The organism is Claveliimonas monacensis (genome assembly GCF_014982975.1).
GTDB lineage: Bacteria > Bacillota > Clostridia > Lachnospirales > Lachnospiraceae > Claveliimonas > Claveliimonas monacensis.
In genome coordinates this window covers 57,672-115,342 of sequence record NZ_JADCKL010000006.1, presented here as the reverse complement: position 1 = coordinate 115,342, position 57,671 = coordinate 57,672, and the positions used below count along the sequence as shown (strand labels likewise).

54 protein-coding genes (2 of these 54 cut by a window edge) are annotated in these 57,671 nt (G+C 44.3%); 53 read left to right on the top strand and 1 reads right to left on the bottom strand.

From position 1 onward, the window contains the following. From INF30_RS09370 to tuf, 21 genes are all read left to right on the top strand, one after another. Positions 1–1,102, top strand: partial view of a glycosyltransferase gene (locus INF30_RS09370; RefSeq protein ID WP_226394996.1) — the 3' portion only. The gene continues 41 nt to the left of window position 1, outside the view; 1,102 of the gene's 1,143 nt are visible here — the last part of the coding sequence; the start codon falls outside the window, past its left edge; its stop codon occupies positions 1,100–1,102. Between the two features lie 5 nt (positions 1,103–1,107). After that, positions 1,108–2,304, top strand: a complete 1,197-nt coding sequence (locus tag INF30_RS09365) for an O-antigen ligase family protein (RefSeq protein WP_226394995.1) — start codon at positions 1,108–1,110, stop codon at positions 2,302–2,304. Positions 2,305–2,348: 44 nt separating this feature from the next. Continuing rightward, entirely contained in the window at positions 2,349–3,413 is a 1,065-nt protein-coding gene (locus INF30_RS09360; protein WP_226394994.1) for a glycosyltransferase family 2 protein, read from the top strand. Next, positions 3,382–4,449 (top strand): polysaccharide pyruvyl transferase family protein, encoded by a 1,068-nt coding sequence (locus INF30_RS09355; RefSeq protein WP_226394993.1) that lies wholly within the window; start codon positions 3,382–3,384, stop codon positions 4,447–4,449. Before INF30_RS09360 ends, INF30_RS09355 begins: the two co-directional genes overlap by 32 nt. A 617-nt stretch (positions 4,450–5,066) precedes the next feature. After that, a complete protein-coding gene (locus INF30_RS14645) occupies positions 5,067–5,579 on the top strand; it encodes an MATE family efflux transporter (protein WP_264176898.1) in 513 nt (170 codons plus the stop codon). Next, complete coding sequence (locus tag INF30_RS09350) at positions 5,572–6,546, top strand: oligosaccharide flippase family protein (RefSeq protein ID WP_264176892.1); 975 nt, start codon at positions 5,572–5,574, stop codon at positions 6,544–6,546. Before INF30_RS14645 ends, INF30_RS09350 begins: the two co-directional genes overlap by 8 nt. Positions 6,547–6,833: 287 nt before the next feature. Then, positions 6,834–7,754 (top strand): ATP-grasp fold amidoligase family protein, encoded by a 921-nt coding sequence (locus INF30_RS09345; protein WP_311136017.1) that lies wholly within the window; start codon positions 6,834–6,836, stop codon positions 7,752–7,754. Between the two features lie 297 nt (positions 7,755–8,051). Next, complete coding sequence (locus INF30_RS09340) at positions 8,052–9,146, top strand: NAD-dependent epimerase/dehydratase family protein (RefSeq protein ID WP_226395026.1); 1,095 nt, start codon at positions 8,052–8,054, stop codon at positions 9,144–9,146. Positions 9,147–9,162: 16 nt separating this feature from the next. Then, positions 9,163–9,684, top strand: coding sequence for a serine O-acetyltransferase (locus INF30_RS09335; protein ID WP_226394992.1), 522 nt, complete (start codon positions 9,163–9,165; stop codon positions 9,682–9,684). A gap of 14 nt (positions 9,685–9,698) precedes the next feature. Then, positions 9,699–10,931 (top strand): nucleotide sugar dehydrogenase, encoded by a 1,233-nt coding sequence (locus INF30_RS09330; protein ID WP_204907118.1) that lies wholly within the window; start codon positions 9,699–9,701, stop codon positions 10,929–10,931. 45 nt (positions 10,932–10,976) lie between these two features. Beyond that, positions 10,977–11,381: a hypothetical protein gene (locus INF30_RS09325; protein ID WP_226394991.1), complete on the top strand. Its 405-nt coding sequence runs from the start codon at positions 10,977–10,979 to the stop codon at positions 11,379–11,381. Positions 11,382–11,667: 286 nt separating this feature from the next. Beyond that, positions 11,668–12,615, top strand: coding sequence for an RpnC/YadD family protein (locus INF30_RS09320; RefSeq protein ID WP_330601300.1), 948 nt, complete (start codon positions 11,668–11,670; stop codon positions 12,613–12,615). Positions 12,616–12,736: 121 nt separating this feature from the next. Beyond that, positions 12,737–12,904, top strand: coding sequence for a hypothetical protein (locus tag INF30_RS09315; protein WP_226394990.1), 168 nt, complete (start codon positions 12,737–12,739; stop codon positions 12,902–12,904). Between the two features lie 146 nt (positions 12,905–13,050). Further along, entirely contained in the window at positions 13,051–14,697 is a 1,647-nt protein-coding gene (locus INF30_RS09310) for a hypothetical protein (protein WP_226394989.1), read from the top strand. A 220-nt stretch (positions 14,698–14,917) separates the two neighbouring features. Beyond that, positions 14,918–15,808: an RpnC/YadD family protein gene (locus tag INF30_RS09305; RefSeq protein ID WP_226395024.1), complete on the top strand. Its 891-nt coding sequence runs from the start codon at positions 14,918–14,920 to the stop codon at positions 15,806–15,808. Positions 15,809–15,948: 140 nt separating this feature from the next. Beyond that, on the top strand, positions 15,949–16,569 hold the full coding sequence (locus INF30_RS09300; RefSeq protein WP_226394988.1) for an SGNH/GDSL hydrolase family protein: 621 nt from the start codon (positions 15,949–15,951) through the stop codon (positions 16,567–16,569). Positions 16,570–16,585: 16 nt separating this feature from the next. After that, positions 16,586–17,077: a VanZ family protein gene (locus tag INF30_RS09295; protein ID WP_226394987.1), complete on the top strand. Its 492-nt coding sequence runs from the start codon at positions 16,586–16,588 to the stop codon at positions 17,075–17,077. Between the two features lie 164 nt (positions 17,078–17,241). Continuing rightward, positions 17,242–17,664 carry a 30S ribosomal protein S12 gene (gene rpsL / locus INF30_RS09290; protein ID WP_076779499.1) on the top strand — a complete coding sequence of 141 codons (423 nt, stop codon included), beginning with the start codon at positions 17,242–17,244 and terminating at the stop codon, positions 17,662–17,664. A 260-nt stretch (positions 17,665–17,924) separates the two neighbouring features. Beyond that, positions 17,925–18,395, top strand: coding sequence for a 30S ribosomal protein S7 (gene rpsG / locus INF30_RS09285; protein ID WP_033126771.1), 471 nt, complete (start codon positions 17,925–17,927; stop codon positions 18,393–18,395). Positions 18,396–18,410: 15 nt separating this feature from the next. Continuing rightward, on the top strand, positions 18,411–20,528 hold the full coding sequence (gene fusA, locus INF30_RS09280; RefSeq protein ID WP_076779497.1) for an elongation factor G: 2,118 nt from the start codon (positions 18,411–18,413) through the stop codon (positions 20,526–20,528). 140 nt (positions 20,529–20,668) lie between these two features. Then, on the top strand, positions 20,669–21,862 hold the full coding sequence (tuf, locus tag INF30_RS09275) for an elongation factor Tu (protein ID WP_226394986.1): 1,194 nt from the start codon (positions 20,669–20,671) through the stop codon (positions 21,860–21,862). A 266-nt stretch (positions 21,863–22,128) separates the two neighbouring features. On the opposite strand, the gene INF30_RS09270 is transcribed toward tuf, so the two are convergent. Further along, a complete protein-coding gene (locus INF30_RS09270) occupies positions 22,129–22,662 on the bottom strand; it encodes a helix-turn-helix domain-containing protein (protein WP_009243124.1) in 534 nt (177 codons plus the stop codon). Positions 22,663–22,864: 202 nt separating this feature from the next. Here INF30_RS09270 and INF30_RS09265 point away from each other — a divergent pair, with 202 nt between their 5' ends. The 32 genes from INF30_RS09265 to INF30_RS09110 all read left to right on the top strand — a co-directional run. Beyond that, a complete protein-coding gene (locus INF30_RS09265; RefSeq protein WP_009243123.1) occupies positions 22,865–23,056 on the top strand; it encodes a helix-turn-helix domain-containing protein in 192 nt (63 codons plus the stop codon). A 13-nt stretch (positions 23,057–23,069) separates the two neighbouring features. Beyond that, positions 23,070–24,122 carry a site-specific integrase gene (locus INF30_RS09260; protein ID WP_226394985.1) on the top strand — a complete coding sequence of 351 codons (1,053 nt, stop codon included), beginning with the start codon at positions 23,070–23,072 and terminating at the stop codon, positions 24,120–24,122. A 17-nt stretch (positions 24,123–24,139) separates the two neighbouring features. Beyond that, positions 24,140–24,310 carry a hypothetical protein gene (locus INF30_RS09255; protein ID WP_199744045.1) on the top strand — a complete coding sequence of 57 codons (171 nt, stop codon included), beginning with the start codon at positions 24,140–24,142 and terminating at the stop codon, positions 24,308–24,310. Positions 24,311–24,497: 187 nt separating this feature from the next. Next, the gene (locus tag INF30_RS09250) at positions 24,498–25,172 is read left to right on the top strand and encodes a CHC2 zinc finger domain-containing protein (protein WP_144125544.1); all 675 of its coding nucleotides are present in this window, start codon (positions 24,498–24,500) and stop codon (positions 25,170–25,172) included. Continuing rightward, complete coding sequence (locus INF30_RS09245; protein ID WP_226395023.1) at positions 25,117–26,454, top strand: virulence-associated E family protein; 1,338 nt, start codon at positions 25,117–25,119, stop codon at positions 26,452–26,454. The genes INF30_RS09250 and INF30_RS09245 overlap by 56 nt, the downstream gene beginning before the upstream one ends. A 117-nt stretch (positions 26,455–26,571) precedes the next feature. After that, positions 26,572–26,799 carry a DUF5348 domain-containing protein gene (locus tag INF30_RS09240; protein WP_117753950.1) on the top strand — a complete coding sequence of 76 codons (228 nt, stop codon included), beginning with the start codon at positions 26,572–26,574 and terminating at the stop codon, positions 26,797–26,799. A gap of 243 nt (positions 26,800–27,042) precedes the next feature. Continuing rightward, a complete protein-coding gene (locus INF30_RS09235) occupies positions 27,043–28,458 on the top strand; it encodes a plasmid recombination protein (protein WP_311136016.1) in 1,416 nt (471 codons plus the stop codon). 4 nt (positions 28,459–28,462) lie between these two features. Further along, entirely contained in the window at positions 28,463–28,834 is a 372-nt protein-coding gene (locus INF30_RS09230; RefSeq protein WP_226394983.1) for a TnpV protein, read from the top strand. Positions 28,835–29,191: 357 nt separating this feature from the next. Then, positions 29,192–29,350 carry a hypothetical protein gene (locus INF30_RS09225; protein WP_226394982.1) on the top strand — a complete coding sequence of 53 codons (159 nt, stop codon included), beginning with the start codon at positions 29,192–29,194 and terminating at the stop codon, positions 29,348–29,350. Between the two features lie 46 nt (positions 29,351–29,396). Next, positions 29,397–29,696: a helix-turn-helix domain-containing protein gene (locus INF30_RS09220; protein ID WP_055260948.1), complete on the top strand. Its 300-nt coding sequence runs from the start codon at positions 29,397–29,399 to the stop codon at positions 29,694–29,696. Continuing rightward, positions 29,689–30,675 carry a reverse transcriptase family protein gene (locus INF30_RS09215; protein ID WP_195488788.1) on the top strand — a complete coding sequence of 329 codons (987 nt, stop codon included), beginning with the start codon at positions 29,689–29,691 and terminating at the stop codon, positions 30,673–30,675. The genes INF30_RS09220 and INF30_RS09215 overlap by 8 nt, the downstream gene beginning before the upstream one ends. Positions 30,676–30,700: 25 nt before the next feature. Then, entirely contained in the window at positions 30,701–32,185 is a 1,485-nt protein-coding gene (locus INF30_RS09210; RefSeq protein WP_226394981.1) for an Eco57I restriction-modification methylase domain-containing protein, read from the top strand. Next, entirely contained in the window at positions 32,178–33,095 is a 918-nt protein-coding gene (locus INF30_RS09205) for a BsuBI/PstI family type II restriction endonuclease (RefSeq protein ID WP_226394980.1), read from the top strand. Before INF30_RS09210 ends, INF30_RS09205 begins: the two co-directional genes overlap by 8 nt. A gap of 21 nt (positions 33,096–33,116) precedes the next feature. Further along, entirely contained in the window at positions 33,117–34,919 is a 1,803-nt protein-coding gene (locus INF30_RS09200) for a hypothetical protein (RefSeq protein WP_226394979.1), read from the top strand. 622 nt (positions 34,920–35,541) lie between these two features. Beyond that, positions 35,542–36,240: an RpnC/YadD family protein gene (locus tag INF30_RS09195; RefSeq protein WP_311136015.1), complete on the top strand. Its 699-nt coding sequence runs from the start codon at positions 35,542–35,544 to the stop codon at positions 36,238–36,240. Between the two features lie 23 nt (positions 36,241–36,263). Next, a complete protein-coding gene (locus tag INF30_RS09190; protein WP_226394978.1) occupies positions 36,264–37,070 on the top strand; it encodes a carbon-nitrogen hydrolase family protein in 807 nt (268 codons plus the stop codon). Positions 37,071–37,281: 211 nt separating this feature from the next. After that, positions 37,282–38,586, top strand: a complete 1,305-nt coding sequence (locus INF30_RS09185; RefSeq protein WP_076776291.1) for an IS4 family transposase — start codon at positions 37,282–37,284, stop codon at positions 38,584–38,586. Between the two features lie 384 nt (positions 38,587–38,970). Beyond that, on the top strand, positions 38,971–39,816 hold the full coding sequence (locus INF30_RS09180) for a cell division protein FtsQ (RefSeq protein ID WP_226394977.1): 846 nt from the start codon (positions 38,971–38,973) through the stop codon (positions 39,814–39,816). Positions 39,817–39,820: 4 nt separating this feature from the next. After that, complete coding sequence (locus INF30_RS09175) at positions 39,821–41,524, top strand: ABC transporter ATP-binding protein (protein ID WP_226394976.1); 1,704 nt, start codon at positions 39,821–39,823, stop codon at positions 41,522–41,524. Position 41,525: 1 nt separating this feature from the next. After that, positions 41,526–42,362 carry an energy-coupling factor transporter transmembrane component T family protein gene (locus INF30_RS09170; RefSeq protein WP_076779484.1) on the top strand — a complete coding sequence of 279 codons (837 nt, stop codon included), beginning with the start codon at positions 41,526–41,528 and terminating at the stop codon, positions 42,360–42,362. 48 nt (positions 42,363–42,410) lie between these two features. After that, positions 42,411–43,211 (top strand): PHP-associated domain-containing protein, encoded by an 801-nt coding sequence (locus INF30_RS09165; protein ID WP_226394975.1) that lies wholly within the window; start codon positions 42,411–42,413, stop codon positions 43,209–43,211. Between the two features lie 41 nt (positions 43,212–43,252). Further along, positions 43,253–44,038: an inositol monophosphatase family protein gene (locus INF30_RS09160; protein ID WP_076779479.1), complete on the top strand. Its 786-nt coding sequence runs from the start codon at positions 43,253–43,255 to the stop codon at positions 44,036–44,038. Between the two features lies 1 nt (position 44,039). After that, on the top strand, positions 44,040–44,903 hold the full coding sequence (locus INF30_RS09155; RefSeq protein ID WP_226394974.1) for a MurR/RpiR family transcriptional regulator: 864 nt from the start codon (positions 44,040–44,042) through the stop codon (positions 44,901–44,903). Positions 44,904–45,019: 116 nt separating this feature from the next. Then, positions 45,020–46,297, top strand: coding sequence for a 2-hydroxyacyl-CoA dehydratase subunit D (locus INF30_RS09150; protein WP_226394973.1), 1,278 nt, complete (start codon positions 45,020–45,022; stop codon positions 46,295–46,297). Continuing rightward, complete coding sequence (locus INF30_RS09145) at positions 46,291–47,961, top strand: acyl-CoA dehydratase activase (protein ID WP_076779474.1); 1,671 nt, start codon at positions 46,291–46,293, stop codon at positions 47,959–47,961. The genes INF30_RS09150 and INF30_RS09145 overlap by 7 nt, the downstream gene beginning before the upstream one ends. Before the next feature lie 114 nt (positions 47,962–48,075). Then, entirely contained in the window at positions 48,076–49,332 is a 1,257-nt protein-coding gene (gene uraA / locus INF30_RS09140) for a uracil permease (RefSeq protein WP_076779472.1), read from the top strand. Positions 49,333–49,376: 44 nt separating this feature from the next. Next, positions 49,377–50,912 carry an arabinosylfuranosidase ArfA gene (gene arfA, locus INF30_RS09135; RefSeq protein ID WP_076779470.1) on the top strand — a complete coding sequence of 512 codons (1,536 nt, stop codon included), beginning with the start codon at positions 49,377–49,379 and terminating at the stop codon, positions 50,910–50,912. Then, the gene (locus INF30_RS09130) at positions 50,909–52,522 is read left to right on the top strand and encodes a response regulator (protein WP_076779467.1); all 1,614 of its coding nucleotides are present in this window, start codon (positions 50,909–50,911) and stop codon (positions 52,520–52,522) included. The genes arfA and INF30_RS09130 overlap by 4 nt, the downstream gene beginning before the upstream one ends. A 1-nt stretch (position 52,523) precedes the next feature. Continuing rightward, on the top strand, positions 52,524–54,017 hold the full coding sequence (locus INF30_RS09125; RefSeq protein ID WP_076779464.1) for a sensor histidine kinase: 1,494 nt from the start codon (positions 52,524–52,526) through the stop codon (positions 54,015–54,017). Between the two features lie 158 nt (positions 54,018–54,175). After that, positions 54,176–55,264 carry an ABC transporter substrate-binding protein gene (locus INF30_RS09120; protein WP_226394972.1) on the top strand — a complete coding sequence of 363 codons (1,089 nt, stop codon included), beginning with the start codon at positions 54,176–54,178 and terminating at the stop codon, positions 55,262–55,264. Between the two features lie 158 nt (positions 55,265–55,422). Continuing rightward, complete coding sequence (locus INF30_RS09115; protein WP_191428074.1) at positions 55,423–56,934, top strand: sugar ABC transporter ATP-binding protein; 1,512 nt, start codon at positions 55,423–55,425, stop codon at positions 56,932–56,934. After that, on the top strand, positions 56,927–57,671 hold the 5' portion of the coding sequence (locus INF30_RS09110; protein ID WP_076779461.1) for an ABC transporter permease. Its footprint extends 323 nt past the window's final position; the window shows 745 of its 1,068 coding nt (coding positions 1–745); it begins with the start codon at positions 56,927–56,929; the stop codon falls past the right edge of the window. The genes INF30_RS09115 and INF30_RS09110 overlap by 8 nt, the downstream gene beginning before the upstream one ends.

Below are 57,671 nucleotides of genomic sequence, written 5' to 3'. Positions count from 1 at the left end.
TGCTGAAAGGGTAGTGGCAAATTTATGCAATCGTCTATGTGATAATAATAGATTAATGATTTTGACATCTGTTAGAAAGCCTAGCGTTTATTATTTAGATGAAAGGATAGTAATAAAGTCGTTGGATCGTCTGGAGGAATTATCTTCTAAAATAATAACAAAGAATATTGAGAGGTTAAAGCGATTAATTTTGGAAGTTCGGGAGTTTAATGCCGATATATTGATTTCATTTCTTTCAGAACCATGTTTCAGAAGTTTACTTGTCAAAAGAAAAATTGGAATCCCTGTTATTATATGTCAAAGGAATGATCCCAAAGAAGAATATAAGAGTTTTGTGTATCGTAGTCTTATGAAATGGCTGTATCCCAAGGCAGAAGGAGCAGTATTCCAAACAGAGGAGCAAAAAAAATTTTTCCCTATAAAACTCCAAAAAAAATCCATTGTCATAGCAAATCCAGTAGCAGATGAATATATTTGCGATGATTATAGATATCCTTTAAGTCGTAAAATTATTGCGGTTGGAAGGTTAGATGCCCAAAAAAATTTCAAATTGTTAATAAAAGCATTTCAAGAATTTTCAAAAGAGTATCCGGACTATACACTTCAAATATATGGGGAAGGACCAGAAAGAGAAGTATTAGAGAAATTGATAACTGCATGCGATCTAACGAATAGAGTATTTTTATGCGGAAGAGTTAAAGATATTAAAAAAAAATTATTGGAAGCAGAATTTTTTGTGATTTCTTCAGATTATGAAGGGATGCCTAATGCATTAATAGAAGCGATGGCATTAGGGATTCCAGTAATTTCAACAGATTGTCCATGTGGAGGGCCCGCAGAGCTGATATCAAATGAAAATATGGGGATATTGACTCCGGTTAAAAACGTAAAAGCTTTGTCTAGAGCTATGGAATGTTATGCTTCAAATCATGGATTAGCAGTGCGGTATGGAAGTAATGCAAAGAAAATTTTAACAAAAGTATCACCGGATAGTGTAACAAAGCGTTGGATTTTATATATTAAAGAAGTATATGATAAGGAAAAAGGTATAGATAATCTGAAAAAGAATAAGCGTGGCATAGCTATAGGTAAAAAGAGGTAACGAAGGTGAAGTTTTGTATCGGAAAAATAAAATTTTCTATTAACAATATTCTTATGATACTTCTATTTTTTGGTAGTATCTGCATGGTCTATATAAATAATATTCTTTATAAAGTAATGATAGTCATATATATTTTATTCTTTTTGTTTTACGTAATACAAAGAATAGAGAAAATAAGCATTGCAACCTATGGACGTTGGTACAGTGCTTTTTTTATTTGGACGGCATTATCATCTTTTTGGGTTTATGAAAAAATTAATATAGAAATGTTGATTGTTATCGCAATGGCTACAATAGCTACAATATCTTTACCCCATTATATCACGAGCTATAAGGACATTATTGTAATTGCTAAAATAATATTGATATCAACAATTATATTAGCTGCTTATATAGTGAGTGTAATAGGGTTGGAGAATATTTCTTTAGAGAGATTAAACATTGATGTGATTAACTCTAATCGATTTGGAATATATTTAGCGTATGCATCAGGATTTTGTTTATATTTGGCAGATAAAGAAGATAAAAGATTTCTTTTACCTTTGATTCCGTTTTTTCTATTAATTATTATTTCAGGGTCAAAGTCAGGGATTCTGTTGTTTATAATAATTATAGGTATATATTATGTGGTCAATCAAAAAATCAGTTTTATAACAATAATAAAGTCTTTAATAATTATTTCTATTACATTATTTGTGATAATGTGGATCTTGAAAAATGTTAGTTGGGCATATGAAATACTAGGGGAGAGGTTATTTGATTTCTTCAATGTTCTGTTTAATAGTGCAACTTCTGTAACAGGGCGAAGTACAACAATGAGAGAAGATATGATCGAAATAGGTTGGAATTATTTTAAGAAAAATCCTTTGTGGGGATATGGATTGGATAATTTTAAGTATATTTATGGGAGTTTAAGAGGAGAAATCACCTATGCTCATAATACATATATAGAAGTCTTAGTAGATACGGGAATAATAGGGTTTATTTTATATTTTTATCCGAGGGTGTATGTGGGAATAAAGTTAATGAGGAGAAAAGACTTATTTAAAGAAAAAGAGATTGTTTTGGCACTTGCATTATTAGGTGGAATGTTTTTTGCGGATGCTGTGTCAGTTAGTATAAACATGATATATGAACAGTGCTTGATGACATTGATATACTGTGTTATATGTGGAAAAATATATGCAAAATATAAGTGCTAGCATGACGATTACTTTATATACTGTTTGGAATGAGGAGAGAGAAAATGGATCCATTTTTTAGTGTTATAATTCCTGTTTATAATGCAGAAAAATATTTGGATGAGAGTATAGGCTCTGTATTAAAACAAACTTTTAAAAATTACGAAGTGATTTTGGTAAACGATGGATCTAATGATAAAAGTGCTGATATATGTGATAAATATGGGAAAGAATATCCCCAAATTATCACTGTGTTGCACAAAGAAAATCAAGGTCAGATTTCAGCTCGCTTTGAAGGACTAAAAATTGCTAAAGGGAAATATATTTCTTATTTGGATGCAGATGACTATTTGCGAGTGGATGCTTTAGAACAAGTGTATAAGACGATTGAAACAAAATCACCAGAAATAATAATTTTTCAGTGGCAACGAGTGAAGATGAATGGAGAACTTATACCTGAAAAAGCTAATAATTTATTCAAAGATGGGGAAATATGCAAAGCAGATTTATTTAAAAAGATGTTAGACACATCGTTACTAAATACGATGTGTCTAAAAATATGTAAAAGTGATTTGTTTGATGTCAATGCAGATTATAAGCAATTCTACGATGTAAGACATGGAGAGGATCTTCTTCAAAGTTTGGATTTAGTGTCTAAAGCAGAAAAAATATATTATTTAGAGAAACAACTTTATTTTTATAGATTTAATCCGGACAGCATTACCAATAAAAATAATAAAATGAAATATACGGCGTTAAACAGAGTTTTTCCGGTGCTATATAAGTATATAGGAATAATGGGAGGGAACATAGAAGATAATATTTTATTATTTTTTAAAGGAGGATTAGTGAGTTTGTGGGAAAGTCTTTTTGCCCTATTTAGGGGGAGGGAGACTAGAGCAGAATGGCAGGAAGGATTAGGTGTGATATATTCATATGATGTAGTAAAAAAAAGTAAAAGTTATTTGTGTCAAATAAAAATACCTAAGTATATGAAAATAGGATTAAAATTATTTTATTTAAAATATTGGAAATTACTAACATGCTATTTAGCAGCCATAGAGTTTATAAAATTTGGAATTAGAAGGACGGGTTTATATGATATATATCAGAGCGTATTTAAAAAATAATCTTGGAGATGATCTTTTTGTGCGTTCATTAGTGAGAAGGTATCCCGATGAAAAATTTTATTTATGTGGTGCTCCTAAATTTTTAAAGGCGTTTAGAAAAGAAAAAAATGTTATTAGAATAAATACTATTATGTACAACTGGTTAAGAATTTGTAGGAAATTAACCAAACAAAATGGTAACATTATTAACCATTTGGCTGAGAGAAAAGCAAGAGCAGTTGTACATATTGGAGGTTCAATTTTTATAGAAACTGACAATTGGCGAATGGATAGAAAGAGTATTGAGAACGACAATATCTTTATAATTGGAGCAAATTATGGACCAAGCTACACTACCGAATTTGATAATGCGATTAGTCAAGAACTTATGTGTGCCAAAGATTGTTGTTTCAGAGATACAGTATCATATTTACACTTTAAAAATATCAAATCAGTAAGATATGCCCCAGATGTTTTGTTTGGCTACAAAGATTTTTTAAACTGTAACAAGACAAATGGGATTGGGATTAGTGTAATTAATTTGGAAAGTAGAAAGAATTTGAGTCATTGGAAAAATGAATATGAAAGCGTCATTAAAAATGTATGTGTTTTGTGTCAGATTAGAAATATACCTGTAACGCTATTTAGTTTTTGCGAAGCCGAAAAAGATCAGATAGCAATTGATAGAATATTAGAAAAGATTGATTCGAAAAAGGGAATAAGAGTAATACGTTACACAGGAGATGTTGATTGCTTCCTGAACAAATTTGCGGAATGCAAATATATAATTGCAACCCGTTTTCATGCAATGGTATTGGGATGGGTTATGGGGAAAAAAGTTATTCCGATAATTTATAGCATTAAGCAGATGAATATTTTAGAAGATTTGAAATATCAAAATTATGTTTGGAATTTATTGGAGGGAGAAAAAGCAATAGCAGATGATTTATTAAAAGCATTTAAAAGTATAACAAATTTGCCTATGATTGAGAAAGTAAAATCAGACGCAGAGTTGCAGTTTAAAGTATTGGATAAATTTATTAAAAAAAGCATATAGGATACTAATTAATATATGGCAGTATATTTATGAAGTGTATATTTCTAAGGAAGACTGGAAAAGAAGTAGCTGATGTGATTAGAAGGTATTTCGAAAAAAGAGAATTGATAGGTTGAAAGGGAAACTAAATGTTTGTGGCTTAAAAGTATATATTGGAAACAATGTCGAACTAATCTGACCTGAGAGAATATCTATTAATACTAAGGTACATATTCAACAAAATTGCCCATTTTGGGGGGAGTATTACGATTGGCAAGGGAACAGTTTTTGTACATGATGTTCAAATCTATTCGCAAAATCATTATTTTGATTTTGATGGAGATAAAGTTTTTGCCTTATTGATGAAAGATTTGATAATAAAAAAGTTGTGATAGATAAGTATTCCTGGGAGTGAAGGGGTATCAATTTCGCTAAGTGTATATATAGGTGATGGTGTGGTAATCCGTGAGGGTTCGGTCGTGATAGTCGATGTCTCTGAGTGTGCTGGGTAGGAGGGAATTCTGCTTCTATTATCAAATATAGATATTTATAAAAAATCAAACCAAGAAGATATATTGCGCAAAAGAAATATAGGAGAGCGCATATGGATATTGTGAGGAGAGAATACTGTGTCAGTAATGAAAAAGCGATATGAAAATTTGGGGGCCTTGGCCTTGATGATATGTATCACATGCATTGCACAGGTAGTAACACTGATGAAATCGTCTGTTGTTGCCGGAATATTTGGAACAGAAATAGAAATGGATGCGTATAATTTTGCTAATAGTATAACTTCCTTTCTGTTTGGTTTTATTTCTTCTAGTATTACGACTATTGTGATTCCGTGCTATGTGCATAAAAAAGACAGGAACAATGTAGATACTTTTATCACGGTATTGTATGGTTGTATGTTGACGATTACGGTTTTTATTATATTATTCCGTTATCCATTAATTGAAATATTTAGTGGTAGAGAGGCAGAATTTGTTAACATAGCATGCTACATATTAGTTGTTTTATTGTTTGCAAACTATTTTTTTTCTGTCTCTAATATTACGGCTGCATACTTCCAGTGTAATGGGAAGTATAATACACCTAAAATCATAAATTTATTTTTTTTCTGCAATAGTAGTAGTCGTGTTATTGATTAAAAAAAACATATCTATAGAACAGTATGCGTTGGTAATTGCTTTTGGATTGTGCGGTAATTTTCTGATTGATGCTTTATTTGCCATAAAAGATGGATGGAGATATAAACCTTGTTTTCAAGTCAGAAACAAGGAAGTAATTGAAATGTTTAAGCTATTCTTACCAATAGTATACAGCTCTGGTGTTTATAAATTTTCCCTAATGGTAGATTCAATTATTGCATCGCGATTAGATACGGGTAAGTTGACGGTACTAAATTATTCGAATCAAGTCGCTTACATGGTTAATACAATTTTTATAGGTAATTTATTATTATATTGTTATCCCAAAATTGTTGCCAAAATTGAAGAGAAAGGCAATCAGAAAGTCTTTTGGAACCAGGTAGGACTTTTTCATTTGATTGTCTGCATGATTATCGCAGGATTCGTTTCTGTTGGTCACGAGGGAATTACTGTATTATTTCAACACGGTAAATTTGGATCCGATGCGTCCAACGCTGTTTTTATAGGTTCACTTATCTATATTACAGGACAGCAAATAAATATTGTCAGGGATCTGATATATAGATACTTTTATGCTAAAGGAGATACTAAAACACCTGCAGGAAATAGTATATTGGTAAGCATTACTAATATATTGCTAAGTATTATATTGGTTCGTATTATTGGATTTTATGGAATTGCATTAGGAACTGTTGGGGCGTCTTTATTATCTCTGGTAGTAATAACGATTAATTTTAAGAGGAAAATAGGGCTTGAAATTTCGTTGATAAGGGTTATTGAACCGTTAGTGAAAAATATTATAGTAATGAGCATTACAGTTATCGTAATAATTTTAAGCAAGATATATTGGCCAATAGATAATAGTTTTTTGGCGATTTTGATTTATGGTTGCGAAACAGTGGCTATTTTTATATTTATTTCACTTTTATTTAACAGGGAAATTCTTAAGACATTTAAAGTACTATGAAAATAGGGAATTATGGCTGAATTAAAGTGTGGAATAGAGAAAATAAATAGGAAAACGTGGAGTCTAGTACTATAGATACCGGATAAGAATTCTTTTAGAATGACTAGAATTTCTGCTTAAAAGTGTAATGGGAGTATGAAAAATCGATAAAAGCGTTGGGCTGATATGGTTTCGAGTATTATTCTTAAGAGGAAAACTGGGGGATAGATAAAAATATGCAGTTCAGCATGGTGCCTTTTACTTTTCATAAGTGGAAATAAAGTACTATAAGGATAGGAGAATTTATAATGATTAATATAAAAAAAATCGGACATGATCCGTGGATGTTGTTCCCTTATGTAGCTACTTGTTTTAGGTGGTTTGGCTGGATGAATGATGAATGGTATTTGAAATTGATGTTTCGAGCTAAAACGGGTAAAAGGCTTAATTTAGATAATCCGCAAACATTTAACGAGAAGCTACAGTGGCTAAAACTATACGATCGAAAAGAAATATATACAGAAATGGTCGATAAATATGAGGTTAAGAAGTATGTAAAAGAGAAAATTGGGAGTAAATACATAATTCCAACATATGGGGTGTGGAATCATTTTGAGGATATCAATTTTGAAATATTGCCTGACCAATTTGTACTAAAAACAACACACGATTCCGGAGGAGTTGTTATTTGTAAAGATAAAACGAACTTTAATGTAGAAGTGGCAAAAAGAAAAATAAATAAATCACTCAGACAAAAATTTTATTTGCAAGGACGAGAGTGGCCATATAAAAATGTTAAGCCACGGATTCTTGCAGAAAAATATATGGAAGACAATACTACAAAAAAATTACATGATTATAAATTCTTTTGTTTTGATGGAGTACCCAAAGTGCTGCTAATTACGTCTGATAAAGAAAACAAAGTAGTTGAGCCCAAAAGTGATTTTTTTGATATGGATTTTCATCATATGAAATTAGTCAATGGTTATCCGAATGCTACTAGATGTCCAGAAAAACCTAAAATGTTTTATCGAATGCAAGAGCTTGCAGCAGAATTATCAAAGAATATTCCGCAGATACGAGTTGATTTTTATGAAGTAGACGGAGAAATTTATTTTGGAGAACTTACTTTTTTCCATTGGAGCGGGATGACTCCATTTAAGCCAGAGTATTGGGATAGAAAGTTTGGAGAATGGATAACACTTCCAGAAGTTTCGCCAAAAGGATAGGGAGTATTAACTAATGAAAAGACATCTGAGGATAAAGTCACAGACCATAAAGAAAAGTTAGAGACGGTCTGAAATATATAGATATTTATGAGAACTATAAAGGAAGGGAAAGTGATACAATAGAGAGTATTTAAGTGGGGATAAAAAGTCTCTTGCAGAGATGCTCTTTATAGAACTAGAATGCTGTAATGTGATTTGGAAATTATGATGTTTTCACAGACTTTTTCTGCAGTAGTTTATCAGGTAATTGTTTGTTTTTACTCAAAATTAGTTTTGAAAAAGAAGGAGTTATTTTTAATGCAACAAATACAATTAACGAATAAGACAATTTTAATCACAGGTGTTGCCGGTTTTATCGGTGCTAACCTAGCTGTAGAACTTTTGCGAAGTGTTTCACCAGTCTATATCATAGGAATTGATAATATAAATTCCTACTATGATACATCCATAAAAGAATATCGGCTCAATCAGATCAAGTCCATGGTAGAATCCCGCCCGGAATCTACATGGACTTTTATTAAAGCTTCTATTTCCGATAAGGAACTGATCCAATCTATTTTTGACGAATATAAACCACAGATTGTAGTCAATCTGGCGGCTCAGGCAGGGGTCCGCTATTCCATCACCAACCCGGATGCATATATTGAGGCTAATCTGATCGGCTTCTACAACATCCTGGAGGCCTGCCGACATTCCTATGATGACGAGGAAGCGGGTGTGGAGCATCTGGTTTATGCTTCCTCTTCCAGTGTGTACGGATCCAATAAAAAGATTCCTTATAGCACGGAGGATAAGGTGGACAATCCGGTGTCACTCTATGCAGCCACTAAGAAAAGTAATGAGTTGATGGCTCATGCATACTCGAAATTATATAATATCCCCTCCACAGGATTACGATTTTTTACTGTATATGGGCCTGCCGGGCGACCGGATATGGCCTATTTTAGTTTTACCAACAAATTGCTGGCGGGGGAGAATATAGAGATTTTTAACTATGGTAACTGTAAGCGGGATTTCACCTATGTGGATGACATTGTGGAAGGGGTGAAGCGGGTGATGCAATCTCCTCCGGAGAAGAAGAGCGGGGAAGATGGGCTTCCTGTCCCGCCCTATGCTATTTACAACATCGGGAATAACCACCCGGAGAATCTTCTGGATTTTGTGGATATCCTGCAGCAGGAGTTGATCCGTGCGGGGGTATTGCCTGAAGATTATGATTTCGAGACCCATAAAAAACTTGTACCCATGCAGCCTGGAGATGTACCAGTTACTTATGCGGACACAAACGCTTTAGAGAAAGATTTCGGATTTAAGCCAAGTACTAGTTTGCGAGATGGACTGCGGAAGTTTGCCCAATGGTACTATAGCTTTTATATGAAGAAATGTGTATGACGAGGTGACATTAATATTGAAAACACTGGTATTAGAGAAAGATAAGATACGGTATACAGGAACAAATCCTCCAATGTTCCAAAAATATTACCGGAAAACACAAAATACAAACAATCCCATGCTAAAGGCTATATATAAAACTTTATTTCGAATTACCAGAAACATGCGCGGGATAGAAATATCCGATAAAACAGAAATAGGACCTGGATTATATATAGGCCATGCTTTTGGCATAACAATAAATGAAAAAAGTAAGTTAGGCGCAAATATTAATATCCATAAAGGAGTAACCATTGGTCAAGAGAATAGAGGGATTCGGAAAGGGGTTCCATCGATAGGAAATAGAGTATGGATAGGCATTAACAGTACCATTGTAGGGAAAATTACGATTGGAGATGATGTGATGATTGCTCCTAACACTTTTATTAACTGTGATGTGCCGAGTCATTCTGTTGTATTCGGTAATCCTTGTGTTATTAAACACAAAGAGAATGCCACTGAAGGATATATTAATAATATTGTAGTTGAAGATGAATAAGGGAGAAAAGAAAAATGAAGATAGCAGTAGCAGGAACAGGATATGTGGGATTGTCTGTTGCCACACTTCTGGCGCAGCATAATGAGGTCATGGCGGTAGACATTGTGCCGGAGAAGGTGGAGCTGATCAACCAGAGAAAATCGCCTATCCAGGACGACTATATAGAAGAATATTTGGCCCATAAGGATCTGCGCCTTACGGCCACGCTGGATGCGGAAGCTGCCTATAAAGAGGCAGCTTTTGTTGTCATTGCAGCGCCTACTAACTATGACAGTAAAAAGAATTTCTTTGACACCAGTGCGGTGGAGGATGTGATCAAGCTGGTGATTCAGTGCAATCCGGACGCTGTCATGGTGATCAAATCAACTATCCCCGTTGGCTTTACTGCCCAGGTGAGGGAGAAATACCACTGTGACAATATCCTTTTCAGCCCGGAATTCCTGCGGGAGTCTAAGGCTCTCTATGATAATCTGTATCCCAGCCGGATCATCGTAGGAACGGATGTACAAAATGCAAGACTTGTGAAGGCAGCAGACACTTTTGCAGGCTTATTGCAGGAGGGAGCCATCAAAGAGGATATCCCGACTCTGATTATGGGATTTACAGAGGCGGAGGCGGTGAAACTCTTTGCCAACACCTATCTGGCTCTGCGGGTATCTTACTTTAATGAGCTGGACACCTATGCAGAGGTGAAAGGGCTGGATACAAAGCAGATCATAGACGGCGTGTGCCTGGATCCAAGGATCGGCTCTCACTATAACAATCCGTCCTTCGGTTATGGCGGGTACTGCTTGCCCAAGGATACAAAGCAGCTCCTGGCCAACTATGAGGATGTACCCCAGAATATGATGACAGCTATTGTGGAGTCCAACCGTACCAGGAAGGATTTCATAGCAGACCGGGTATTGGAGCTGGCCGGAGGGTATGAGGCTAACAGCGCCTATGATGTCAGCAAGGAGCACGAGGTGGTTATCGGTGTGTATCGCCTGACCATGAAGAGCAACTCTGACAACTTCCGCCAGAGCAGCATTCAGGGGATTATGAAGCGGGTGAAAGCCAAGGGGGCTACCGTGATCATATATGAGCCCACACTGGAGGATGGCAGCACTTTCTTTGGCAGCCGGATAGTTAATGACCTGGAGAAGTTCAAGGAGATGAGTCAGTCCATCATTGCCAACCGGTATGACAGCTGTCTGGATGATGTGAAGGAGAAAGTATACACCAGAGATCTGTTCCGCAGGGACTAAGGAAAAGGAGGCAGAGTGGGCCTCTTCTAACACGGAGGAAATGTGATGGAGTACGAGTATACTTTGGAAGAATTTGAAAAGAAATGTGACGAGATCCGCAGTACAAATCAAGAGCTGTTCAGACTTTTTGAAGCGGATATGAGAGGTTTGTCAGAAAAGACGATCCGCAGGCATCTGGAGAATGCAGACTTCTATATTAATGGGTATCTTCTCCTGCATGAGCCATTGACGATGGAGAAGGGTTTGAACAGTGTTTCTATTTTTCTGGATGATTATTATATGCGGAAATGCGCCGGTACAGAAGGTACACGGAAGGAAATGGCGGCCAGCATTAAGAAGTTTTACAGATGTATGAAGGATCATGGCAAGATATCGGAAGAAGATTTTGCGATCCTTTGTGATGATATCAGGGAAATCACCTCTGAACGTAATCCAGCGTGGGAGGAGTAAAAATCCTCCCTGCAAATGCTGTGAAATAGCAGGCGTCCCAATGCAATGATAAAAAATAAGCAAGAATTAGTTATGGAAACTTTGAGAAATATATGTTACTATATATTCAAAGCATTATATTTCTGGCAGTTTCTGGCGGCGTCAGCCGTGTCTTACAATTTATAAAATCTAAAAGAAATCTCAATGCTTTTCGTTCCATTTTACACACAGCAGAGAGGTTTCTTGGCTGTAGCGCTTGGCTTCTTCAGGATACCTCCTGCAAATTTTCAGGATGAAGGAGGTATACATGAGCAAAAGTCAAAAGAAACAGAGGCGAAACAAGCAGGGCAGGAGCAAGGAAGAGAAAATGTATCCTGTGCCTAACCGGAATTACAAGTCGTCTATTTTCACCATGTTGTTCAGCGACAAAAAGGAACTGCTGGGACTGTATAATGCGGTAAGCGGAAAAGACTATAAGGATCCTGGACTTCTGGAGGTGAATACGCTGGAGAATGCCATCTACATGGCTATCAAGAATGATCTGTCATTTGTGATAGATTCCCAGCTTTCTCTGTATGAGCACCAGTCTACCTACAGCCCCAATCTTCCGCTGCGGATGCTTCTGTACCTTGCAGATCTGTATGCGGATATGACAAAGAATGAAAATCTGTATGGCAAGAAGAAAGTGAAGATCCCGCCGCCCCAGTTCATCATATTTTACAATGGTGTGGAGAGACAGCCGGACAGGCGGATACTCAGACTGTCAGATCTGTACGAGGTGGAAGAAGAGGAGCATAAGCTGGAGCTGGAAGCGGTGATGCTGAATGTCAACGCAGGTCATAATCGGGAGCTTTTGCAGTCCTGCAAGACACTGGCGGGCTATGCAGAGTACACAGCATGCATAAGAAAATATGCGGAAGAGATGGACACAGAAGACGCAGTGGAATGTGCGATCGCGGAGTGCATCCAGGAAGGAGTCCTTGAAGAGTTTCTGAGAAAGAATCGGGCGGAGGCGAAAAGGATGAGTATATATGAATATGACCAGGCAAGGCATATCCGACAGGAGAGAGAGGATGCATGGGAAGAGGGCTGGAGTGAAGGCCGGGATGAGGGCAGACAGGAAGAAAAGAGAAGCGTAGCTGCCAGGCTTGCTGAGATGGGTATGGCAGCGGAGCAGATTGCTCAGGCGGTGGGAGAGACCGCTGCGGTTGTAGAGGGGTGGCTGGCTGAGGCCGGTGCATCGCAGGAAAAATAGAAAAAGTTCTTATAGAGACTGTCAGGGATATGTGCTACTATATACATCAAACACGTGATCTCTGGCAGTTTTTTTGATTCAGGGCATCCTAAGATGCCGGATCTTCTGCCTGGAGAGCGTTTTGAAGGGAGAAGAAAGATGCCGGCCCGAGAAGGAGAGCCGGGCCTTGGAGATGGATACGTCCGGCGGATTGCTACTGTGCTGCACGGAGAAGAGGGGATATTCAGTTTACCGGCTGGCCGTTTTGAATGAAAGTGCAAAAAGAGGATATAAATTAATTTTGTTTTGAAAAGAGGCTATGGTATAATGTTAGATATTCTAGGAGGAGGCTCTAGTGTTTCAGATAATTGTAGAGTTGACGACACATTATATCTGAGCGAGAGTGATTTTACTGTAGAAGATGACTGTTTTTAAATCATGATATAGAATGGTAAAATGATGAATATAGGTGGGAAACAGAGATTTAAGCTGGAACTTGAAAAATTTATCAGTACAAGGTTAAGGCCTGTATCAGGAATTTCTTCCGTGGAAAGAGGTACTGATCCAAAAAAGGGATGGAATGACAGAGAAGAACGATCTGCGATCATGCAGCGTGCCTGGCGAGAGGGAAGACACGGTGAGAGGATTGGTCATCAGCAGCCGAATAACCATGAACTCTGCCATGAGATGTTTTGGAATGCATACAGCGGCCGTTCTCTGATGTTTATACAGATGGAGGAGCTGTCCCGCGGAAAGATAAAGTTTGAGAAAGAAGAGAAGGTCACCCTCTATTTTTCGCTGGCGACCCTTCAGATGTTCGATTATGATATTATGATGTTCGACATCATGGAAAATTCCGAAGATGAAGCATATGCTGATGCCGCAAAAAAATATTATTGCCCGTATATTTTTGGATACGTTGCGGAGGTCGATCGTGAAAAATATAGGCAGCTTTGTCTGCTTCAGGAAGAAGTATATGGATCTGGAACGGAAGCTGAAGAGAGCGGGTCCTACCGCTGGTTTCTGTGTATGCTCGATCAGGGTGACAATAAAGAGCAGGTTTATTTGCAGCTTGACGGTTATGTTGTAGAAGCGGCCAGCCATATTACAAAACGGAAGCATATTTTAAACATCATTGAGACACCTGGTAAAACGCTAAAAGAGCTAAGGAAAGAGTTGGATTGTTACCAGATGCGAAGATGCTGTCTGAAAAGTGACAATGCGATCATTGATGTGATCAAAAAACATATACCATCCGGGCCGCTCCATAGAATGGATATATATAGGATCGGAAACGGGAATTGTGTCTGTGCGGCTGAAAATGATCCAAAGAAATGCTTTTTTTATGACGTGGGATACAACTGCAGACATAAGCCTAAAAAGATCACTTCTGGGGCATCTTATAATTATGTAGATGCAATGAGAGCGATTTCTTCCAGATCGCCGGCGATGGTGGTCTTGTCTCACTGGGATATGGATCATATTGCCGGTAGCGTTGCGATTGGGAAATCCATTTTTGAAAAACCATGGATTGCTCCGGATTGTTATGATGCAGTTCAAACAGCGCGTCGGATCGCCAAATATCTGGATCTGAAGGATCAGTTATATCTTGTGGACAGACGGTCAGGTCCCAAGGGAAAAGCAGTGGCACGTCGTATTGGCAGTATCAATGAAATCAGTCATGAGTATTTGTTTTATATGGGGGATAAAGCCAGCTGTGATGCAAGCATAGCAAATTGCGAAGGGATCATGATCGAGTACAGAGATAAAATGAATGATCGAGTTGTCTTAATGCTGGGAGATGTAAATTATACATCATTTGACAATGCGCGTTCCAACGCCGGAGAAAAATTATTTGCAGAGACAAAAATAGATGATGTGATCGTGCCACATCATGGGTCGAAACACACAGATTACATAAAAATAACCGGTCCGGGGAAGCCGTTGGTGAAAGGTGATAAGGCGGTGATCTGCTGTGTAGATGATGTTAACGAAGATCGTCCAAATAAAGAGCATAAAAAAGAGTTGGAAAAACGGTTTGAAGTACTGACAACGGAAAGTGATGCTTCTCCGGACAAAGTGAGTGTGAAGATCGACCTGTAGAATGAGGATTTGATGGCAAATTGCTTATGGAAACTCTGAAAAATATATGTTACTATATATTCAAAGCATTATATTTCTGGCAGTTTCTGGCGGCGTCGGCCGTGTCTTACAATTTATAAAATCTAAAAGAAATCTCAATGCTTTTCGTTCCATTTTACACACAGCAGAGAGGTTTCTTGGCTGCAACACTTTGCTTTTTCAGGATACCTCCTGCTTCACCATGTTGTTCAGCGACAAAACGGAACTGCTGGGATTGTATAATGCGGTAAGCGGAAAAGATTATAAGGATCCTGGACTTCTGGAGGTGAATACGCTGGAGAATGCCATCTACATGGCTATCAAGAATGACCTGTCATTTGTGATAGACTCCCAGCTTTCTCTGTATGAGCATCAATCCACCTACAGCCCCAATCTTCCGCTGCGGATGCTTCTGTACCTTGCAGATCTGTATGCGGACATGACAAAGAATGAAAATCTGTATGGAAAGAAGAAGGTGAAGATCCCGCCGCCCCAGTTCATCATATTTTACAATGGTGTGGAGAGACAGCCGGACAGGCGGATACTCAGACTGTCAGATCTGTACGAGGTGGAAGAAGAGGAGCATAAGCTGGAGCTGGAAGCGGTGATGCTGAATGTCAACGCAGGTCATAATCGGGAGCTTTTGCAGTCTTGCAAGACACTGGCGGACTATGCGGAGTACACAGCATGCATAAGAAAATATGCGGAAGAGATGGACACAGAAGATGCAGTGGAATGTGCGATCGTGGAGTGCATCCAGGAAGGAATCCTTGAAGAGTTTCTGAGAAAGAATCGGGCGGAGGCGAAAAGGATGAGTATATATGAATATGACCAGGCAAGGCATATCCGGCAAGAGAGAGAGGATGCGCGGAAAGAGGGCTGGAGCGAAGGCTGGGATGAAGGCCGACGTGAGGGCCGATGCGAGGGCCGACGTGAGGGGCGGAATGAGGGCAGACAGGAAGAAAAGAAAATCGTAGCCGCCAGGCTTGCAGAGATGGGTATGACAGCGGAGCAGATTGCTCAGGCGGTGGGAGAGACCGCTGCGGTTGTAGAGAGGTGGCTGGCTGAGGCCGGCGCATCAGGAGGAAAATAGAAAAAGTTCTTATAGAGACTGTCAGGGATATGTGCTACTATATACATCAAGCACGTGATCTCTGGCAGTTTTTTTGATTCGGGGCATCCTGAGATGCTGGATTCCTTGTCCAGAGAGCTCGTTTTGAAGGGAGAAGAAAGATGCCGGGCGGAAAGAAGATCATTTTTCTGGGGGACAGCATCACGGATGCGGGACACAATTTTCAGCCGGTCCGGGAAGGAGAGCTAGGCCTTGGAGATGGCTATGTCCGGCGGATCGCTGCTATGCTGCGCTCAGAAGAGGCGGATATCCGCAATGCCGGGCATGACGGCTTCACGGTCCAGGGGCTGCTGCGGATGCTGGAGTGGGACTGCCTGAGACATTCTCCGGACGTGGTCAGCATCCTTGTGGGCTGCAATGATGCGGCTGTCTGCATGAACACGGGAAGGACGCTGGATGAGACCGGGTTTGCGGAAAGCTACAAAAGGCTCTTGAAAAGGATCAGGGAGGGGACGCGGGCGCGGATCCTCTGCATGGGCCCGTTCATTTTTCCGTGTCCGCTGGAGTACAGGAACTGGATCCCGCTGATCCGGGAGATAGAAGCGGCAGAACAGGAAGCTGCCAGGGAAGCGGGCGCTCTTTTTATCCCCCTCCATGAGATGCTGAACCGGGAGGCGGAGGCTGCGGGGTATGACCAGATCACGGTAGACGGCATCCATTTGACAGAGCGGGGAGCGGAGATCATAGCCCGGGAGTGGGTCAAGAGAGCAGAGTTTATATAAAAAGGAATGACAGCAAATGAAGAGAAATATTTTTACATTAATGGTTTTACTGTGGATGGGCATTATTTTCTGGTTTTCGGCCCAGCCGGCAGACCAGTCGGAACGGATGAGCCTGTCGGTGGGACATGTGGCCGGTCTGCTTTTTGTGGATGGGTACGAGGACTGGCACCAGGAGAGGCAGGAGGCTTTTGAGGAAGAGATCGATCACGGGGTCAGAAAGGCAGCCCATTTTACAGAGTATGCCATTTTGGGGCTGCTCCTTACTGCCATGTACCGGGCTTACGGGCACGAGGGGGAACGCCTCTTTCTGCTTGCCGCCGGGACCGGCTCTCTGTATGCGGCCACGGATGAGTTCCACCAGCTGTTTGTGCAGGGGCGGAGCTGCCAGATCACAGACTGGATGATCGATACCTGCGGCGTGGCAGCAGGCGGTGCGGTCATGTATATGATCTACCGGTTTGCAGAGCAAAGGAGGAGAAGAGGGCAGCAGTCTGTAAAAAATACGTAAAAACCGGGGCTTGCGGGCTAAAAAAATCCCGCAGGCCCTTGACTTTTGGGAATATCCATAATAAAATAGTCTGGCGTGCATAGGGATACGCAGTATTTCGCACGCCTTAAACTTTGTAAAAGTTTAAACCCGTAACTTATTTTTATCGTAGGAGGTGAAAAGAAATGCCAACATTTAACCAGTTAGTAAGAAAGGGACGTCAGACTTCTGTAAAGAAATCTACAGCTCCGGCACTTCAGAAAGGGTACAACTCCCTGAAAAAGAGAACAACAGACACATCTGCACCGCAGAAGAGAGGTGTCTGCACAGCTGTTAAGACAGCTACTCCGAAGAAGCCTAACTCAGCTCTTCGTAAGATCGCCAGAGTTCGTCTGTCAAACGGAATCGAAGTGACAAGCTACATTCCGGGCGAGGGACACAACCTGCAGGAGCATAGCGTTGTCCTGATCCGTGGAGGCCGTGTTAAGGACCTTCCTGGTACAAGGTATCACATCGTAAGAGGAACACTGGATACAGCAGGTGTTGCTAAGAGAAGACAGGCTCGTTCCAAATACGGTGCTAAGAGACCGAAAGACGCTAAAAAGTAAGCTCTTAGTGAGCGCAAGCAAAAGCGCAGCGCGAAGTTAGAGATTACTTTGTTCTTCGGAGCAAAGCGGAGAAGAACTTCTCTGAGTCCGAAGGGCCGACAAATTGTAGTCACAAACAGAACTATGATGAAGTAAGTTACAGGTGTTACAGATAGAAGAAACGCTCTTCTGTGTGTATGGCCTGTGCACTACACTGTATCATTAGAAAGACACATGTGAGTACCGATGAATTAATCAAAATGTTTAAGGAGGGAAGAACCGTGCCACGTAAAGGACATACGCAGAAAAGAGACGTATTAGCGGATCCGTTATACAACAGCAAAGTGGTTACAAAGCTTATCAATAACATCATGTTAGACGGTAAGAAGGGTATCGCACAGAAGATTGTATACGGAGCATTTGACAGGGTCGCAGCAAAGACTGACAGACCGGCTATCGAAGTATTCGAAGAGGCCATGAACAACATCATGCCAGTACTTGAGGTAAAAGCAAGACGTATCGGTGGAGCTAACTACCAGGTGCCGATCGAAGTAAGAGCTGACAGAAGACAGACTCTGGCACTTCGCTGGCTGACCAACTTCTCCCGCGCAAGAGGCGAGAAGACAATGGAAGAAAGACTGGCAAATGAGATCATGGATGCTGCAAACAACACAGGTGCAGCAGTGAAGAGAAAAGAAGACATGCACAAGATGGCAGAAGCAAACAAAGCATTTGCTCACTATCGATTCTAATAGGAGGAAAAAACCTTGGCTGGAAGAGAATATCCATTGGAGAGAACCAGAAATATTGGTATTATGGCTCATATCGATGCCGGTAAAACGACACTGACAGAGCGTATCCTGTATTACACTGGTGTTAACTACAAAATTGGTGATACTCACGAAGGTACTGCTACCATGGACTGGATGGAGCAGGAGCAGGAGAGAGGTATCACCATCACTTCAGCCGCTACCACATGTCACTGGACTCTGGAGGAGAAGACAAAGCCGAAAAAAGGCGCTCTGGAGCATCGTATCAACATCATTGATACTCCGGGACACGTTGACTTTACGGTAGAGGTTGAGCGTTCACTCCGTGTACTTGACGGCGCTGTGGGCGTGTTCTGTGCAAAGGGTGGTGTAGAGCCTCAGTCAGAGAACGTATGGCGTCAGGCTGACACATACAACGTACCTCGTATGGCTTTCATCAACAAGATGGACATTTTAGGTGCTGACTTCTACAACGCTGTAGAGCAGATCAAGACAAGACTTGGAAAGAACGCAATCTGCCTTCAGCTCCCCATCGGCAAGGAAGATGAGTTCAAGGGAATCATCGACCTGATGGAGATGCAGGCTTATATCTACAATGATGAGAAGGGCGACGACATTTCCGTTACAGATATTCCGGATGACATGAAGGACGACGCAGAGCTTTACCACACAGAGCTGGTAGAGAAGATCTGTGAGCTGGATGACGATCTGATGATGGAGTATCTGGAAGGTGAGGAGCCGTCCGTTGACGCTCTGAAAGCTGTTCTGCGCAAGGCTACATGCGAGTGTACAGCTGTTCCTGTATGCTGTGGTTCTGCATACAGAAACAAAGGTGTTCAGAAACTTCTGGATGCGATCCTTGAGTATATGCCGGCTCCGACAGACATCCCCGCTATCAAGGGTGTGGATGAGGACGGAGAGGAAGTAGAGAGACATTCTTCTGACGAAGAGCCGTTCTCCGCTCTGGTATTCAAGATCATGACAGACCCATTCGTAGGTAAACTTGCATACTTCAGAGTTTACTCAGGAACTGTAAATTCAGGTTCCTATGTACTGAACGCTACAAAGGGCAAGAAGGAGCGTGTAGGACGTATCCTTCAGATGCATGCAAATAAGAGACAGGAGCTGGATAAGGTTTACTCCGGAGATATCGCAGCTGCCATCGGATTTAAGTTCTCCACAACAGGAGATACAATCTGTGACGAGCAGCATCCGGTTATCCTTGAGTCCATGGAGTTCCCGGAGCCGGTTATCGAGCTGGCTATCGAGCCCAAGACAAAAGCTTCCCAGGGCAAACTTGGAGAGTCTCTTGCAAAACTTGCAGAAGAAGACCCGACATTCCGTGCTCATACAGACACAGAGACAGGCCAGACGATCATCGCTGGTATGGGCGAGCTCCATCTGGAGATCATCGTAGACCGTCTGCTTCGCGAGTTTAAGGTAGAAGCTAATGTAGGTGCTCCGCAGGTTGCATACAAAGAGGCATTTACAAAGGCTGTTGACGTGGACAGCAAGTACGCAAAACAGTCTGGTGGACGTGGACAGTACGGACACTGTAAAGTAAAATTCGAGCCTATGGATGTCAACGGCGAGGAGACATACAAGTTCGAGTCCAGCGTAGTCGGAGGAGCTATTCCGAAGGAATACATCCCGGCTGTAGGCGAGGGTATCGAGGAAGCTATGAAATCCGGTATCCTTGGTGGATTCCCGGTTGTTGGTATCCACGCAACTGTATACGATGGATCTTACCATGAGGTAGACTCCAGTGAGATGGCATTCCATATCGCCGGATCTCTCGCATTTAAAGATGCTATGAAGAAGGCAGCTCCGGTACTTCTTGAGCCTATCATGAAGGTGGAAGTAACTATGCCGGAAGAGTATATGGGAGACATCATCGGTGACCTGAACTCACGTCGTGGCCAGATCGAGGGTATGGATGACCTGGGCGGCGGAAAGATCGTACGTGCTCATGTACCGCTTTCCGAGATGTTCGGTTACTCTACAGACCTGCGTTCCAGAACACAGGGCCGTGGAAACTACTCCATGTTCTTCGAGAGCTACAAACCTGTTCCGAAATCAGTTCAGGAAAAAGTGTTATCCGGAAAGAATGATTAATTTCAGCCTGTTTTGAGCTAAAAAAGTGTGAAAAAGGCTTGAAAAACAAGGGGATATGAAATATAATCAGAAATAGCCGAGTAAACTGATAAAATCATGAAAAATGCCCTAAGGGCGATTGAATAAGGAGGATATTCAAAATGGCAAAAGCTAAATTTGAAAGAACAAAACCGCATTGTAATATTGGTACCATCGGCCACGTTGACCATGGTAAAACAACTCTTACAGCTGCTATCACAAAGACTCTTGCAGAGAGAGTTGCTGGTAACGCTGCTGTAGATTTCGAGAACATCGACAAGGCTCCGGAAGAGAGAGAGCGTGGAATCACAATCTCTACAGCTCACGTTGAGTATGAGACAGAGAAACGTCACTATGCACACGTTGACTGTCCGGGACATGCTGACTACGTTAAGAACATGATCACTGGTGCAGCTCAGATGGACGGCGCTATCCTTGTAGTTGCTGCTACAGATGGTGTTATGGCTCAGACAAGAGAGCACATCCTTCTGTCCCGTCAGGTAGGCGTTCCTTACATCGTTGTATTCATGAACAAATGTGACATGGTTGACGATGAGGAGCTTCTTGAGCTGGTTGAGATGGAGATCCGTGAACTGCTCGACGAGTACGAGTTCCCGGGCGATGACACTCCGATCATCCAGGGTTCTGCTCTGAAGGCTCTTGAGGATCCTTCAGGAGAGTGGGGCGACAAGATCATGGAGCTTATGGATGCTGTTGACAGCTACATTCCGGATCCGCAGCGTGACACAGACAAGCCGTTCCTTATGCCTGTAGAGGACGTATTCTCTATCACAGGTCGTGGAACAGTTGCTACTGGTAGAGTAGAGCGTGGTACACTTCATGTATCTGACGAGGTTGAGATCGTTGGTATCCACGAGGAGACAAAGAAGACAGTTGTAACTGGTGTTGAGATGTTCCGTAAGCTGCTTGACGAGGCTCAGGCTGGTGATAACATCGGTGCACTTCTCCGTGGTGTTCAGAGAACAGAGATCGAGAGAGGTCAGGTTCTTTGCAAACCCGGTTCAGTAACATGCCACCACAAATTCACAGCTCAGGTTTACGTTCTGACAAAAGATGAAGGTGGACGTCATACTCCGTTCTTCAACAACTATCGTCCTCAGTTCTACTTCAGAACAACAGACGTTACAGGTGTTTGCGAGCTTCCTGAGGGAACAGAGATGTGCATGCCTGGTGACAACGTAGAGATGACAATCGAGCTGATCCACCCGGTAGCTATGGAGCAGGGTCTTCGTTTCGCTATCCGTGAAGGTGGACGTACAGTAGGATCAGGCCGTGTTGCTTCCATCATCGAGTAATACAATCTGAATATAGATTTGTTATCGTAAGATAACGTTGTGTCCAAACGTAAGATACCCGTAGAACTTCGGTTCTACGGGTTTTTCTGTTGCCTGGAAATAAAAAAAAGAGTGGAAAAGAATAACGAACAGTATAGAAAAACGGTTGCCGGGAGAGTGTCCTGACAACCGTTTGTGATAACAGAATGATAACAAAATATATAATTTTCGCAAATATGATAACAGATAAAGTGGATTTATCCACAAATCAGAGATGTGACTGTGGATTAAGTCAGATCATACGTCTTAATGTCATTACCTTCAGTGCCCTTCTTAACGATGGTATGACAACCTATCGTAGTTCCCATAGCACGCAGTTTCCATTCTTCCTGAGTAGCGTTCAGCTTATCTAGTTCTTCCTGTCTTTTATCTTCATTTTCGATAGCTAATATTTCAGCTTTTTCCTTTTCATAGACATTTTTAAATTGACACCATTTCCTGAAAAAGTCCTGCATTGTAGGATTATCGAACGTCAGTGAAACCTTCTGATCAGGTGTTTCTGCAAGCGAGAGGTTTACTGAATCATCAATAGAAAACAACAGGGAGAGTACATCTCCGACTGTTTCAATATTAAAATCCAGAAAAACACTTACATTTAATCCCAGTGCAGTTGCTATCTTTTCTAACTGATCCGGTTTTGGATTCCGGATTCCAAGTTCATATTTTCTGATCGTACCTACGTTAATGCCGGACAGCTCGGCTAACTGTATCTGACTGTACCCTCTGAATTCCCGGTATGCCCGGATTTTTTTACCTACCATAATGCTGCCTCCTTAATTATATTTGTGGTTCTATTCTAGCACAAAAGTGAATGATACGAAAGAGGTTGATTTTTACTGAGCCTGAAAATGTAGAATGGAATATAAAAATAAAATTCGCAAAAGGTTATTGACAAAGTCACAAAAGTGAATTATAGTAGAAAACACCAAAAGAGTCACAAAAGTGACTGGAAAGGAGGACGATATGAGAACTAATTATATGATGACTGTTGATGATGTCATGGAAGAATTAGGTGTGAAACGCAGTAAAGCATATTCTATTCTGAAGCAGCTCAATGATGAACTGGCAAAGGAAGGATATGTAGCAGTTCGTGGAAAGATTCCACGTCCCTACTGGGAAACAAAATTTTATGGATGCTCTCAGAGAGCAGTATGAAGGAGGATTTAAGATGTCAGCTTACAAAGACAAAACACAGGGAACCTGGTATGTGAGCTTCCGTTATATTGACTGGACAGGAAAGAAAATACAGAAGCTGAAAAGAGGGTTCAAGACAAAGAAAGAAGCATTGAATTATGAAAAGGAATTCATAAGAAAAACTGCGGCGGATATGAAAATGGAGATGAACAGTTTTATTCAGGTCTATTTTGAAGATAAAAAGAATGAACTGAAAGAAAATTCAATCCGTAACAAGCAGCACATGCTGAACAAGCACATTGTTCCGTATTTTGGAACAAGAAAAATGAATGAGATCACACCGGCAGAGATTATCCAGTGGCAGAATACCATTCAGGAAAAAGGATACAGCAAGACTTATGAGCGTATGATCCAGAATCAGTTAAATGCACTGTTTAATCATGCACAGAAAATTTACAATCTGAAGGAAAATCCATGTAAGAAAGTAAAAAAGATGGGGAAATCAGATGCCAACAAGCTGGAATTCTGGACGAAGGCAGAATACGACAGATTTATTGCCGGGATTGAGCCGGGGAGTGAAGATTATCTGATATTTGAAATTCTGTTCTGGACAGGAATCAGGGAAGGAGAACTTCTGGCATTGAATCTTTCGGACTTTGATATGGGTGGTAATCTCCTGCATATCAATAAGACTTATAACCGGATCAGGAAAAGAGATGTGATCGATACTCCGAAAACAGAAAATTCGGTCCGTACCATTGATATTCCGAATTTTCTTAAGGAAGAGGTGCAGGAGTATGCGAAAAAACATTATGGATTTCCGGAAGATCAGAGGTTGTTTCCGATTGTAGCGAGAACACTGCAGAAACGTCTCAAGAAATATGAAGCATCGACCGGTGTAAAACCAATCCGAGTGCATGATATCCGGCATAGCCATGTGGCATATTTGATCTATCAGGGCGTAGAGCCATTGATTATCAAGGAGAGACTGGGACACAAAGATATTCAGATGACATTGAACACTTATGGGCATCTGTACCCGTCACAACAGAAAAAAGTAGCTGAGATGCTGGACAACAAACGTTAATACGGAGGTAGAAGCAAATGAAAACAAAGAAAGTAGTCGGAAAAATATTTGATGCAATTAACTACAGTAAGAAGTTGAAGATAAGTTCCGTTTTACCAGATCGAGATTCAGATTATGTGATTCTTCTTGAATTAGAGGACGGAAGCAAATTTGAAATTATCATTATTCCTACAAGGAGATTTGTGTAAGGAGCAAAAGCTATGACTACTGACAGACAAAAAGAAAAAGCCCAGACAAAATATCTGAGCAAGTTCTCTGATAATCAGATTCACTGATATACCATCTTGGCAGATTCAGTATATCACGAATTGAAAGATACAACAATTCCCGAATATCTGTTCATCAGAGACTTGCCCGGAGGGGCAGGAGGTAGAAGTGACATTATTTGAACAGGTAAAAGGATGTGTGACAGCGAGACAGGCTGCGGAGCATTACGGGATTAAAGTAAAGGGAAATGGAATGGCATGTTGTCCGTTTCATAAAGACCGACACCCAAGTATGAAGGCAGATAAAATCTATCATTGCTTTGCATGTGGAGTGGGTGGTGATGCAATAGATTTTACAGCAAGGTTATTTGGAATATCACAGTATGAAGCTGCGAAAAAGCTGATAGAAGATTTTGGACTGGATATAAAAGTCGAAGACAGAAACAAATACAAAAGGACGCACCAAAGCAGGAATACTTTGATATCAAAGAAACCTAAAGTTGTGATGATCAGAGAAAAATTGGAGCAGTGGTTGAAACATGCAACAGACGTGCTGATCAGATATCTGAAATGGATTCAGTTTTGGAAAGAGTTTTACAGACCAGAACCAGAAGAAGAGTGGCACGAATTATTTACGGAGGCATTGGCAAATGAAAGAAAGATAAATGACTATCTGGACGTGCTGATGTTTGGAACAGGAGAAGAGATTGTAGAGTTTTTCAAGATGAAGAGAAGGGAGGTTGAAAAAATTGAAGAAAGAATTAACGAATATCAGCGAGAAGTCCTTAATGGAATTAGAAGATATTGTGAACGAGGAGATGCTTACAACAGAAGATGTCAATGATATGTTGGAGCATACGGATAAAGGAAGAACAAAGCAGACAATCAGAAATTGTGTAACCGTATTACAAAAAGATCCAGTGCTGAAAAAAGCGATTAAACGAAATGAGCTTTCCGGAAGAATGGACATTGTGAAAGAGGTGCCCTGGGAACGGAGAAATAACAGTCCTACGGTTACAGATACTGATGAAAATAATTTGAAGATGTATCTGGAAGAAAATTATGAACTGACAAGCGAGCGTGTGATCAAAGCGGGAGTAGATATTGTTTCCAATGAAAATAAATATCACCCAATCAGAGATTATCTGGAGAGCCTGGTTTGGGACGGAATTCCAAGAATAGAAAATATGCTTCCGCATTTCCTGGGAGCAGAAAAGAGCAACTACACAGTCGGAGTAATGAAAATGCACATGGTGGCAGCGATTTCGAGAATTTATGAACCGGGAATAAAATATGACATTATGCTGTGTCTGGTTGGAAGTCAGGGAGCCGGAAAGTCTACATTTTTCAAATATCTGGCGATAAAAGAAGAATGGTTCAGTGACAATCTGGATCATCTGGATGATGAAAACATTTACAGAAAACTGCAGAACCACTGGATTATTGAAATGGGAGAAATGAAGGCAACTGTCACAGCAAAGAATATTGAACAGATAAAATCGTTTCTGAGCAGACAGAAAGAAACCTACAAGGTACCTTATGAAGTTCACCCGGAAGACAGACCGAGACAGTGTGTATTTTGCGGTACTTCAAATGATCTGAATTTTCTTCCTCTGGACAGAACCGGAAACAGACGATTTGCTCCGGTGATGACAGATATGTCGAAAGCAGAAGTTCATATTCTGGACAATGAGGCAGAGAGCAAAGCCTATATCGAACAGGCTTGGGCAGAGGCAATGGTACTGTATCGACAGGGAAATGTGTTCTTAGGATTTACAAAGGAAATTGAGGAAGAGGCAAAGCGTCTGCAGAAAGAATTTATGCCGGAAGATACCAATGCCGGAATCATACAGGCATTTCTTGATGACTACGATGACGATTATGTATGTACAAGAATTCTGTTCGATGAAGCGCTACATCGAACCGGAGAAATGAAACAGTGGGAAGGTAAAGAAATTGCCAATATTATGAACAATGCGATTGTAGGCTGGAAACCACATGGTACACATCGGTTCGGAAAGGAATATGGAATACAGCGGTCATGGAAACGGATGGAAGAGTCGGTGAAGAAAGATAAAGACGGATTTGTAGAAGTACCGAAACAGTTGGAAATACCGTTTGAGTAAAGATTATTGTAAACGATGTAAACGGAACTTGAAGAAAAAACTTAAAACGTTAACTTTTAAAATCTTTCGAACTCCGTTTACAGATTCCGTTTACAGACTGGAAAGGAGCAGAAAATGATGAAACAGGGAAGATTAGGATATAACAGCAGCAATGGTAGGTATGGATTATTAGCATCGGATCTATGGATTGATACAGGATTTCACTGCGGAGAAGGACTGGAAGTGCTGGTAGATGATGAATGGGTACAGACCAGAATGGAGATGAATCTGGCAAGAGAATGGTATCTGGTGGGAACGCCTTATTGTGGAGATTTGGAATATGTGCAGGCGAGGATACCAGAATAAACAGATCCATGATCCACTTCGGTCGGTGCAGAACAGACGTCCATAAGGACGTTATGCCCCCGGCAGGGCGCAAGGGGACTTTTGATGGACGGTACGGCTGTCGAAAGTGCCTTTGCGTTACTTTTGACAAAAGTAACAAAACCGCCGTATCCGACGAAAGTTTCTTAAATATCGCCATGTCTGGCGTAAATAAAAATTATGTGCCATATCTGGCACTCAAACAGAAAAGAGGTGAGAAAATTTATGATGAAACGAACAATCAGTGGCATGATCGGAGCTGGTTCACTGGCTCATAACAGACGGGATTTTGTAGCAGAAAATGTAGATCCGGACAGAGTACAACTGAACATTTGTTATAAGAATGAGAATCTGAAGGAAGTTTATAAAGAACTGTTTGACGATGCGGTTGAGAGATATAATGTCGGGAAAAGAAAGGACCGGAAAATTGCAAATTATTATGAAAAAATCCGACAGGGCAAACAGGAGAAGTTATTTCATGAAGTGATATTCCAGATTGGTAATTGTGAGGATATGGCAGTGGGAACGTCAGAAGGAAATCTGGCTGTAAAGGTACTGGGCGAATATGTGAAAGACTTTCAGAAACGGAATCCGACACTTCGGGTATTTAGCTGCTATCTGCATCAGGACGAAGCTACTCCGCATCTGCATATTGACTTTGTTCCTTATGTGACCAACTGGAAGGGAAAAGGAATGGATACCAGAGTTTCACTGAAACAGGCATTGAAAAGTCTTGGATTTCAAGGTGGAAATAAGCATGATACAGAACTGAACCAGTGGATAAATCATGAAAAAGAAGTGCTGGCAGAAATTGCAATGCAGCATGGAATTGAATGGGAGCAGAAAGGTACACATGAAGAGCATCTGGATGTTTACAATTTCAAAAAGAAAGAACGTAAGAAGGAAGTGCATGAACTGGAACAGGAAAAAGAAAATCTGACAGCAGAGAATGAAGGTCTGACTTCTCAGATTGCGGACGCAAGGGCAGATATTAAGCTACTGGAAGAAGAAAAAATTCAGTTCCAGAAAGATAAAGAGATAGCGGAAAAACGTGCGGAGAAAGCAGAAACGGAATTGAAAAAACTGGAGGACAGAAGAGAATTCCTGCAACCAGTGATGGATAATGTCAGTAAGGAAATAAAAGAATATGGAATGATCAAAACATTTTTGCCGGAAGCTACAGCATTGGAACGTGCGGTAACTTATCGGGATAAGAAAATAAAACCCTTGTTCATTGAAATGAAGAATAAAATTGGTGCGATGGCTGCACAGGTGAAAGAACTCACAAGAGAAAGAGATAGTTGGAAAAGTAAGTTTCAGAAGAAAAAGCAAGAGCATGAAAAAACAAAAAAGGAACTGGCAGAAGTTCAGAAAGATTATCAGAAATTGTCTGGTGAGAAAGAAATACTGCAGGGAATTGCAGACAGGTATAACCGACTTTTACGCATGTTGGGGAAAGATATGGTAGAACGACTGGTGCAGGACGATATCCGAATGCAGACGGAACTTGAAGCGAAAAAACAGAAAGAGCAGATGCCGAAAAAAATAGGTGACCGTATACAATGGGCAAGAGAACGAAGTGAAGAACACAATGCAAAAATTAAGAAGAATAAAGCAAAGTACAGAGGAATGGAGTTGTAAGAATATGAAGAAACAGATTTATGATGAAAAGAACGGACTGAACTACACACTGCATGGAGATTATTATCTGCCAAACCTGGAAATCAATGAGGAAGAATCTACATATGGGAAGTATGGAATAATGCGAAAACAGTTTTTGAAGGAACACAGGAGTGCCAGGTATCAATATCTGGTACTGACCGGGAAACTGACGGAGCATTTGAATCAAATTGATAAAGAGGTCAGAGAAAAAGTTGAGATGCTGGTGGAGCAGATGGCTGAACAGTGGGGAGTGACAGAAGAACTGAAGATGCAGGATCAGATGGAGTGGGTGCGGAGGATGAATAATATTAAGAGTGTTGCGGAAGAAATGGTAGAAAAGGATATATATAAATAAATGTAAATATCGCTAATAGCGATAAAATATCTTGACATAAAATGTGAAGTTGGGTATAATAAAGCTACTTTAACGAAGGTATATCCATCCAGAAGATGTAATGTGAGCAGAAATGCTTGGAAGGTTGGACGACCTTAAATTAAACCCGGGCAATGTCGTAATGGTCTAGGAAGAGTAGATGACCTACAGTGATGCCAAGTAAATGTGTTACTGTGATACGAGGTTGTTACGTCTTAAGCGTGTGGATGGAACACGCTTTAATGATAGATTAGTCAGTGATTTGAAAAACTACCTTATTCATAATTCCTTTCTTGGATGGCGTCTTTGTTTACAAAGATGAGAAAGGAGGCAAAAGATATGTTTTGCAGAAAAGTTAAAGTGTTTTTCAAATCCGGTATTGAGAATGTTGTTGCATTTTCTAAGAAACATAAAAGTACAATTGCTAGATTGGCTGGTAAGTTTGTTATCTATGTATGCAAAACAGTTATCGAATATTTATTAGATAACTACTCTTAATACCAACTAATCTATTTTTTTATTTACAGAAATGGAAGAGGATACAATGGGTGAGGCATTAAGATTGTTAAGAATATTTAATGGATATAAATCAGCAGAATTAGCAAAAAAACTGGAATTATCACAGAGCTATGTGTCAGAATTGGAAAATGGGAAAAAACAGCCTACGATGGAGGTTTTAGACAAATATGCGAAAGTGTTTGAAATGAAAAAATCAACATTAATGCTATTTGCGGAATCTTTAGAAGGTGAAGAAATAAAAAATGATAAAAAACAAAGAATTGCTCGTGCCGGAATGAAATTGCTTAAAATATTGGAAAAGGTAGGGGAATTTGAAGATGAGTAAAACATACTCTATAGAATTTAGTCCATTATATAGAATGAGAAACAGAAGAAAGTTGGCCAGAGTACTGAAGCTGGATGAAAAATATTTTAAGCAAAATCATACATACAAATATAATCATTTTTCGGAACCAAAACCTAATGGTACTGGAACTCGAAATTTCACGGTCCCGGAAAAAGAATTAAAAAGTATTCAAAAAAGAATTTGTAAATTAATGAGTAGGATAGAAACACCTGAGTGGGTAATATCTGGAAAAAAGAAACATAGTTATATTTCAAATGCCCGAAATCATTGTAGAAATTATAATGTGAAAACAATGGATATTTCACAATTTTATGATTCGGCAAAAAGAAAATATGTATACAGTATGTTTAAAGAAAAGTTTTTAATGGCAGATGATATCGCTTGGATTATGACAGATCTAGTTATGTGTGGAGGAACGTTACCTACAGGAAGTCCAACGAGCCAACTTGTGGTATACTGGTCTTATAGTGATATGTTTGAAAATATATATGAAATTGCACGAAAATATAAATGTGAGTTTACGTTGTATGTAGATGATATGACTTTTTCATCGAATATTGGTATATCAAAACAATTGAGAAAAGATGTTGAAGAACTTTTGAATAGTTATTGTTTACATGCAAAGGCGAAAAAAGATCATTACTATCAAAACAACGCGTTTAAGAAAGTGACAGGAGTGGGAATAAAAAAAGGGAAATTGCTTGTTCCAAATCAAAAAAGATATGAGATTATTGGAATGTATAAAACCTGCTTGAAGAATAAGGATATAATTGAGATTGAAAAGCTAAGAGGGTTACTTATTTCTGCCAGACAAATAGAACCTGATATATTTCCAGAAATTTATAGATTTGTAGAAAAATATAAAGATGATTTAAACTTGTTGGCGAGAAATCGTTATTATCGTAACATGAGAAAAAGGAAAAAAGTTCAAAGGCGTGAAGACGTAGCTTTTGTTTAGAAATAAAATAGATAGGTGGAAGTTGATGTTAGAACAAATTGTAGACAAAACTAATCAATATATTGAAGAAATGCCCAAAAAAGAGCGAAAAAAATACGGACAGTTCTTTACGAGCATTGAAACAGCTAGATATATGGCTGGATTGTTTATTATACCGCAACAGACTACAGTTACGTTGCTAGATGCTGGTGCAGGATCTGGAATTTTAACATGTGCCATGATCGAACGCTTAGATAAAATAGAGGATATTAAAGAGATTATTGTAACCTGTTATGAGAACGATGAGAATGTATTACCATTATTACAGGAAAATCTTCTTTATATGCGGGAATGCTCAAGTAAAAAAATAAATATAAAAATTATAACTGAGAATTATATAACCAGTCAGTATCTCGATTTTAATCATATGTTAGGTGGAAATTGGAATCCGGAAAAATATGACATGGTGATTGGAAATCCCCCGTATATGAAAATATCAAAGGATGCTCCGGAAGCGACAGCAATGCCGTCAGTTTGTTATGGAGCCCCTAATATGTATTTCATTTTTGCATCAATGGGATTATTTAATTTAAAAGATGATGGGGAAATGGTTTATATAATTCCAAGATCATGGACATCAGGAGCGTATTTTAAGAGATTCAGAGAATATTTCCTGTCAGAAGGAAAGCTCATTCATATACATTTGTTTGGTAGTAGAAATAAAGTATTCGATAAAGAAAATGTTTTACAGGAAACTATTATAGTAAAAGTTAAAAAGACAAAGGTGCAGCCAGATAATGTTACTATTACGTCTACGCATACAAATAAGGATTTTGACCAGTGTACCACATTGGTAGTTCCATATAATCTTGTTGTTTCTGGAAAAGAATTATATGTATATTTGGTTACAAATGAAGAAGAAATTTCAGTATTGCAAAAGCTGCATCAGTGGGATAAAACACTTCCGGACATAGGATTAAAAATGAAAACAGGGTTGACTGTTGATTTCAGAAATCGGGATATTTTACGAGACGATGCAGAAGAGGGAGCGATACCTTTATTTTATTCACAACATATAAAAGAAGGTGTAGTTCAGTTCCCTATTAAAAAGGAGCATGAATATGTTGTGACAGAACAGAAGGGTTTAATGCAGGATAATCATAACTATTTGTTTGTAAAGAGATTTACAGCTAAGGAAGAACCGAGAAGACTGCAGTGTGGGGTATATTTGTCGAAAAAATTTCCGCAGTATTCAAAGATAAGTACACAAAATAAGATTAATTTTATTGATGGGCTACTTACAAATATGTCTGAGTGCCTGGTGTATGGTTTGTATGTGCTGTTTAATTCAACGATTTATGATGAATATTACCGGATTTTGAATGGCTCAACACAGGTTAATTCAACTGAAATTAATGCAATGCCAGTTCCTGATATTAATATTATTCAGGAAATGGGAAGGAAAATAATGAAAAGCAAAGATATGTCAGAAAAAAATTGTAATATGATATTGGAGGGGTACTGTGGATAAGATTGAAGAAGCACGCGAAATATTGAAATTTGTAGGAATGCCAAAAGCACAGCAGGCAGATATATGTTGTTATGTTTTATTAGCGATGGCTGGAATAAAACCAGATATGTCATGGAGAAATGCAACAAATGAGTGGATTAGAATTCATGATATTATTCAGTTTACAAATTCAAATTATGGAAGCACTTACGCAGAAAATAGTAGAGAAACATTTAGAAAGCAAGCATTACACAGATTTAGAACAGCAGCATTAGTAGAAGATAATGGGAAAGCAACGAATAGTCCAAATTATCGTTATCGCTTAACTGATGAAACATTGGAATTGTTGAAACACTATCAAAGCGTTGGCTGGAACGAAATATCATCGAGATATATGATGTACCATGAAAGACTAGTTGACATTTATGCATCGAAAAAGGAAATGAAGATGATGCCTGTGAAAATAAATGGGGATGATTTTAAGTTTTCGCCGGGGAAACATAATGAACTACAGAAAGCAATTATAGAGGAGTTTGCACCGAGATTCGCTGAGAATGCAGAGTGTCTATATGTAGGAGATACGATAGAGAAAGATTTAGTGAAAAATATAGATAAACTGAAGAAATTGGGCTTTGAGATTACACTTCATGATAAAATGCCGGATGTCGTATTGTACAGGGAAGACAAAAATTGGATTTATTTTATTGAGTCAGTGACTTCAGTAGGTCCAATGGATCCAAAACGTATTCTGGAAATTACAGAAATGACAAAAGATGTAACCGCTGGAAAAATATTTGTTACGGCATTTTGGGATTTTAAAACGTATAAAAAGTTTTCGGAAGAGTTGGCATGGGATACAGAAGTATGGATAGCCGAATTGCCGGAGCATATGATACATTTGAATGGTGACAAATTTATGGGACCGAGATAAGATATACGGGGGAAAAGATTAATGAAAGCAGATTCTTTTGAAAAATGGGATATAAATTCGAGTACAATGCCATTTTTGTTTTTTGTTCAAAGTATGGAAGAAATGTTGTTTCATTATGGACATGATTCGTATAAAGTTCCTACACTGAATTTTCATTATTTGTGTGTGGAAATTTATAACAGTATTCAAAAAATGGAGCAAGAAATTATGGATAAAGGAAATATGCGCCCGCTTTATGATGAATTAAAGGAAATGTATTTAAATGATTATATTGCAAGAAAGCTATATGGTACAAATTTCCAAGAATTGTTTTTTATGAAAGATGATAAGGGAGATTATTCTAGAGATTTTTCAAAACTTCAAAAAGATCCAGGTTCTGATATTTCGATTAAAAGGATAAAAAGAACAGTTCGCTTTTTAATAGACGATATGATGATTCAAGATAAGTATTTTGAGACTCTAAAAACGGAAATTAAAGAGTGTATAAATAATTTTGAATTTAATGTACAGAATTGTCAAAAATTATCTGCGTTGTCTAGGGTGTTGCTTACGGAATTGATTAATCGTGGCTATAGTCAAGAATATATTTATTCACAAATTAAAGAAAGATATTATTCTGGAAAACATGAAATAAAAGATGTGTCAACAGAAATTACTTATTTTTTGAATTTATTTGATTTTCAAATGAAAAAATATAAAGTGACTTTTCCGGTAAAAAAGAGAGACGCTAAAAAATTATTAGAGCTTTTTGAAAATATAGAGGTGAGTGAAAATAAAAACGGATTGTTTGGAAATTCAAGCCCATGGATAGTAGGCATAGAAATAGAATCATTAGAGCCAGAAGATGCAAGGCGTAAAGCACATGCAGTGATAAGTTTGTGTGTATCACTTAAACAATATAATAGTCATACGAATAAAACTTTTTATGCAAATCAGGCTATAGTAAAAGATTTAGAAACAGGAAAAGATTATTATTTGAAAAAACCAGCATTGCTATTGCTTAGGGAACGTGGAAAAACAGAACAACAAACTTATGCGCGAATAGCGGAAATAATTAATAGTTTTCCTGTTATCGGGGATAAAATGATAAATGCAATTAATTTACATACATCTGCAATGGAAGATCAGAATGTCAGTAATCAGTTACTTAATTTATGGACAATCATTGAAGTGCTAATAGAAGTAGATAAGAAAAATAGCTATGTAAAAATTACTCAGATTAGTAATGCATTGACCACTGTTTTGAATGCATCATATATCAAATCATTAATTGAACAATTATTATTTGACTTAAAACATTGCTGTTGTGAGTTTAATGATTATTTATCAGAAGAAGTAAAAGGAAAAAATGAAATAGAAAAAATGATAGCATTACTTGTTCTTCCTGAATATGCACAAAATAAACAGGAATTAGAAGCTGCAATATATAATTATCCGTTGTTGAGGTATAGAATAGAACATTATGCAGAACAGTTTTCGGATCGAAGCAAAGTGAAAAATGTTCTTGAAAAACATAGGAAAAGATTAGAGTGGCAAATTATGCGTATATATAGAAATAGAAACATGATAGTTCATGATGGATCGCATTTTCCATATATTGATTTAATAGTACAAAATCTGCATTTTTATGTAGATAATTTAATAGATACAATAATTTTTTATATAGGAAAGGGATATAGTTCGTTAGAAGTCGTGTATAGTCTTCTTTCACATTATGAATTTGAACATCAATTACTTTTGGAGAAGAAAGATAATAATAAAAAGCCATTGCAATTAGGGGATGATTTTAATAGTGTTGTTTTAGGTTTTAGTTATATTGAATAAAATGCAATGATAACATCATGATAACAAAATTCCAGAAAACCACACGGACACAGCGGAAAATCCGGACTTTCCTCCACGAATCACACGAAAAATCACCATTTGCACACCGTAATACACTGGTCTGATATCGTGAAGGCGGACGTACAGTAGGATCAGGCCGTGTTGCTACAATCATCGAGTAATCTTTGAGCAACAGCTTAATCATGTAAATACAGCCGCAGTCCCTTGGGACTGCGGTTTTTTCACACGTTTGTGTGTTAATCTTAATAAAAATGCTTATGGAAACTTCTTGGGATATATGCTATTATATGCACAAAGCATTATATTTCTGGCAGTTTCTGGCGGCATAAGCCGTATCTAAAATCTATCAAAAGATCTAAAAGAAATCTCGATGCTTTTTATTCCCATCAATAAAGCAGAGAGGTTTCCTGAAGATCATGTTTTGCTTTAACAGGCTGCCTCCTGCGATTCTTCAAAAAGGAGGTGCCTATGAGCAGAAAACAAAAGAAACAGGGCCGGAAGAAGCAAGGCCGAGCTGCTGGGACTTTATAATGCGGTAAGCGGAAAACAGTATAAGGACCCAGGGGCGCTGCGTGTCAATACACTGGAGAACGCGATCTACATGGCCATCAAGAACGACCTGTCCTTTGTGATCGACTCTCAGCTCTCCCTGTACGAGCACCAGTCCACCTACAGCCCCAATCTTCCGCTGCGGATGCTTTTGTATCTGGCAGATCTGTATGCGGACCTGACCAAAAACGAAAATCTATATGGAAGGAAAAAAGTGAAACTCCCGCCGCCCCGGTTCATCATCTTTTACAACGGGGAGGAGGCGCAGCCTGACAGGCGGGTACTGAAGCTGTCGGATTTGTACGAGGTGGAGGAAGAAGAGCATAAACTGGAGCTGGAGGCGGTGATGCTGAACATTAACGCAGGTCATAATCCGGAGCTTATGAAAGCGTGCAGGACCCTGGCAGACTATGCCAGGTACACGGCCTGCATAAGAAGGCATGCTGCGGAGATGCCCATAGAAGAGGCGGTGGAGCGCACCATCACAGAATGTATCCGGGAGGGGATCCTTGAGGAGTTTTTGAGGAAATATCGAGCGGAGGCGAAGAGGATGAGCATATACGAGTATGATCAGGCGAGGCATATAAGGCAGGAGCGGGAAGAAGCCAGGGAAGAGGGAAGACAGGAAGGCATTGAACAGGGGCGACTGTCCATGATCCGCCGGATGCTGGAGGGCGGTGCCAGTCCGGAAGAGATCAAGCGTCTTACCGGGGCTACGGAGAAGGAAGTGGAAAAGGCCCGGAATGTGTAGGGCCAGCGGAAAGGGGAAATGATATGAAGATCGCGCAGATACAGTCCCATGTGTACAGTGAGAAGATGGAGAACCTGGAACAGCTGGAAGTCCGCCTGAGAGAGCTGGATGGGCAGAAGCCGGATCTGGTCATGCTGGGGGAGATGTTCTGCTGTCCTTACGAGACCAGCCTGTTCCCGTCCTATGCGGAGGATGAGGGTGGCCCTGTGTGGAGCAGACTGAGCAGCCTGGCCAGAGAGCACAGCATCTACCTGGCAGCCGGATCCGTGTCGGAGAGAGATGAGGCGGGCAAGGTCTACAACACGGCTTATGTGTTTGACAGAGACGGCCGTCAGATCGCAAAACACCGAAAGGTCCACATGTTTGACATCCAGGTGGAGGGCGGACAGCACTTCCGGGAGTCGGAGACGCTGACACCGGGGGATGCCTGCACGGTGTTTGATACGGAGTTCGGGAAGATAGGCCTGTGTATCTGCTTTGACTTCCGGTTTCCGGAGCTGGCCAGAAGAATGGTCCTTGAGGGGGCCCGCCTGATCCTTGTGCCAGCGGCTTTCAACATGACGACCGGGCCGGCGCACTGGGAGCTCATGTTCCGCAGCCGGGCGGTGGATAACCAGTGCTTTGTGGCTGGAACTTCCTGCGCCAGGGATATGCAGGCCAACTATGTGGCCTGGGGACATACGCTCCTCGTCTCTCCGTGGGGAGATGTGATAGAGGAGATGGGGGAGGAAGAAGGTGTCATTGTCAATACCATTGATCTTTCCTATGCAGACAAAGTGCGAAGAGAGCTGCCCCTTCTGTCGGCCAGGCGGGAGGAAGTGTATGGATAGAAGTGCGGACAGAACATAGACCGGAGAAAGAGCCCTGAGGATGGCAATGTCATTTAGTTAAGACATTAGCGGAGCGGTTCTTACAGAGCAAGGTATATAAGAGATATGTACCCTGCTCTTTTTTTACGTATTTTTCAAAAAACACTTGACATACATAGAAAAATTTGCGGCGAAGCCCCTTAAATGTATTACATTTTTGGAGGTAACGCTTATGATATTTGCTGAACATGTAAAAAACAGTCTTTTGTCACTGATCCAGGAAATGGCTTCGCTCCCATGGCTGTTTGCAAAAAATCCTGCGGCTGATTTTTCAAGAAACAGAAAACTCGATTTTGCATCCACAATCCAATGTATTCTTTCTATGGAAAATGGCGGCTTGAAAAATGAATTGTTGGATTTTTTTCGGTTTTCCGTTGATACACCCTCCGCTTCTGCCTTTCACCAGCAGAGAAGCAAGCTGCTTCCGGAGACATTCCCTTTTTTGTTCCATGAATTTAATTCTCTCTTTCCACTCCAAAAGAATTATAATGGCTATCGCCTGTTAGCCTGTGATGGGTCTGACCTGAATATTCCCCGTAACCCCAAAGATACGGACACTTATTTCCAGTCGCTGTCAACAGATAGAGGCTTTAACCAGATCCACCTGAACGCGCTTTATGACCTGTGTGAAAAGCGCTATACCGATGTTGTGATACAGCCTGCACGGAAAGAAAATGAATCTCTTGCAATGACTCAGATGATCGACCGTTACCGTGGACAAAAGAAAACTATTTTTATCGCTGACAGAGGGTATGAAACCTATAACATCTTTGCCCATGTCCAGGAAAAAGAGATGTACTATCTGATTCGCGTAAAGGATGGCGGCCGGGGCAGCATGACAGGAAGTTTCTCGCTCCCTGATAAGGATGAATTTGATCATACCATGCAGCTTGTACTGACCCGAAAACAGACCAACGAAGTAAAATCCAATCCAAAACAATACAAGGTCCTCCCCAAATCAAGCCCTTTTGACTATCTGGATTTACACCATAAAAAGTTTTATACCTTAAATTTTCGGGTGGTCAGGTTTACTCTTTCAGAGAGTTCATATGAGTGCATTATTACAAATCTCCCCATAGAAGAATTTCCGGCAGAAGAGATAAAGAAGATTTACGCGATGAGATGGGGGATAGAAACCTCTTTCCGGGAATTGAAATATTCAATTGGGTTAAGCTGTTTTCATTCAAAAAAGGTGGAGTATATCATGCAGGAAATATATGCACGTCTGATCCTTTATAACTATTGTGAAATCATCACGATACACGTGATGATCCATCAAAAGGATACAAAACATATTTATCAAATGAACTACACAATAGCAATCCATGTATGCCGATATTTCCTTCGGAATGATATTTCTCCACCTAACGTTGAGGAACTGATACGGAAGAATCTTTTACCTGTCAGACCTGGGCGTTCAGACCCTCGCAAAGTCAAACCCAAGTCAGCAATAAGTTTCCTGTATCGAGTTGCTTAACTTCTACAAAAGTATATCTCTTTTTCAGACAGATGGCAATCTGTCTTTTTATGCTGCTTGAACACAGACAAACTTTTTCCTAAAAAGGAAAACAATAGGCAGAGCTGGGAATCCCCAAGTTCTGCCTAAAAGAGAGTTATCATTTCAGTGCCTTAACTAAATGACATTGCTGAGGATGGGGCTCTTTTTTTCTGCAATATAGGAAGAGCAGCTGATTAAAATGCGTAAAAATATTTTCATTATATAAATAGAAATGAAAATTAACTTACATTTTACGATACTGAGCGGATGCATTTAACCTCCTTCTGCTATGATGACGGAGTAGATGATGAGAGATGATGATCATCAATAACGACAAGAACTGTTATCAGGAGGTAAGAGAAAATGACAAAGCGAGAGAATGCGACGCAGTCACAGAAGCTTATGGTGTTTGTGCTCACAATGTCCCTTTACGGACTGGCAACTTTATTTACAGAACTCATCCCATCTATCCAGGTGGGCATCGTGGAATTTTCAGTGGAGTATTTCCTGTTCATCCCCCTGGTGCTGGCCATGCTGTTTGATCCTATGTCAGCAGCCCTTGGCGCAGCTACCGGCGAGCTTGTCTTCAGCGAGATCATGCTGGGACAGTTCGGAGGACTGGGAGAGCTGGAGAAATTCATCACAGTGACGATCGGTGTGTACATTGCGGGGAGAATGGTGAGAGACCCCAGAAACCGGAAAATGGTGGGAATCGCAGCTATCAGCGGCGTTATCATCCAGCAGGTGCTGGGCATGATCGTGGACATCCTGAAGGTACAGTTTGCGGTGCAGGATTTTGAGGCGGTTCCGGGACTTCCCCAGAGCGTGTTCGCCACAGAGGGATTTGCCTGCCTCAATGACGTGGTCTTCTCGGGCATCCTGTTCTGCATGCTTCCGACGCTGTTCCTTGTGCCCAGGCTTTACGGGAAGATCGAGCCTCTGATCGGCATGAGGCCCAGGACAAAGGAGACGGCCCTGGGCGCAGTAAACGCGAAGGTAGTCCTCGGTTCGCTGGTGGCATTTGCCGTGGCTGTCTGTGCGGAGATGCTGGCAGAGAGCGGCATGTCCCTCATCGACTGGGAGGCGGACTGGGCCGGAAGCGGTACAGCTCTGGCTGCCGGGATGATCGTGGCTGCTGTGGTGGCTGTCATCGTGCTGGCTGTTATGAAGAAGAGGGCAGAGTCCTCCAAAGCCACGCAGGGAGTGTAGGGGCATGAATGTCATTGAGATCAAAGACCTGAAATTTTCTTATCCAGGGGCCAAGACCCCTGTTTTAAAAGGCGTGGACCTGGAGATAGAGAAGGGAGATTTTGTGGCCATCATCGGAAATAACGGCTGCGGGAAGTCTACTCTCTGCAAGGCCATGAACGGCCTGATCCCCCACTTTATCACAGGAGATTTCGAGGGAAGCGTGCAGGCGGCCGGCGTGGAGACGAGGGAGTCAGACATCGGGACCCTGGCCCGGAAGGTGGGCTATGTGTACCAGGATTTTGAAAACCAGATCGTCCGCCCTACCGTGCTGGACGACGCCTCCTACGCCTGCATGAACTATGCGATGAAGGACTACAGGGAGAGAGGAATGGAGGCCCTGGAAAAATGCGGTCTCTCCGGAAAGGAACAGGACTATATCTGGCAGCTCTCCGGCGGCCAGACCCATCTCCTGGCTCTGGCCGGAGCCCTGTCCTTAAGTCCTGAGGTGCTGATCCTGGACGAGCCCATCGCCCAGCTGGACCCCCACCACGCGGATACCATTTACGAGATATTAAAAGAGCTGAATGAACAGCACGGCAAGACGATCATCGTGATCGAGCATCACACGGAATACATCGGCAACTACTGCAAACACGCAGTGCTCATGAAGGATGGGAAAATAAAATGGAAGCTGCCCGTGGTCGAGGCGCTCCAGAGGGTGGAGGAGCTGGAGGAGAGCGACATTTTTCCGCCCCAGGTGACCCGGGCTGCCTACAGGCTGAGAACAGAGGGCCGGCTGGCAGAGGGAGGAAAGCTGCCTTCCACTGTAGAAGAAGGCCGGAAGACATTTGCAGATTTCATTTATACCGGCAGAAAAGAGAACTGTGGGGAGCCTTCCCCCGCCGGAGAGAAGGAGGAGACTGTTTCCTGTGAAAATGTGTCTGTCTCCTACCGCTCGGTGAAGGGGGAGCCCAAGCAGATCTTCAGCGGCCTTGACCTGAAACTGTACAAGGGCGAGAAAATCGCCCTCATCGGTTCCAACGGCGCGGGCAAATCCACTCTGATGAAGCTGATGGTGGGGCTCTTAAAGCCCTCGGATGGGAGAGTCGTGCTGAAAGGACAGAGCGTGGGCGATACAAAGCCGGAGAAGCTCTCCCGGTATGTCTCCTTAGTCTACCAGAACCCGGAGGACATGTTTATCAAGGACTCCATAGAGGCGGACATAGCCTACGCCATGAAGGTGAGAAATGAGGAGGGCTGGCAGGAGCGGACCGAAGAACTCCTTCGACGGTTCCGCCTGACAGAGCTGAAGGACAGGGACGGGCGTCTCCTCTCAGGGGGCCAGATGCGCCGGGCCAGCCTTGCCATCGGCGTGGCGCTGCAGCCGGAGATCCTGCTCCTGGACGAGCCCACGGCCAATCTGGACATTGCGACGAGAAAAGAGATCATGAAGACGCTCAGAGACATGAAGGAGATCACGGACACGGTCATGATCGCCACCCACGATATGCAGCTTGTCTGCGAGTGGGCGGAGCGGATCATCGTCCTTAGCGGCGGCAGAGTCCTTGCGGACGGCACCAGGGACGAGGTCTTCGGGAACCGGGACGTGGTGGAACAGGTGGGCATCCGACCGCCGGAAATCTTCCAGATGGGGAAGGCGCTGGACGAGAGGGCCTTCTGCTACACCATTGATGAGTTTGTGCATGGATTTGAAAGGGTGAAGTAAAATGCAAAGTATAAAGAAGAAACTGTCGGAAAACATACTGGACAAGCTGTCCATGGATTTCCTCAGGAACCAGGTGCTGAAAAATGCCTACGGCAATGACGACACATTTATCGCGAAGAGAGACCCCAGGATCCTCCTTGTGTGGTATGTGTTCTTTGCCCTGGCGCCCTGGTTTGTGGACGACCTGCCCTTTCTGTTGGGCTGCTTCGTCCTTGTGGCAGTTACCACAGTCATGGCAAAGGTGGCGCCCCTGGTGCTGGTCCTGTTCTGTCTGGGAGTATTTTCCCAGACTGGCTATCTCTTTGTAGTGTCCCTCATCTTTGGGGGAAACGCACAGACCGTGGTGCCCCTTCTGGTGCTGACGCTGAAGGTGGCCAGCGTGTCCCTGGCGTCCATCACCGTGTTCTCAGGGCTGGATCCGGACCGGCTCTCCAACGGCCTGATGTGGTTCGGGTGCCCGGAGAAATTGTCCTTTTCCATCTCCTACGCATACCGGATGCTGCCCATGCTGATGGAGGAATTCCAGAATGTGCTCCTGTCCTACCGCCTGCGGGGAAACGCGCCGGAGCATGACACCCTTGCGGGAAAGGTGCGGTATCTGATCTACCAGATACAAGTGATCATCCACTCCTTTTACCCCCTCATGCTGAACACGGCAAAGCGCTCCCGGACCACGGTGGAGGCGCTGGAGATCAAGGGCTACCGGTATGCGGCGGTGAATAAAGAGGTGAAGAAAATGAAGCTGGCTACCCTGAAGGTCACCTACGATGACCTGCTGTTCCTGGCAGTGTCATTTCTCTGGATGGCTGTCGTCATCTTTGCGGGCACCCTCGTATAGGCCTGTATGGACCTGCATGAATGAAAGCGGAAGAAAGAAGGAAGAAAGATGTATATAGATTTTCACACCCACGGGAAACTGGCAAAAAGGCTGCCGTTTTCCACTGTTTACACAGACTGGCTCTTTGGGGAGGCCCGCAGGGCAGGGCTTGACGCCCTCTGCCTCACCGAACATTTTAACACGCTGCAGTTTGACGAGCTCTACGGCTACCTGATGTCTGTCTGTGACCGGCAGGGAGATACCCTGGTGACCGGGGACGGGCTCCGCATCTTCGCGGGCATGGAGACGGACATTGCGGAGGGCGGACATGTCCTGTCCATCGGAAAGCCGGAGGATATCCTGGAGCTGAACCGGCGGCTGGAGCCCTACAAGGAGAAGGGGCGCTTCCTTCCCTTTGCAAAGCTGCGGGATCTCTTTGACGAGTACCCGGTGATCGTGGGGGCAGGGCACCCCTTCCGGGAGGGAGGGCATATACCGGAGCTCCCTGCTGAGCAGCTTCGCCGCTTTGACTTCCTGGACCTTAACGGGAAGGACATTGCCCAGGACGAGGAAGGCACCAGGAGGAAGACAGGAGCCCTGGCGGGGGAGCTGGGCATCCCCATGGTGGGCGGCAGCGACACCCACCAGGCAGTGCAGTACGGCTGTATCCGAACAGGATTTGAAAAAGAAGTCCGGACGGTGTATGATCTCTATGAGGAGATGAAGGCGGTCAGGTACGAGATCAGCGTCTCGGACTACGCGGCCTTCCAGGTGAAGACGGCAGGGCTGCTGAAAAAGGCCCTGAAGGAGATACACGCCATCGGCGGCAACTATGTGTCCGTGCTGGTGGATGAGCCCTGCGCGGTGTAAGGCCGGCAGGTCACGCGGGGCGGGAAACGGAGGAGAGACAGATGGAATTTCACAGAGAGGCCCTGGAGATCGTGCTGGCAGCGGGAAGAGAGCTGACCGGCCGCAGGGGCGCGGACCATATAAAGGAAAAAGGGCACACAGACTATGTGACGGAGGTGGATGTGCGGGTGCAGCAGTTCATTTTCCGGGAGCTCTCAAAGATAGACCCGGGCGCCCAGTTCCTGGGGGAGGAGAAGGACAACAGCGGCGTGGACATGAATGGCCGGGTGTGGATCCTGGACCCGGTGGACGGCACCACTAATTTCATCCACGATTTCCAGCACAGTGTCGTCTCCCTGGCCTGCTCGGAGCGGGGAAGAATCACCTCCGGCATTGTTTATGACCCCTACAGAAGGGAATGCTTTGAGGCACAGGAGGGGTGGGGTGCCTTTCTCAATAAGAGGCCTGTCTCTGTGAGCAAAGCGGCGGAGCTCTCCCAGTGCCTGATCGCTGTAGGAACCTCCCCGGGGCACAGGGAGAGGGCGGACGAGAGCTTTCGGAAAATGCGTGCTGTGTATGACCGGTGCCAGGATATCCGGCGGGTGGGCTCCGCGGCGCTGGAGCTGTGCTACGTGGCCTGCGGCAGGCTGGACGGGTTCTTTGAGGAGAGACTGAAGCTCTGGGACTACGGGGCGGCGGGCCTGATCCTCCGGGAGGCAGGCGGCTGGATACAGGCTGATGAGCGGCAGGTGGCAGCAGGCACGCCCGGTATCCGGGAGGAGCTCCTGGGGATTGTCTGGGATGAGATGGATAGGGAGCTGTACAGCGGTAAAAGGGAAAGGATGTAATATGGGATTTTCAGTGCAGGAACCGGAAGGGAAATACACAAAATCAGACCGGCGTATCATGGATTTTGTGGAGGACTACACAGATGAGTTCCTTTTTATGAGTATCGGACAGCTGGCGGAACGGCTGGGTATGTCCGAGGCTACGGTGTCCAGGTGCGCCAGACATCTGGGATACCGGGATTTCAAGGAGATGAAAAATGATCTGATCCAGAAAAAAGCCGGCAAGGGCGCAGCCGGAAAGCTGGCAGGCACTCTGATGAAGGATCAGGGATTTGATGTGGAGAACTGGTTTGACTTTCAGCGGGAGTGTCTCGAGAGGACGAGAGAGAACCTGGACATGGGGCAGTTCCAGGAGGCGGTGCAGCGCATTGGCAGCGCCCGGAATATCTATATCCATGCCAAGAACGCCTCCCTGGCGGCGGCCAGACTCCTCTTTTTCCGGCTGAGGCGCCTTGGCTTCCAGGCATCCCTCATTCCCTCCGGCGGTTCTGAGGTCCTGGAGGGGATCGCCCGTGCAGGAGAGGGGGATCTGATTATCCTTTTCAGCTTCTCCAAAGTGTCGGAGGAGGGACGTATGATCCTGGATTACGCGCGGGAGACGGGCTGCCGCACGCTGGCTTTTACCAGCAGGCTTTATGCGCCCCAGGAACAGAGGGCGGATGTGAATCTGTATGTATACCGGGGAGAAAAAGAAGAGTTTCACACAATGTCTTCTGCTGTGGCGGTTATTGATGCCCTTGTGCTGGCTCTGTCAGACAGCATACAGCCAAAGGCGGCAGAGGAACTGATGAGGCTGCAGAAACTGAAGAAAAAGTACGGCAGGAGGCTGTACGGAAAAGAAGACGGAAAATCCGGGCAGGAGTAGTCCTGCCCCTTTTCTTTTTGCGCACAGATATGCTATACTTTATACTTAGCTGCTGTGCTGTATCTGCCTGCCAGGCCTGCGGCGGACAGCGGCGAAACAGACGAGGTGAGATAGACATGCAGATCGTAGATAAATACATTGATCACGTAAGGGGGGAGGCCATCCGGCGCCCGGAGAAGAGCTGGGACAAGATCCTCCTCGGCTTTAAGGCCAACAAGTGGAGGATGAAGCTCCTCCCCAACAAAAATATATCCGAGGGCTACCACCGGCTGGAGTCCATGATGATGAGCCTGGTGGCGGACTCTCTGTCCAGGGAGGGAAGCTACGTGTGGGGCAATATCTTTGCTCCCTGCGAGCTGATGCAGTGCTTTGGCCTGAACACTTTGTCCATCGAGTGTCTCTCCTGCTACATGAGCGGGTACCACCTGGAGGACTATTTTATCGATTATGCACAGAACATGGGGATCGCCCCCACGCTGTGCTCCTACCACAAGACTTTTGTGGGGGGCGTGGAGAGCGGTGTGGTGCAGAAGCCGGAATACGGAGTGACCACCTCCCTCTCCTGCGACGGAAACCTGAATACCTTTCGCTATCTGGAGAAAAAGGCGAATGTGCCCTTCACGTTTCTGGATGTGCCCTACGCCTCCGACCGGGAGTCTGTGGCTTACCTGGCAGACCAGCTGCGTGACCTGGCAGGGGAGCTGGAGGAGCGGACCGGTCGCAGGTTTGAGGAGGAGAAGCTGAAGGACATCCTGCGCACGGAGAATGAGACGCGGAGGGAGCTGAAGCGTTTCTTCGAATATCAGAAGATTTACTATTATCCGGGAGAGCTGATCAGCCATCTCTACATGATGATGGGCATGCATCTGCTCATAGGCACAAAGGAGTTGCTGGAGCTTCTGCGCTTTATGAACGAGGAGATACAAAAAGGACCGGTGTTCCGGGGGAAAAAGATTTTGTGGATCCACCTCCTTCCCTTCTATCAGGAGAGCCTGAAGGAGTATTTCAACAGTAGTCAGGAGTATCAGATCATAGCCAGTGACATCATCCTGGACTACATGGATGAGCTGGACGCAGAACACCCCTTTGAGGCCCTTGCTGGCAAGATCATCAGGAACCTGTACAACGGCTCCTACGCCCACAAGGCGGAGATGATCGGCCGGCTGGCGGACGAACTCCATCCTGACGCGGTCATCCACTTCTGTCACTGGGGCTGCAAGCAGGCGTCAGGCGGGAGCATCCTTCTGAAGGAAAAGATGCAGGAGAAGGGAATCCCCATGCTGATCCTGGACGGGGACGGGATAGACAAGCGGAACAGCCATGACGGCCAGATCAAGACAAGGCTGGAGGCGTTCCTGGAAATGATCGGGACAGGAGGAAGAGAAGCATGTTAGGATATATCTGTAAATACGCGCCCATAGAGGTCTTTCAGTCCATGGGTGTGGAGATGAAGCGGATCGAGCCGGAGGTGACGAATTTCACCCAGGCGGACATGAAGATGCACCCCAATATATGCAGTTTTGCCAAGGGAGTGCTGGAGGATGTGCTGGCGGGGGACTACGAGGGCGTCATCCTGACCACCTGCTGCGACAGCATCCGCAGGCTTTACGATGTGCTGACAGAGGAGCTGCCGGATAAATTCATCTATATTCTGGACACTCCCAGGATCACAAAGGATGCCGGGATCACGCTCTATGAGAAGCGGATATGGAAGATGATCCGGACGTACGAGGCATTTTCAGGGAAACATTTTGAGGAGGAGAGGCTGGCGGAGCTTTTAAAGACCAGACAGAAAGAGCAGGCCATCTCTCTGAAAGAGCATGCGCTCAACATCGGTATCGTGGGGGCCAGAGCCAATGAGAATATCGCCCGCATCCTGGAGGAAAAAGGGGCGAACGTGGCCTTTGATATCACCTGCACAGGCCTTCGGAGAAAATACCTCCTGGAGCCGGACTATGTGATGACCGGCTACACAAGAGGGCTTCTTAGCCAGTTCCCCTGCATGCGCATGGAAGCGGCGGCAGGGAGAGATGAACTGATAGAGAAATATGCCCGGAGCGTGGACGGCATCATCTACCATACAGTCCAGTTCTGCGACAACTACTCCTACGAGTACGCCTGGCTGAAAAAGGTGCTGCCGGGGCCTATGCTCCAGCTTGAGACAGACTACACGAAACAGAGTTACGGGCAGGTGCTCACACGGATCGAGGCTTTTCTGGAGTCGCTGGCTCCGGGGAAGGAGAAGAGACGGCCGGCCCCCAAGGGAGAGAAGAAAGACATGTATGTAATGGGAATAGACAGCGGTTCCACGTCCACCAACGCAGTGATCATGGACGGGGAGAGAAAGATCGTGGCATCGGCGGTGGTGCGCACCGGAGCCAAATCCGGGGAGAGCGCCCAGAAGATCCTGGGAGAGATCCTGGGGAAGGCGGGCCTTGCAAGGGAGGAGATCGCCTGGATCGTGTCCACAGGATACGGGCGGGTCAGCATTGACTTTGCCGATGAAAATGTGACCGAGATCAGCTGCCATGGACGGGGCGCGCATTATTTCAACCCGAAGGTGCGCACGATCCTGGACATCGGCGGACAGGACAGCAAAGCCATCCACTTGAGCGAAGCGGGGGAAGTGACGGACTTTGTCATGAACGACAAGTGTGCAGCCGGCACTGGGCGTTTCCTGGAGATGATCGCCCGCACCCTGGAGATCGATGTGGACGAGCTGGGGCCGGTGGCTCTTCAGTCCACGGAGGATATAGAGATCACCAGCATGTGCTCTGTCTTTGCCGAGTCAGAGGTGATCTCCCTGATCGCCAACAATAAAGAGAAAGCGGATATCGCCTGGGGCGTCTGCCGCGCTATTGCGGGGAAGGCCTACTCTCTTATGAAGAGAGTGGGCCTGGAGGAGACCTTTATGATGACCGGCGGCGTGGCCAAGAATCCGGGAGTAGTCCGGGCAGTGGAGGAGAAGATCCAGTCCAGGCTCTATATCTGCCCGGAACCGGAGATCGTGGGCGCTGCCGGGGCGGCCCTCTACGCCCTGGACAAAATGCAGGCGTAAGCGGGAGGTTCCCCTTTTCCTCTGAGGGATAGAATGGTATAATAACCACGATGTGGTTATTATACCTGCGCATCCTGCGTCATGCGTGGGTTGGAACAATGAGGAGGAAAAGGAATGGAAGGAAGAAAGATCATACAGGTGGAGGACAAAGTCCCCCTTAAATTACTGGTACCCTTAAGCATCCAGCACATGTTCGCCATGTTCGGCGCCTCTGTGCTGGTGCCCTTCATGTTTGGCATCAGCCCGGCCATTGTGCTGTTCATGAACGGAGTGGGTACCCTTTTATTTATTGCTATCACAAAGGGGAAGGCGCCGGCCTATCTGGGCTCCAGCTTTGCCTTTCTGGCTCCCGGCGGCATTATCATTGACCAGATGGGATATGAGTATGCCCTGGGCGGCTTTGTGGTGGTTGGATTTTGCGGATGCATCCTGGCTTTTATCATCTACAGGTTCGGGTGCGACTGGATCGACATCGTGCTGCCCCCGGCAGCCATGGGGCCTGTTGTGGCCCTCATAGGACTGGAGCTCTCCAGCTCTGCGGCCAGCAATGCGGGACTTCTGGATGAGACCATTGATCCAAAGAATGTCATTGTCTTTGCGGTTACACTGGGTGTGGCTGTCTTTGGCAATATCCTGTTCCGAAAGTTCCTTGCGGTCATCCCCATCCTGATCGCGGTGATAGCAGGGTACGTGGCGGCCATCCTGTGCGGCATCGTGGATTTCGCCCCGGTGGCAGAGGCGTCTGTATTTGCCCTTCCACATTTCATGCTGCCCAAATTCAGCGTGGAGGCCATTGTCACCATCCTGCCGGTGCTTCTTGTCATCACGTCAGAACACATCGGACACCAGGTGGTTACCAGCAAGATCGTGGGAAGGGACCTGCTCCGCGATCCGGGACTTCACCGCTCCCTTCTGGGGGACAACCTGTCCACCATGATCTCCGGTCTTATCGGGTCCGTGCCCACTACCACCTACGGGGAGAACATCGGCGTCATGGCAGTGACCAAAGTGTACAGCGTGCGGGTCATTGCGGGAGCCGCCGTGCTGTCTATCATCTGCTCCTTTGTGGGCAAGCTGTCCATGCTGATCCAGACCATACCGGGTCCTGTTATAGGGGGGATTTCCTTCCTTCTGTACGGCATGATCGGGGCATCCGGCATCCGCATCCTGGTGGACTCCAGAGTGGATTATGGACGCTCCAGGAACCTGACCCTGACCAGCGTAGTCTTTGTTACCGGCCTTTCGGGCATTGCGGTCAATATCGGAAATATCCAGCTCACCGGCATGGTGCTGGCCTGCATCACCGGCATGGCTTTAAGCCTTGTGTTCTACGTCCTTGACCGGCTGAAGCTGACCAATGACCAGGAGTAGATGGGAAAAATATTGTAAAAGCAGATAAAGGAGGGTTCTGCAGGATGGCAAAACAGGCAAAAATGGTGATCGATAAAGATTTTAAGATCGGCGAGGTGGACAAAAGAATCTACGGCTCTTTTGTGGAACAGCTGGGAAGGGCGGTCTACGACGGCCTGTACCAGCCGGGAAGCCCGCTGTCTGACGAGGACGGGTTCCGCAGGGATGTGATCAGTCTTGTGCGGGAGCTGGGAGTTCCCATTATCCGTTATCCGGGAGGGAATTTCGTCTCCAGCTTTGTGTGGGAGGACAGCGTGGGGCCTGTGGAACAAAGGCCCAGGAGGCTGGAACTGGCGTGGCGCAGCCTGGAGCCCAATGAGGTGGGGATCAACGAGTTCGCAAAATGGGCGAAGAAGGTAAATTCTGAGGTCATGATGGCAGTCAACCTGGGCACCAGAGGGATCGCCGATGCCTGTAACCTCCTGGAGTACTGCAATCATCCGGGCGGGACAAAATACAGTGACATGCGCATCTCCCACGGGATCAAAGAGCCCCACAACATCAAGGTGTGGTGCCTTGGAAATGAGATGGATGGAGACTGGCAGGTGGGGCGCAAGACCATGGGAGAGTACGCCCGCCTTGCTGAGGAGACGGCCAAGGCCATGAAGCTGATCGATCCGGGCATTGAGCTTGTCTCCTGCGGAAGCTCTTCCCGGGAGATGGACACCTTCCCGGAGTGGGAAGCGGTCACCCTGGAGCGCACATACGACTATGTGGATTATGTGTCCCTTCACCAGTATTACGGGAATGAGGCCAATGATACGTCAGATTTCCTGGCCAAATCCGATGACATGGAGGAGTTTATCCGCACGGTCATTGCCACATGCGACTATGTGAAGGCGAAGAAGAGAGGAAGGAAAAATATCAATCTGAGCTTTGACGAGTGGAATGTATGGTTCCACTCAAAGGAAGAGCAGATGGACATTACAGAGAACAGGCCGTGGCAGACAGCGCCTTCCCTGCTGGAGGATATCTACACCTTTGAGGATGCCCTTCTTGTGGGGCTGATGCTGATCACTCTGCTGAAACATGCAGACAGAGTAAAGATGGCATGTCTGGCGCAGCTTGTCAATGTCATTGCTCCGATCATGACAGAGAAGGGCGGGGGACCGGCGTGGAAGCAGACGATCTTCTATCCCTTTATGCACGCCTCCAGATATGGACGGGGCACTGTACTCAGGCCGGTCATCAGCACCGGCGTGCACGACACGGCACAGCATGAAAATGTGACGGATGTGGAGAGTGTTGCCGTCTATAATGAGGAAAAGGATGAGGTGACTATTTTCGCGGTAAACCGCAACACAGAGGAAGATGTGGAACTGGTAGCAGATGTGAGGGGAATGGAAGGCTATCATCTGATAGAGCACATTGTCCTTGAAAGCAGCTATGTGAAACTGTGTAACGGGCCAGGAAGAGAGGTTGTATTTCCGCAGAAAGTGCAGAGATCATCTCTGGATGCCGGGATCATGACCAGCAGGCTGCACAGAGCGTCCTGGAATGTGATACGGATAGGCGGAAGGAGACAGCGAGGGACGATATGATAAAAATATTTCTGGTTGAAGATGAAGTGATCATCCGTGACGGTATAAAGAACAGCATAGACTGGGAGCGGGAGGGCTATGAATTTGTGGGAGAAGCCGGGGACGGAGAGCTTGCCTATCCCCTGATCCTCAAGGAGAAGCCGGACATCCTGCTGACGGATATTAAAATGCCCTTTATGGACGGCCTGGAGCTCAGCGCCGCGGTGAAAAAGAAGCTCCCGGACATCAAGATCATTGTCCTGAGCGGGTACAATGATTTTGAGTTTGCCCAGAAAGGGATCGAGATCGGTATTACCAACTATCTCTTGAAGCCCATTTCCGCAGGTGAGCTGCTCAAAGCAGTGGGGGAAGTGGCCGTAAAGATAGAAAAAGAGAGAGAAGAAAGGGAGCTTCTGAGCAAGTATGAGGAGGATCTCCAGGGCAATATCGTATTTGAAAAACAGAAATTCCTGACACAGATACTGACAGAGAACATCCCCATGACGGACATTCTGGATGAGGGCAAGCAGCTTGGAATGGATCTAAGCGCCGGCATGTACAATTTTATCCTCTTTAAGCTGACCAATTACGGGGTGCCGGATCTGCAGCAGCAGCTCGTATCCGCCTACATGGAGGTCGGGGCCTGCATGGAAAAGCTGCCCGGCGTGTACTGCTTTCAGAGGGATGTCAAAGGCTGGGCCTTTCTTCTCCTGGCAGAAAATGAAAAGTCACTGGAAGAACGGATCGAGACGTGCAAGGCGGAATTAGAGAAGACCATGGAAAAATTCCAGAAAGTGGAGTATTTTGGAGGGATCGGCATCGGCGTTTCCAGGCTGAGGGAGCTGCGGGACTCTTTTCGTGAGGCGGACAGGGCTTTTGCGGGAAGATTTGTGGCAGAGAAAAATCAGATCCTGACGTGGGAGGAGCTGCACGGAAGAAATAAAGAAGAGCCTGACGTGAAGGGGCTGGGCTCCATGCAGGAGAACAGAAGTCTCATCGGTAAGTTCCTGCGGAACGGAACTGCGGAAGAGACAGAGAGTTTTGTAAAGACTTACTTTGAAGAGATCCTGGGAGAGAATGTCCAGTCCATGATGATGAGGCAGTACGTGATGATGGACCTCTACATCAGCATTGTCTCTTTTGGAGAAGAGATCGGTGTCACAGAGGAAGAGATTGAGAAGGAGTGCGGGGATATCAGAAAAGTTGCTGATCATATACACTCCGTAGAAGACATGCTTGACTATATCAACCGTCTGATCAGCGGTACCTTAAAGCTCCGGGATGAGACATCAGGAAACAGATACAAAGATATCATTGAGGCGGCAAAAAGCTATATGCAGACTCGGTATATGTCGGAGGAGATATCTCTTGGCAGTGTGGCGGCCAGCGTGGGTATGAGCTCCAGCTACTTCAGCTCCATTTTCAGCCAGGAGACAGGGCAGACTTTTGTGGAGTATCTGACAGATATACGGATGGAAAAGGCAAAAGAGATGCTCATGTGCTCCAACAAAAAGACATCGGAGATCGGCTTTGATGTTGGTTACAAGGATTCCCATTATTTTAGCTTCATTTTTAAAAAGACTCAGGGATGTTCGCCGAAGGAGTACCGCGCAAGAAGAGGTGACCTGTAGCATGGAAGAGGAAAAGAAAAAGAGGAAAAAAGGTCTTTCACTCCGCTCCAGGATCTTTATGATCGTGCTGTCCTGCTTTATTCCCCTGACAGCTCTCATTGGCTATCTTCTGTATACCCAGTACACCACGGTGCAGGCCTTTGACCGGGTGGCCAACAGTGTGAACTATGCCAGCAAGTACGTGAAGGAATTCAAGGAGAGGATGGACTACAGCATGTATTATGCCACTGTGTGGGACAAACCGGTCAGTGAGCTGCGGGAGGGCATCTATTCCGTGGGGGGCGTGGAGCTTGTCTATCCCTATGATTATATAGAAGAGATGCGCGCGGCCTGCACCGAGATGTCGGATATTGCCACAGTAAACAGCAACCGATATCTTCCGGACAGGATTGTCAATACGCTTAATTCTCTGGAGAAAATCATAGAAGAGATAGAGGAGAACATGGATGAGGGCGGACATTACGATGAAAATGAGGAACTGCTGGAAGATGTCAGAAGCCTGACAGATCTGGTGCAGGAAAATATCCAGAACTATATCAATGATGAAAACGCCAGCTTCACTGCTATAAAGGAAGCGATGATGGAAAACACCAGAAAGACTCTCCAGAGCAGTATCCTGATCGTGTGCGTGGTGGGCATTCTGACGACGATCATATCCAACTTTACCCAGAGAAGTGTGGTGCAGCCTGTCAGAAAACTGTGCGAGGCGTCAAAGCTGGTGGCCAAAGGAGATTTTACAGTCAGAAGCGATGTGGAGAGCAAGGATGAGATCGCGGTGCTGGCAGACAACTTTAACGATATGACGGTGGAGATCGGGCGGCTGGTAGAGAGGATCAAGGAGGAGCAGGCAAATATAAGGAACATGGAGTCCAAACTTCTCCAGGCACAGATTAATCCTCATTTTCTGTACAACACGCTTGACACCATCGTCTGGCTGGCAGAGTCCGGCAGGGACGAGGAAGTGGTCAAGATGACCAGCTATCTGTCAGAGTTTTTCCGGACCACACTCAGTAAAGGCAAGGACTATATTACTCTGGAAGAAGAAAAACGCCATGTGGAAAGCTACCTGCAGATCCAGCAGTTCCGGTACCAGGATATCATGGATTACAGGATAGAGATGGACGAGGAAATCATGGACTATACAGTCCCCAAGTTGACGCTGCAGCCGCTGGTAGAAAATGCGCTCTACCATGGCATAAAAAAGAAGAGAGGCGGCGGCACGATCCTGATCGAGGGGAAGCTGGAGGGAAACAAGATCCTTCTGAAAGTGATAGACAATGGAAAGGGGATGACAGAGCAGGAGCTGGCCCGGCTGCGCAGATATATTGCCGGCTGCGAGGACGGCGGAAAGCAGGGGTTCGGCCTTGGCAATGTGAATCAGAGAATTCACAGATATTACGGCGAAGAGTACGGAATTTTCTTTGAGAGCGAGGAAAACAGAGGAACAGAGGCGGTAATTATTATACCGGCAAAAATAATCGAACAAAAATCATAAAAAAACACCCAAATATTCATAAAATGTTTACAATTTCGTAAAAAAAATTACAAAGTAAGGAGGATATTCTGTATCCTTCTTTCTTTTTTCTTGCTATTATATACATACAAATTAAGGGGAGGGATCATCCCCTATAAAGAAAAAGGAGGAACAAAAATATGAAAAAGCGTGTAGTGAGCATGCTTCTGTGCGTTGCTATGACAGCAGCCATGGTTGCAGGATGCGGAAGCAGCAGTGGAGATTCATCTTCAGACAGCGGAGAGGACAGCGGCAGCAGTGATGTGATCACAGTCGGCTTCTCACAGGTTGGTGCTGAGTCTGACTGGCGTACAGCCAACACAGAGTCCATGCAGGAGACATTTACAGAGGAGAACGGATATGAGCTGATCTTCGACGATGCACAGCAGAAACAGGAGAACCAGATCACAGCTATCCGTAACTTCATCCAGCAGGAAGTTGACTACATACTTCTGGCACCTGTTACAGAGTCCGGATGGGACACAGTTCTCCAGGAAGCATATGACGCAGATATCCCGGTTATCATCGTTGACCGTATGGTAGATGTATCAAATGATGATCTGTACACAACATGGATCGGTACAGACTCCCTGCTGGAAGGACGCAAGGCAGCTGAGTGGCTGAACGCTTACGCTACAGCTAAGGGATGGGATGCAAGCGAGCTGAATATCGCTCACATCCAGGGAACAATGGGATCCACAGCTCAGATCGGACGTACACAGGGTCTTGAAGAAGGCGTTGAGAAGTACGGATGGAACCTTGTAGCTCAGCAGTGCGGTGAGTTTACACAGGCTAAAGGACAGGAAGTTATGGAGTCCATGCTGAAACAGTACGACAACATCAACGTAGTATACTGCGAGAATGATAACGAAGCATTCGGCGCAATCGATGCTATCGAGGCAGCTGGAAAGACAGTAGGAACAGATATCGCAAACGGTGAGATCCTTGTTATCTCCTTCGATACAACAAACGCAGGTCTTACTGACACACTGGCAGGCAAGATCGTATGTGACGTAGAGTGTAATCCGCTTCACGGACCTCGTGCAGAGGAGCTCATCAAAGCTCTCGAGGCTGGCGAAGAAGTTGAGAAGCTCAACTACGTAGACGAAGAGATCTTCGCATATGACGACACAGTAGCAAGCGTTACAGCTACAAACAGCCTTGAGGAAGAAGGCGACTATGCAGTTACAGTGATCACACAGGAGATCATCGACGGACGTGCATACTAAAAAAGATATACAGCCGGTATAGCGCTGTGTTCTGAAAAAGAAGGGGCGTAGTGGAATAAACGGGGTACTCCGGGTATGCTGCTACGCTCTCTTTATGAAAAAATGGGAACTGGTTGATCAAGGTAGATAAGAGAAAAGAGAAAGCAGGTGAGAGCCATATGGAAGAAAATGTTGTATTAAGTATGAAGGATATATCCAAGACATTTCCTGGCGTAAAAGCGCTGCAGCATGTTGATTTCACGCTCCGCAAAGGCGAGATCCATGCACTCATGGGAGAGAACGGTGCAGGTAAATCCACACTGATCAAAGTCCTGACAGGAGTGCATGAGTTCCAGACAGGTGAGATCACGATGGACGGACAGAAGATTGTCAACAAATCTCCCCAGGAAGCGCAGAAAAACGGAATCAGTACGGTGTACCAGGAAGTCAACCTCTGTCCGAACCTGACTGTGGCAGAGAACCTTTTCATCGGCCGTGAACCGAGAAAGGCAGGATTTATCGATTGGAAGACGATGAACAAAAAGTCCACGGAGCTTCTCCAGGATCTGAAGATCGATGCCAATGCTACAGATAAGCTCGAGGATGTATCTCTTGCCAGACAGCAGATGATCGCGATTGCCCGTGCTGTGGATATGCAGTGTAAAGTTCTGATCCTCGATGAGCCCACATCCTCCCTGGACGATGACGAGGTGGCGAAGCTGTTTACACTCATGAACCGACTGAAAGAACAGGGCGTGGGAATTATTTTCGTTACCCACTTCCTGGAGCAGGTATACGAGGTATGTGACCGAATCACCGTACTTCGGAACGGTGAGCTGGTGGGCGAATACAAGGTAAAAGAGCTTCCCAGAGTCCAGCTCGTGGCGAAGATGATGGGTAAAGACTTTGACGATCTTGCGGATATCAAGAGCGCCCACGAAGGCCTCAAGGAGTTCATCCCCGTGGTGGAGGCTGAGGGCCTTGGACATCAGGGAACGATCAAACCTTTCGACTTTACTGTACATAAGGGAGAGGTTGTGGGACTTTCCGGTCTGCTTGGCTCCGGACGTTCCGAGCTGGTGCGCGCGATTTACGGCGCGGACAAAGCAGACAGCGGTACACTGAAAGTAAACGGAAAAGAAGTGAAGATCAAAGCGCCTATCGATGCCATGAAGCTTGGCATGGCCTATCTGCCGGAGGACAGAAAGAAAGACGGTATCATCGCGGATCTGTCTGTGCGTGAGAATATTATCATTGCCCTGCAGGCCAAGAGAGGTATGTTCCGTCCTATGAGCAGAAAAGAGATGGAAGAGGCGGCTGACAAATATATCGATATGCTCCAGATCAAGACGGCAAGCCGTGAGACGCCGATCAAGAGCCTCTCAGGCGGTAACCAGCAGAAGGTGATCATCGGACGCTGGCTTCTCACCAACCCGGACTACCTGATCCTGGATGAGCCTACAAGAGGTATCGATATCGGTACAAAGACAGAGATCCAGAAACTGGTGCTTGACCTGGCGGACAAGGGAATGGCTGTGACATTCATTTCTTCTGAGGTAGAAGAGATGCTCCGTACATGTTCACGTATGGCGATCCTGCGCGATGGGAAAAAGGTCGGTGAACTTTCCGGCGACGAGCTGTCACAGGAAGGAATTATGAAAGCGATTGCAGGAGGTGTAGAAGATGAGTAATCAGAAATCCGGACTCAAAAAAATAACATCCATGCGGCTGTTTATGCCGATTGTTTGTCTGCTGGTTATTATCATCGTAGCAACGATTACCATACCGGGATTTTTGACAATATCGTTCCAGAACGGCGTACCTTACGGGTATCCGGTGGATGTGATCAACAGAGCGTCTGAGCTTGTGATCCTGGCTGTGGGTATGACTCTTGTAACGGCGGCATCAGGCGGACAGGATATCAGCGTGGGAGCCGTTATGGCGGTAGCTGCAGCTGTGTGCTGTCAGATCCTCTCCGGCGGAGAAGTGTCTGTCAATTCCCTTGCAGCTCCCATCATCCTGGCATTCCTCGCCGCGCTGGCAGCATCAGCACTGTGCGGTGCCTTTAACGGCTTCCTCGTGGCGAAGCTGAACATTCAGCCCATGGTCGCCACGCTGATCCTTTATACGGCAGGACGTGGTATTGCGCAGCTGATCACAAACGGACAGATCACCTACATCCGTGTGGATTCCTATCAGATATTCGGAAGCTACATCGGGAAATTCCCAATCCCCACACCGGTGATCATAGCAGTGGTCGTGGTCATCATTACCTATCTGATCCTGAAGAAGACAGCCCTCGGGCTTTATATCGAAAGTGTTGGTATCAACGGAACAGCGTCAAGACTTGTGGGATTGAATTCTACTATGATCAAGTTCCTCACCTACGTGATCTGCGGTATTCTGGCAGGTATCGCGGGATTTGTGG

Excerpts from the sequence above, each read along its gene's own strand:
- INF30_RS09360 (WP_226394994.1), top strand. The coding sequence starts at position 2,349 with ATGGATCCATTTTTTAGTGTTATAATTCCTGTTTATAATGCAGAAAAA.
- INF30_RS09355 (WP_226394993.1), top strand. The coding sequence starts at position 3,382 with ATGATATATATCAGAGCGTATTTAAAAAATAATCTTGGAGATGATCTT.
- INF30_RS14645 (WP_264176898.1), top strand. The coding sequence starts at position 5,067 with ATGAAAAAGCGATATGAAAATTTGGGGGCCTTGGCCTTGATGATATGT.
- INF30_RS09345 (WP_311136017.1), top strand. The coding sequence starts at position 6,834 with ATGATTAATATAAAAAAAATCGGACATGATCCGTGGATGTTGTTCCCT.
- INF30_RS09340 (WP_226395026.1), top strand. The coding sequence starts at position 8,052 with ATGCAACAAATACAATTAACGAATAAGACAATTTTAATCACAGGTGTT.
- INF30_RS09330 (WP_204907118.1), top strand. The coding sequence starts at position 9,699 with ATGAAGATAGCAGTAGCAGGAACAGGATATGTGGGATTGTCTGTTGCC.
- INF30_RS09325 (WP_226394991.1), top strand. The coding sequence starts at position 10,977 with ATGGAGTACGAGTATACTTTGGAAGAATTTGAAAAGAAATGTGACGAG.
- INF30_RS09320 (WP_330601300.1), top strand. The coding sequence starts at position 11,668 with ATGAGCAAAAGTCAAAAGAAACAGAGGCGAAACAAGCAGGGCAGGAGC.
- INF30_RS09310 (WP_226394989.1), top strand. The coding sequence starts at position 13,051 with ATGATGAATATAGGTGGGAAACAGAGATTTAAGCTGGAACTTGAAAAA.
- INF30_RS09305 (WP_226395024.1), top strand. The coding sequence starts at position 14,918 with ATGTTGTTCAGCGACAAAACGGAACTGCTGGGATTGTATAATGCGGTA.
- INF30_RS09300 (WP_226394988.1), top strand. The coding sequence starts at position 15,949 with ATGCCGGGCGGAAAGAAGATCATTTTTCTGGGGGACAGCATCACGGAT.
- INF30_RS09295 (WP_226394987.1), top strand. The coding sequence starts at position 16,586 with ATGAAGAGAAATATTTTTACATTAATGGTTTTACTGTGGATGGGCATT.
- rpsL (WP_076779499.1), top strand. The coding sequence starts at position 17,242 with ATGCCAACATTTAACCAGTTAGTAAGAAAGGGACGTCAGACTTCTGTA.
- tuf (WP_226394986.1), top strand. The coding sequence starts at position 20,669 with ATGGCAAAAGCTAAATTTGAAAGAACAAAACCGCATTGTAATATTGGT.
- INF30_RS09270 (WP_009243124.1), bottom strand. The coding sequence starts at position 22,662 with ATGGTAGGTAAAAAAATCCGGGCATACCGGGAATTCAGAGGGTACAGT.
- INF30_RS09265 (WP_009243123.1), top strand. The coding sequence starts at position 22,865 with ATGAGAACTAATTATATGATGACTGTTGATGATGTCATGGAAGAATTA.
- INF30_RS09260 (WP_226394985.1), top strand. The coding sequence starts at position 23,070 with ATGTCAGCTTACAAAGACAAAACACAGGGAACCTGGTATGTGAGCTTC.
- INF30_RS09255 (WP_199744045.1), top strand. The coding sequence starts at position 24,140 with ATGAAAACAAAGAAAGTAGTCGGAAAAATATTTGATGCAATTAACTAC.
- INF30_RS09245 (WP_226395023.1), top strand. The coding sequence starts at position 25,117 with ATGGAATTAGAAGATATTGTGAACGAGGAGATGCTTACAACAGAAGAT.
- INF30_RS09240 (WP_117753950.1), top strand. The coding sequence starts at position 26,572 with ATGAAACAGGGAAGATTAGGATATAACAGCAGCAATGGTAGGTATGGA.
- INF30_RS09235 (WP_311136016.1), top strand. The coding sequence starts at position 27,043 with ATGATGAAACGAACAATCAGTGGCATGATCGGAGCTGGTTCACTGGCT.
- INF30_RS09230 (WP_226394983.1), top strand. The coding sequence starts at position 28,463 with ATGAAGAAACAGATTTATGATGAAAAGAACGGACTGAACTACACACTG.
- INF30_RS09225 (WP_226394982.1), top strand. The coding sequence starts at position 29,192 with ATGTTTTGCAGAAAAGTTAAAGTGTTTTTCAAATCCGGTATTGAGAAT.
- INF30_RS09220 (WP_055260948.1), top strand. The coding sequence starts at position 29,397 with ATGGGTGAGGCATTAAGATTGTTAAGAATATTTAATGGATATAAATCA.
- INF30_RS09215 (WP_195488788.1), top strand. The coding sequence starts at position 29,689 with ATGAGTAAAACATACTCTATAGAATTTAGTCCATTATATAGAATGAGA.
- INF30_RS09210 (WP_226394981.1), top strand. The coding sequence starts at position 30,701 with ATGTTAGAACAAATTGTAGACAAAACTAATCAATATATTGAAGAAATG.
- INF30_RS09200 (WP_226394979.1), top strand. The coding sequence starts at position 33,117 with ATGAAAGCAGATTCTTTTGAAAAATGGGATATAAATTCGAGTACAATG.
- INF30_RS09195 (WP_311136015.1), top strand. The coding sequence starts at position 35,542 with ATGGCCATCAAGAACGACCTGTCCTTTGTGATCGACTCTCAGCTCTCC.
- INF30_RS09190 (WP_226394978.1), top strand. The coding sequence starts at position 36,264 with ATGAAGATCGCGCAGATACAGTCCCATGTGTACAGTGAGAAGATGGAG.
- INF30_RS09185 (WP_076776291.1), top strand. The coding sequence starts at position 37,282 with ATGATATTTGCTGAACATGTAAAAAACAGTCTTTTGTCACTGATCCAG.
- INF30_RS09180 (WP_226394977.1), top strand. The coding sequence starts at position 38,971 with ATGACAAAGCGAGAGAATGCGACGCAGTCACAGAAGCTTATGGTGTTT.
- INF30_RS09175 (WP_226394976.1), top strand. The coding sequence starts at position 39,821 with ATGAATGTCATTGAGATCAAAGACCTGAAATTTTCTTATCCAGGGGCC.
- INF30_RS09170 (WP_076779484.1), top strand. The coding sequence starts at position 41,526 with ATGCAAAGTATAAAGAAGAAACTGTCGGAAAACATACTGGACAAGCTG.
- INF30_RS09165 (WP_226394975.1), top strand. The coding sequence starts at position 42,411 with ATGTATATAGATTTTCACACCCACGGGAAACTGGCAAAAAGGCTGCCG.
- INF30_RS09160 (WP_076779479.1), top strand. The coding sequence starts at position 43,253 with ATGGAATTTCACAGAGAGGCCCTGGAGATCGTGCTGGCAGCGGGAAGA.
- INF30_RS09155 (WP_226394974.1), top strand. The coding sequence starts at position 44,040 with ATGGGATTTTCAGTGCAGGAACCGGAAGGGAAATACACAAAATCAGAC.
- INF30_RS09150 (WP_226394973.1), top strand. The coding sequence starts at position 45,020 with ATGCAGATCGTAGATAAATACATTGATCACGTAAGGGGGGAGGCCATC.
- INF30_RS09145 (WP_076779474.1), top strand. The coding sequence starts at position 46,291 with ATGTTAGGATATATCTGTAAATACGCGCCCATAGAGGTCTTTCAGTCC.
- uraA (WP_076779472.1), top strand. The coding sequence starts at position 48,076 with ATGGAAGGAAGAAAGATCATACAGGTGGAGGACAAAGTCCCCCTTAAA.
- arfA (WP_076779470.1), top strand. The coding sequence starts at position 49,377 with ATGGCAAAACAGGCAAAAATGGTGATCGATAAAGATTTTAAGATCGGC.
- INF30_RS09130 (WP_076779467.1), top strand. The coding sequence starts at position 50,909 with ATGATAAAAATATTTCTGGTTGAAGATGAAGTGATCATCCGTGACGGT.
- INF30_RS09125 (WP_076779464.1), top strand. The coding sequence starts at position 52,524 with ATGGAAGAGGAAAAGAAAAAGAGGAAAAAAGGTCTTTCACTCCGCTCC.
- INF30_RS09120 (WP_226394972.1), top strand. The coding sequence starts at position 54,176 with ATGAAAAAGCGTGTAGTGAGCATGCTTCTGTGCGTTGCTATGACAGCA.
- INF30_RS09115 (WP_191428074.1), top strand. The coding sequence starts at position 55,423 with ATGGAAGAAAATGTTGTATTAAGTATGAAGGATATATCCAAGACATTT.